At 52.5% G+C, this 57,671-nt stretch carries 50 protein-coding genes and 1 pseudogene (1 of these 51 cut by a window edge); 20 read left to right on the top strand and 31 right to left on the bottom strand.

From position 1 onward, the window contains the following. Positions 1–77: 77 nt before the first annotated feature. The 5 genes from V9K95_RS13800 to V9K95_RS13780 form a co-directional block, all read right to left on the bottom strand. On the bottom strand, positions 78–809 hold the full coding sequence (locus V9K95_RS13800) for a glutathione S-transferase (RefSeq protein ID WP_336442160.1): 732 nt from the start codon (positions 807–809) through the stop codon (positions 78–80). A 59-nt stretch (positions 810–868) separates the two neighbouring features. Then, complete coding sequence (locus V9K95_RS13795; protein ID WP_336442161.1) at positions 869–1,837, bottom strand: ABC transporter permease; 969 nt, start codon at positions 1,835–1,837, stop codon at positions 869–871. Positions 1,838–1,839: 2 nt separating this feature from the next. Further along, the gene (locus V9K95_RS13790; protein ID WP_336442200.1) at positions 1,840–3,360 is read right to left on the bottom strand and encodes a sugar ABC transporter ATP-binding protein; all 1,521 of its coding nucleotides are present in this window, start codon (positions 3,358–3,360) and stop codon (positions 1,840–1,842) included. A 93-nt stretch (positions 3,361–3,453) separates the two neighbouring features. Next, on the bottom strand, positions 3,454–4,410 hold the full coding sequence (locus V9K95_RS13785; protein WP_336442201.1) for an ABC transporter substrate-binding protein: 957 nt from the start codon (positions 4,408–4,410) through the stop codon (positions 3,454–3,456). Positions 4,411–4,525: 115 nt separating this feature from the next. Next, a complete protein-coding gene (locus tag V9K95_RS13780) occupies positions 4,526–5,512 on the bottom strand; it encodes an aldo/keto reductase (protein ID WP_115053387.1) in 987 nt (328 codons plus the stop codon). A gap of 122 nt (positions 5,513–5,634) precedes the next feature. Here V9K95_RS13780 and V9K95_RS13775 point away from each other — a divergent pair, with 122 nt between their 5' ends. Continuing rightward, a complete protein-coding gene (locus tag V9K95_RS13775) occupies positions 5,635–6,540 on the top strand; it encodes a GntR family transcriptional regulator (RefSeq protein ID WP_336442162.1) in 906 nt (301 codons plus the stop codon). Here V9K95_RS13775 and V9K95_RS13770 read toward each other — a convergent pair whose 3' ends face one another. The 7 genes from V9K95_RS13770 to V9K95_RS13740 all read right to left on the bottom strand — a co-directional run bounded on the left by V9K95_RS13770 (position 6,541) and on the right by V9K95_RS13740 (position 15,090). Continuing rightward, positions 6,541–8,847, bottom strand: a complete 2,307-nt coding sequence (locus V9K95_RS13770) for a Tex family protein (protein WP_336442163.1) — start codon at positions 8,845–8,847, stop codon at positions 6,541–6,543. A 78-nt stretch (positions 8,848–8,925) separates the two neighbouring features. After that, entirely contained in the window at positions 8,926–10,065 is a 1,140-nt protein-coding gene (locus V9K95_RS13765; protein ID WP_336442164.1) for a Gfo/Idh/MocA family protein, read from the bottom strand. 31 nt (positions 10,066–10,096) lie between these two features. Continuing rightward, entirely contained in the window at positions 10,097–10,843 is a 747-nt protein-coding gene (locus tag V9K95_RS13760; protein ID WP_336442165.1) for a sugar phosphate isomerase/epimerase family protein, read from the bottom strand. A gap of 45 nt (positions 10,844–10,888) precedes the next feature. Then, positions 10,889–11,986, bottom strand: coding sequence for an ABC transporter ATP-binding protein (locus V9K95_RS13755; protein WP_336442166.1), 1,098 nt, complete (start codon positions 11,984–11,986; stop codon positions 10,889–10,891). Further along, positions 11,983–12,885 carry a carbohydrate ABC transporter permease gene (locus V9K95_RS13750; protein ID WP_115053392.1) on the bottom strand — a complete coding sequence of 301 codons (903 nt, stop codon included), beginning with the start codon at positions 12,883–12,885 and terminating at the stop codon, positions 11,983–11,985. The genes V9K95_RS13755 and V9K95_RS13750 overlap by 4 nt, the downstream gene beginning before the upstream one ends. After that, entirely contained in the window at positions 12,882–13,775 is an 894-nt protein-coding gene (locus tag V9K95_RS13745; protein ID WP_307275504.1) for a carbohydrate ABC transporter permease, read from the bottom strand. Before V9K95_RS13745 ends, V9K95_RS13750 begins: the two co-directional genes overlap by 4 nt. 70 nt (positions 13,776–13,845) lie before the next feature. After that, positions 13,846–15,090 (bottom strand): extracellular solute-binding protein, encoded by a 1,245-nt coding sequence (locus V9K95_RS13740; RefSeq protein WP_115053394.1) that lies wholly within the window; start codon positions 15,088–15,090, stop codon positions 13,846–13,848. 293 nt (positions 15,091–15,383) lie between these two features. Here V9K95_RS13740 and V9K95_RS13735 point away from each other — a divergent pair, with 293 nt between their 5' ends. Next, positions 15,384–16,427: a LacI family transcriptional regulator gene (locus tag V9K95_RS13735; RefSeq protein WP_336442167.1), complete on the top strand. Its 1,044-nt coding sequence runs from the start codon at positions 15,384–15,386 to the stop codon at positions 16,425–16,427. A 64-nt stretch (positions 16,428–16,491) separates the two neighbouring features. Here the strand turns inward: V9K95_RS13735 and V9K95_RS13730 are convergent, their stop codons facing one another. Both V9K95_RS13730 and ftsZ read right to left on the bottom strand, forming a co-directional pair. Continuing rightward, positions 16,492–18,804, bottom strand: a complete 2,313-nt coding sequence (locus V9K95_RS13730) for a DNA translocase FtsK (RefSeq protein ID WP_336442202.1) — start codon at positions 18,802–18,804, stop codon at positions 16,492–16,494. Between the two features lie 406 nt (positions 18,805–19,210). Beyond that, positions 19,211–20,176, bottom strand: a pseudogene (ftsZ, locus tag V9K95_RS13725) (cell division protein FtsZ); the annotation flags it as partial. 326 nt (positions 20,177–20,502) lie between these two features. Between ftsZ and V9K95_RS13720 the strand changes: the two are divergent. Next, positions 20,503–22,491: a bifunctional 2',3'-cyclic-nucleotide 2'-phosphodiesterase/3'-nucleotidase gene (locus tag V9K95_RS13720; protein ID WP_336442168.1), complete on the top strand. Its 1,989-nt coding sequence runs from the start codon at positions 20,503–20,505 to the stop codon at positions 22,489–22,491. A gap of 83 nt (positions 22,492–22,574) precedes the next feature. Further along, positions 22,575–23,864, top strand: coding sequence for an MFS transporter (locus tag V9K95_RS13715; RefSeq protein ID WP_115053397.1), 1,290 nt, complete (start codon positions 22,575–22,577; stop codon positions 23,862–23,864). Here the strand turns inward: V9K95_RS13715 and V9K95_RS13710 are convergent. Further along, positions 23,861–24,346 (bottom strand): MarR family winged helix-turn-helix transcriptional regulator, encoded by a 486-nt coding sequence (locus tag V9K95_RS13710; RefSeq protein WP_336442169.1) that lies wholly within the window; start codon positions 24,344–24,346, stop codon positions 23,861–23,863. The two genes, V9K95_RS13715 and V9K95_RS13710, sit on opposite strands and share 4 nt — an antisense overlap. Before the next feature lie 76 nt (positions 24,347–24,422). On the opposite strand from V9K95_RS13710, the gene hmgA reads away from it, so the two are divergent. Genes hmgA through maiA form a run of 3 tightly spaced genes read left to right on the top strand, consistent with a single transcriptional unit; the run spans position 24,423 to position 27,377 of the window. After that, positions 24,423–25,739: a homogentisate 1,2-dioxygenase gene (hmgA, locus tag V9K95_RS13705; RefSeq protein WP_336442170.1), complete on the top strand. Its 1,317-nt coding sequence runs from the start codon at positions 24,423–24,425 to the stop codon at positions 25,737–25,739. Continuing rightward, a complete protein-coding gene (locus V9K95_RS13700; RefSeq protein ID WP_336442171.1) occupies positions 25,736–26,749 on the top strand; it encodes a fumarylacetoacetate hydrolase family protein in 1,014 nt (337 codons plus the stop codon). The genes hmgA and V9K95_RS13700 overlap by 4 nt, the downstream gene beginning before the upstream one ends. Beyond that, on the top strand, positions 26,739–27,377 hold the full coding sequence (maiA, locus tag V9K95_RS13695; protein WP_336442172.1) for a maleylacetoacetate isomerase: 639 nt from the start codon (positions 26,739–26,741) through the stop codon (positions 27,375–27,377). The genes V9K95_RS13700 and maiA overlap by 11 nt, the downstream gene beginning before the upstream one ends. A gap of 6 nt (positions 27,378–27,383) precedes the next feature. Here maiA and hppD read toward each other — a convergent pair whose 3' ends face one another. Next, on the bottom strand, positions 27,384–28,496 hold the full coding sequence (gene hppD, locus V9K95_RS13690) for a 4-hydroxyphenylpyruvate dioxygenase (RefSeq protein WP_307275484.1): 1,113 nt from the start codon (positions 28,494–28,496) through the stop codon (positions 27,384–27,386). A 120-nt stretch (positions 28,497–28,616) separates the two neighbouring features. Here hppD and V9K95_RS13685 point away from each other — a divergent pair, with 120 nt between their 5' ends. Both V9K95_RS13685 and V9K95_RS13680 read left to right on the top strand, forming a co-directional pair. Beyond that, positions 28,617–29,078 carry an Lrp/AsnC family transcriptional regulator gene (locus V9K95_RS13685; protein WP_115053403.1) on the top strand — a complete coding sequence of 154 codons (462 nt, stop codon included), beginning with the start codon at positions 28,617–28,619 and terminating at the stop codon, positions 29,076–29,078. 138 nt (positions 29,079–29,216) lie between these two features. Then, the gene (locus V9K95_RS13680; RefSeq protein ID WP_115053404.1) at positions 29,217–29,675 is read left to right on the top strand and encodes a cytochrome b/b6 domain-containing protein; all 459 of its coding nucleotides are present in this window, start codon (positions 29,217–29,219) and stop codon (positions 29,673–29,675) included. Here the strand turns inward: V9K95_RS13680 and V9K95_RS13675 are convergent. The 4 genes from V9K95_RS13675 to V9K95_RS13660 are packed head-to-tail and all read right to left on the bottom strand — an operon-like array spanning position 29,660 to position 32,895. Then, positions 29,660–30,454, bottom strand: coding sequence for a class I SAM-dependent methyltransferase (locus tag V9K95_RS13675; protein ID WP_336442173.1), 795 nt, complete (start codon positions 30,452–30,454; stop codon positions 29,660–29,662). The genes V9K95_RS13680 and V9K95_RS13675 overlap by 16 nt on opposite strands. After that, entirely contained in the window at positions 30,441–31,496 is a 1,056-nt protein-coding gene (locus V9K95_RS13670) for a glycosyltransferase family 4 protein (protein ID WP_336442174.1), read from the bottom strand. Before V9K95_RS13670 ends, V9K95_RS13675 begins: the two co-directional genes overlap by 14 nt. Beyond that, complete coding sequence (locus tag V9K95_RS13665) at positions 31,493–31,891, bottom strand: 6-pyruvoyl trahydropterin synthase family protein (protein ID WP_115053407.1); 399 nt, start codon at positions 31,889–31,891, stop codon at positions 31,493–31,495. The genes V9K95_RS13670 and V9K95_RS13665 overlap by 4 nt, the downstream gene beginning before the upstream one ends. A 20-nt stretch (positions 31,892–31,911) precedes the next feature. Next, complete coding sequence (locus V9K95_RS13660; RefSeq protein ID WP_336442175.1) at positions 31,912–32,895, bottom strand: zinc-dependent alcohol dehydrogenase; 984 nt, start codon at positions 32,893–32,895, stop codon at positions 31,912–31,914. A 158-nt stretch (positions 32,896–33,053) separates the two neighbouring features. Between V9K95_RS13660 and V9K95_RS13655 the strand changes: the two genes are divergently transcribed. Beyond that, entirely contained in the window at positions 33,054–33,899 is an 846-nt protein-coding gene (locus V9K95_RS13655) for a CDP-alcohol phosphatidyltransferase family protein (protein WP_336442176.1), read from the top strand. On the opposite strand, the gene V9K95_RS13650 is transcribed toward V9K95_RS13655, so the two are convergent. Beyond that, positions 33,871–34,797: a lysylphosphatidylglycerol synthase transmembrane domain-containing protein gene (locus V9K95_RS13650; protein WP_307275466.1), complete on the bottom strand. Its 927-nt coding sequence runs from the start codon at positions 34,795–34,797 to the stop codon at positions 33,871–33,873. The two genes, V9K95_RS13655 and V9K95_RS13650, sit on opposite strands and share 29 nt — an antisense overlap. A gap of 72 nt (positions 34,798–34,869) precedes the next feature. On the opposite strand from V9K95_RS13650, the gene V9K95_RS13645 reads away from it, so the two are divergent. The 8 genes from V9K95_RS13645 to V9K95_RS13610 all read left to right on the top strand — a co-directional run bounded on the left by V9K95_RS13645 (position 34,870) and on the right by V9K95_RS13610 (position 43,771). Next, a complete protein-coding gene (locus V9K95_RS13645) occupies positions 34,870–36,483 on the top strand; it encodes a sulfatase-like hydrolase/transferase (RefSeq protein ID WP_336442177.1) in 1,614 nt (537 codons plus the stop codon). A 480-nt stretch (positions 36,484–36,963) separates the two neighbouring features. Then, the gene (locus tag V9K95_RS13640) at positions 36,964–37,878 is read left to right on the top strand and encodes a PfkB family carbohydrate kinase (RefSeq protein ID WP_336442178.1); all 915 of its coding nucleotides are present in this window, start codon (positions 36,964–36,966) and stop codon (positions 37,876–37,878) included. A gap of 96 nt (positions 37,879–37,974) precedes the next feature. Continuing rightward, positions 37,975–38,865 (top strand): dihydrodipicolinate synthase family protein, encoded by an 891-nt coding sequence (locus V9K95_RS13635; protein ID WP_336442179.1) that lies wholly within the window; start codon positions 37,975–37,977, stop codon positions 38,863–38,865. Between the two features lie 16 nt (positions 38,866–38,881). After that, a complete protein-coding gene (locus V9K95_RS13630; protein WP_115053414.1) occupies positions 38,882–39,541 on the top strand; it encodes a GntR family transcriptional regulator in 660 nt (219 codons plus the stop codon). Between the two features lie 55 nt (positions 39,542–39,596). After that, positions 39,597–40,925, top strand: a complete 1,329-nt coding sequence (locus tag V9K95_RS13625; protein WP_336442180.1) for an ABC transporter substrate-binding protein — start codon at positions 39,597–39,599, stop codon at positions 40,923–40,925. 5 nt (positions 40,926–40,930) lie between these two features. After that, positions 40,931–41,845, top strand: coding sequence for a carbohydrate ABC transporter permease (locus tag V9K95_RS13620; protein ID WP_307275449.1), 915 nt, complete (start codon positions 40,931–40,933; stop codon positions 41,843–41,845). 9 nt (positions 41,846–41,854) lie between these two features. After that, on the top strand, positions 41,855–42,679 hold the full coding sequence (locus V9K95_RS13615; protein WP_115053416.1) for a carbohydrate ABC transporter permease: 825 nt from the start codon (positions 41,855–41,857) through the stop codon (positions 42,677–42,679). 21 nt (positions 42,680–42,700) lie between these two features. Further along, positions 42,701–43,771 carry an ABC transporter ATP-binding protein gene (locus V9K95_RS13610; protein WP_307275444.1) on the top strand — a complete coding sequence of 357 codons (1,071 nt, stop codon included), beginning with the start codon at positions 42,701–42,703 and terminating at the stop codon, positions 43,769–43,771. Between the two features lie 52 nt (positions 43,772–43,823). On the opposite strand, the gene V9K95_RS13605 is transcribed toward V9K95_RS13610, so the two are convergent. The 3 genes from V9K95_RS13605 to V9K95_RS13595 all read right to left on the bottom strand — a co-directional run bounded on the left by V9K95_RS13605 (position 43,824) and on the right by V9K95_RS13595 (position 48,259). After that, the gene (locus V9K95_RS13605; RefSeq protein ID WP_336442181.1) at positions 43,824–45,176 is read right to left on the bottom strand and encodes an SLC13 family permease; all 1,353 of its coding nucleotides are present in this window, start codon (positions 45,174–45,176) and stop codon (positions 43,824–43,826) included. A gap of 146 nt (positions 45,177–45,322) precedes the next feature. Beyond that, a complete protein-coding gene (locus V9K95_RS13600; protein ID WP_336442182.1) occupies positions 45,323–46,849 on the bottom strand; it encodes a malonate--CoA ligase in 1,527 nt (508 codons plus the stop codon). Positions 46,850–46,873: 24 nt separating this feature from the next. Next, positions 46,874–48,259, bottom strand: coding sequence for a malonyl-CoA decarboxylase (locus V9K95_RS13595; protein ID WP_336442183.1), 1,386 nt, complete (start codon positions 48,257–48,259; stop codon positions 46,874–46,876). A 189-nt stretch (positions 48,260–48,448) separates the two neighbouring features. Between V9K95_RS13595 and V9K95_RS13590 the strand changes: the two genes are divergently transcribed. Then, complete coding sequence (locus V9K95_RS13590; protein WP_115053421.1) at positions 48,449–49,114, top strand: FCD domain-containing protein; 666 nt, start codon at positions 48,449–48,451, stop codon at positions 49,112–49,114. Positions 49,115–49,123: 9 nt separating this feature from the next. Here V9K95_RS13590 and V9K95_RS13585 read toward each other — a convergent pair whose 3' ends face one another. The 7 genes from V9K95_RS13585 to rfbA form a co-directional block, all read right to left on the bottom strand. Then, the gene (locus V9K95_RS13585; RefSeq protein WP_336442184.1) at positions 49,124–49,453 is read right to left on the bottom strand and encodes a hypothetical protein; all 330 of its coding nucleotides are present in this window, start codon (positions 49,451–49,453) and stop codon (positions 49,124–49,126) included. Between the two features lie 52 nt (positions 49,454–49,505). Further along, complete coding sequence (locus tag V9K95_RS13580) at positions 49,506–49,685, bottom strand: DUF4167 domain-containing protein (protein WP_337345106.1); 180 nt, start codon at positions 49,683–49,685, stop codon at positions 49,506–49,508. A 525-nt stretch (positions 49,686–50,210) separates the two neighbouring features. Continuing rightward, entirely contained in the window at positions 50,211–53,816 is a 3,606-nt protein-coding gene (locus V9K95_RS13575; protein ID WP_442958602.1) for a hydantoinase B/oxoprolinase family protein, read from the bottom strand. Positions 53,817–54,053: 237 nt separating this feature from the next. Further along, positions 54,054–54,950: a dTDP-4-dehydrorhamnose reductase gene (gene rfbD, locus V9K95_RS13570; RefSeq protein ID WP_336442186.1), complete on the bottom strand. Its 897-nt coding sequence runs from the start codon at positions 54,948–54,950 to the stop codon at positions 54,054–54,056. After that, a complete protein-coding gene (gene rfbB / locus V9K95_RS13565) occupies positions 54,947–56,020 on the bottom strand; it encodes a dTDP-glucose 4,6-dehydratase (protein ID WP_336442187.1) in 1,074 nt (357 codons plus the stop codon). Before rfbB ends, rfbD begins: the two co-directional genes overlap by 4 nt. 15 nt (positions 56,021–56,035) lie before the next feature. Further along, positions 56,036–56,590, bottom strand: a complete 555-nt coding sequence (gene rfbC, locus V9K95_RS13560; protein ID WP_162802525.1) for a dTDP-4-dehydrorhamnose 3,5-epimerase — start codon at positions 56,588–56,590, stop codon at positions 56,036–56,038. Continuing rightward, complete coding sequence (rfbA, locus tag V9K95_RS13555) at positions 56,590–57,468, bottom strand: glucose-1-phosphate thymidylyltransferase RfbA (protein WP_115053427.1); 879 nt, start codon at positions 57,466–57,468, stop codon at positions 56,590–56,592. Before rfbA ends, rfbC begins: the two co-directional genes overlap by 1 nt. A gap of 169 nt (positions 57,469–57,637) precedes the next feature. Between rfbA and V9K95_RS13550 the strand changes: the two genes are divergently transcribed. Next, a protein-coding gene (locus tag V9K95_RS13550) for a glycosyltransferase family 2 protein (protein ID WP_336442188.1) crosses the window boundary here: on the top strand, positions 57,638–57,671 show its start. Its footprint extends 875 nt past the window's final position; the window shows 34 of its 909 coding nt (coding positions 1–34); the start codon lies at positions 57,638–57,640; the stop codon falls past the right edge of the window.

Raw genomic sequence — 57,671 nt, 5'->3', positions numbered from 1 at the left:
TTTGAGTGAAGTCAGTGGAGCCTCTTCAGCGGATCAAGTCCAGCGTAAATTGGAAGGCAATTATAAATATAGCGCCCTTATGCGCTCTGATCGAGCTCCGGGTAATGTCTGAAAATGCCGGATGTATTGAAGTCGAGGCGACGTTCCGAACGGAGATAAGCCTTGATATTGGGCCGATTGTCGACCGTGTCATGCAAAGCCTGTAAAGCCGGATAATCTTTGGCCAGATTTGCCGTGGCTCTGGGGAAAGCATAACGAAGTCCCTCGAAAATCTGGAACAGGGAAATATCGACATAGCTCAGTGATTTGCCGATCGTGTGAGCCTTGCCATCAGGATTCCGGTGCAGAACCCGCTCGAAGTAATCCAGGAATTTAGGCATGCGATGTTCGATAAAGTCTTTGGAGCGCAGTTTGGCTGCCTCTTTTTGATCTTCATAATATTGCGTTGTGGCGATGGGATGGTGCGTATCATGCACCTCCGCGACAAAGTCCGTTATGGTCAGCTGCAATCCATTTGCGAATATACGCTGGTTTTCATCGCTAGGGGCGAGGTTGAGTTTAGGCCCGAGATAAAACAGGATATTCGCGACATGCGATATGATCAGGTCGCCATCTTTCAGAAAAGGTGGCGCAAAGGGCAGGTGGCGTTCACTCTTGCTTTTGAGCACCTTCATCATCGCGTCAATGCCCCGCTCGGGACCATCCTCGCGCGCGATGTCGATATAATCGGCTCCCGCGTCTTCCAGCGCGAGCCGGATAAATTCACCTCGTCCTTGTAACCCGTCCCAATAATATAGCTCGTAGGGCATAAGCGTCTCCTGCTGCTTCCGTTTTTCCATTTGAGCATGGGAATGTGGCAGAGAGCGACTTATTTCCTCCGGCGGCGCAACTGGTCAAAATAGACGATCACTATGATCAGCACGCCTGTGATAACCCGTTGCCAGAACGAATTGACGTTGAGGAGATTGGCGCCGTTGTTAATGGTGGCAAGGATGAAGGCTCCAAGCAATGGACCTTGAACAGATCCTACAGCTCCAAAAAGACTCGTGCCGCCGATGACGGATGAGGCAATGGCTTGCAGCTCCCAGCCTTCCGCCTGCGTAGGGTTGCCAACTCCGATGCGCGTAGCAAGCAGAATGCCGACGAAGGAAGCGCAAACGGCTGACAGAGCATAGGCAAGGTAGATGGTGCGATTGACGTTTACGCCGGAGAGACGGGAAGCTTCGGCGTTTGACCCAACTGAAAAGAGATATCTGCCCCAACGCGTGTGCTGAAGCAGAATATAGGCAGGGATACCCACGAGGATAACCATCCAAAACAGGTTTGGAACTCCCAGAAAATCATTTCGCGAGAAGTTTGTGAACTCGTCATTATTGATGGAAATGGTTGCGCCATTGGTAATCAAAAGACCGATTCCGCGAAGCGATGTGAGTGTTGCCAGAGTGATGATGAAGGGTGGCAATCCCATCTTTACAATACCGAAACCATGGAAGAGCCCGATGCCAAGACCAATGCCAAGGGTAATGAGCACGGCTGCCCAGATTGGAAATCCATTGGCCAGAAGCAATGCAACAATTGTGCTGGCAAAGCCCGCGATTGCGCCAACAGATAGATCTATCCCGCCGGTGATTATGACAAAGGTCTGGCCCACTGCGAGGATCGCAATCATGGCGCCTTGGCGCAGCAAATTGGCGATGTTGTTTGTCGTCCAGAAGGTCGTGGTTGACAGGCCGAGGATCAGCCATAGAACAAGCAGGAGAGCGAGCAATGTCAGCCCGAAGAGGATGTTGTACCGCTTCTTGGGTGAAATAACTGGTTCCTTGGTATCAACACTCATGATCAGGACTCTCCGGATAAAATTGGGTTGGCCGGGGCCGAACCAAGCGCTTTTGTTAGAATATCTTCATGGCTGGCGGATTTGAATGGATGGGATGCAACCATCTCGCCGCGCCGGAAAACATGAAGTGTATCAGCCAGTTCATAGACTTCCGGCAAATATGAAGAAATCAGGATGATCCCGGCTCCTTGCGATAGCAGCGCCGAAAAAAGGCGATAAATCTCAGCTTTGGTGCCGACATCGACACCGACCGTGGGTTCGTCAAAGATGAAGAGCTTTGCACCGTGATTAAGCCATTTGCCAATGACGATCTTTTGCTGATTGCCGCCTGAAAGGCTGGCAGCGCTTGCACTGCGTGTCGATGTCTTGATGCGCAGGTCGGCGATTTGGCGATCCGCCTGGGCTGACTCCTTGCTCTTTGATATAATTCCGCCACGGCTAAGTTTCGGATAAACCGGCAGGTTGAGATTCAGGCTTACAGGCAGTGACAGGCAAAGTCCCTGATCCCTGCGGCTTTCCGGGGCGAGCGCGATGCCGAGCTTGATCGCATCCTTCTCGCGGCGAATATAGACCTCCTCGCCTTTCCACAAAATTGAGCCGGAGGACTTTGGATACCGACCAAAGACAGTGGTGACAAACTCGCTGCGCCCCGCGCCGATCAATCCATAGAGACCGACAATTTCGCCTTCCCGAACAGTCAGCGATATATTTTCGAAGCCTTTGCCGGAGAGATTTCGGGTTTCCAGGATGGGTTTGCCGAACTCGAAACTATCCTTGTGATAAATCTGCTCGATGGAGCGATTGATCATCATGGCAATCAGTTCGTTTTCATTGGTGTCGGCGATGTCTCGCGTACCTACCAAGGTTCCGTCCCGTAATACCGACACCCGGTCGGCAAGTTCAAAGACTTCTTCCATCCGGTGGCTGATATAAACAATGGTTACGCCATTTGCCTGCATGCGCCGGATGAGGGCAAAAAGCTGCATACCCTCTTTTCGTGTCAGATAGGCAGTAGGCTCATCAAATATGAGAAAACGCGCGCCTCTTGTCGCCGCACGTGCCGTTGCAATCAATTGCTGCTGACCGATTGTCAAATCACTGAGCGTGGCATGGGCGGGAAGATCAAAGCCGAGATCGTCAAGAATCTTCTGTGCGTCCCGCACCATGTTTCGATGTCTAAGCAACCCGAAACGTAGATGTTCTTCACCCAGAAAAATATTGGCGGCAACGCTGAGATGCGGACAAAGAACAACTTCCTGGTGCACGGCATTAATGCCATGCTTGATAGCTTCGATAGGGGTGCCCAATGCCACGGGTTCGCCGCGCCAGTAAACATCGCCGCCCGTGCGCGGAATGACGCCGGTTAAAAGCTTTATGAGGGTTGATTTGCCTGCGCCATTTTCGCCAACAATGGCATGTATTTCACCGGCCTTAAAAGCTAGGTCGGTCGGTTTCAGGGCATGCGTACCAAAATACTGCTTTTCCAGCCCTTTAAGTTCAAGGATAGGTGAATCGGCCGCCATGATCGCAGCGGTTGCATGTGTTCCGTTGCCGGACTGTGATGCAAAGTTCTGAGTTTCCATGGCAGCCTCTTCGATTGGAGAGCAGAATTCCGATTAATCAAGCTTCGGATTCAGCAGCTCCTGCGCGCGTGGCTCGCTCATGTTCGCCTTGGTGATCAGATTGGCACCCGTGTCGACATTGGCTTCGACTTTCTCGCCCTTTGAAGCAGCGAGCGCAGTTTTTACGCCGTCATAACCCATGCGAAATGGATCCTGGACTACCAGAGCGTAAAGCACGCCATCGCTGAGGAATTTCACCAGCTTTTCATCACTGTCAAAGGCGATGACCTTGATCTTGTCCTGGGCCTTGTTTTCGGCAATCGCCTGGCCTGCGCCCTGACCCATGATCAGGTTGGATGCAAAAATTCCACGCAGTTCAGGATTGGCGGTGATCAAGTCGGTTGTGATATTCAGGCCTGTTGTTGCCTGACCATCTGCAACCTTATCTGCTACCAGCTTGAGCCCTGGATATTTTGCCGCCAATTGCTCTTTAAAGCCCTTGGCCCGTTGATCCAGCGAACCAACGCCGGGAAGCGCGGTGATGATTGCAACATCGCCTTCTGCCTTGCCGTATTTTTCAGTGATTGCAGCAGCCAGACCATCGGCAGCGACACGGCCACCTTCAACATTGTCAGTCGTCAGGAACGATGTGAAAGCCTTGGAGTCCGCAGCAGAGTCGATCCCGATGATCTTTACCGATTTTGCTGCCTCGTCAATCGGCTTGCCAAGTGCTTTAAACTCTGTTGGCGAAATCACAATTGCTGCCGGTGAGCCGGAAACTGCATTCTCCAAAATGGATATCTGGCCATTAATATCCGACTCAGCCTGCGCTCCGAGTTCTGGAACTTTAACGCCGAGATCTTTGCCAGCTTTGCGTGCTCCGGCCAGAACGATCTGCCAATAAAAGGACGTCGTGTCTTTAACGATGATAGGAATGGTGACGTCCTGCGCCCGCACAGGTGCTACACCCATCATGCCCGCCATGATCGCAACGCTGGTTACGCCAAGCATGGTTCTACGATTTATGCTTTTTCCAAAAAGTATCATTTCAGGTTCCTCTCCAAGCGCCTTTCTTGTTTGATTGTCGTTAGGGCTGTGGCGCACTCAACCCCGCTTTGTAGCCATTCTACTTGATTGTGAACTGTTCCACTTCAGCAAAAAATGCCTCGGGTATCGTCACATTCAAAAGATCCATGTTTCTGGTCAGACTAGCAGCTTTGGCGGTTCCGATAAGAACATTCGCAACGACAGTCTCACGCAGAGGAAATTGCATCGCGGCAGCAGCGAGCGGGATGGAATGAGATTTGGCAACGGCCTCCATGGACCGGACACGACTCAAAATATCTTCCGACGCTGGCCCATAATCAAAATTGGCTCCCGGCACCGGCCCTGTTGCCAATATGCCGGAATTGAACACGCCCCCAATGACCAGGGAAATCTTCTTCTTGCGGCATTCTTCCAGCAATCCACGTTCCGCCGAACGATCCAGAAGCGAGTAGCGTCCGGCCAAAAGGATGCAGTCTATATCGCTTTGTGCGATCACATCCATGCACACCTCAACCTCATTTACCCCAAGGCCGTAAGCGGAAATTGCGCCTGACGATTTCAGCTCTTGCAATGCCCTCATGCCGCCATCCAGAAGTTGCTTCTGATAGACCGCATTCTTTTCAGGACCGTGGGTATATGCGCCGATGTCATGCACATAGAGAATATCTATGCGGTTCAGCCCAAGACGGGCAAAGCTGAACTCGAAAGACCGCATGATACCGTCATAGCTATAATCATAGTCGACGGCGAAGGGCAGGGGATTGACGTAGGAATGGTCCGGGATTTGGTTGTCGGGCACTGGCCTGAGCAAACGTCCAACTTTCGTTGAAAGCACATAGCTGTCGCGTGGTTTCGAGCGCAGGAAATCACCCGTGCGGCGCTCCGAAAGACCAAAGCCGTAAAAAGGTGCGGTATCGAAGTAGCGCATACCCGCATCCCATGCCGTTTGCAGTGCTGCAATGGCATCGTCGCGGGGGCATTCTCTATACAAGCCACCTATCGCCGCGCCCCCAAATCCAAATTGGGTTAAGGCCAGCGGCGTTGCACCTATTGTACGAATTTCCAAGCGTTCCTCCCAGACACGCAAAGTCTATATTGTCTTTTATCGACAAAAAACCTTTGCAGTCAATCGTTCTTGTGCCTAAATAATTTAGGGAACGCTTGTTTTGGCAAGCGGGGAGGGGCGGGATGTCAAAACAGAATACGGTTTTCAAGGAAGGCTACAATAGATGTCTTCATCTGTTGCGCGATGTGGAAACTGTGCCATCCGAATCCGAGCTTGGCGCGAGACTGGGCATAAGTCGAACAACCGTGCGGGCTATCCTTAAAAAGCTGGCGGAGTCCGGCCTGGTTGAAATGGAAAAGCCGGGCAAGGCCGTGCTGCGTAAACCCAGGCCCAAAGATTACTTTCCCGAGGATCAAACGGATTCCCTTTCCGAAATTATCGAACGTAGTTTCATGAAAAGGATTCTTGCCGGTGGCGCGCAGCCGGGCATGCAAATTAATGAACTCGAGCTTGCACGTGACATCGGGGTAGGCACATCGAGCGTTCGCGAGTTTCTTATACGCTTCAGTCGATTTGGGCTGATCGAAAAACGCAAGAACAGCCATTGGATATTGAAAGGCTTTACGCGGGCCTTTGCGCTGGAGCTGTTTGAAGTTCGTGAAGTGTTCGAGCTCAGGTCGGCAGTTGCATTTACCAAGCTGCCAGATGATCACCCGGCGCGAGGAAAACTTGATGATCTGGAACTTGAGCACCGAACGCTTCTAAGCGAAATTGATAGCCGGTATACCGAATTTTCCGAACTCGATGAGCGTTTTCACAGGTTGATCCATTCGGCTTCTCACAACCGCTTTGTGGATGATTTCTACGATATTATCGCGATTGTTTTCCACTACCATTATCAGTGGAACAAATTGCACGCGCAGCAGCGCAACACCCGCGCTCTTGAAGAACATTTAGATTATATTGATGCTCTTCGCTCCCGAGACCAATCCAGGGTCAACAAAGCGTGCCGCGCGCATTTGAAGTCCGCGCGCGACACATTGCTTCAATCCATAATGCCGAAGGAAAGGGAGCAGGAGCCGGGATGATTATTTTTTGCGCATAGCATCTGCCAATGCCGCACCGAAAGCGCCCTGCGATGCAGGGATTTGCGGCTTGGGCGATGGTTTGCGGAGCTGAGAAGCATTGTCCGATGAATGTGGCTTTTTGGGACCTTCATTGCCGCCGCCATCTTTGCGCATCGTCAGGCTGATGCGATTGCGTTTGGGATCGACATCGACAACGCGGACTTTGACAACATCCCCCGCTTTGACGATCTCGTGGGCATCCTTGACAAATCTGTCGGCCAATTGGGAAAGGTGCACGAGGCCGTCCTGATGGACGCCAATATCGACAAAAGCGCCGAATGCGGCGACGTTGGTCACTGTCCCTTCGAGCAACATGCCGGGCTTCAAGTCTTTGATGTTGTCAATGCCATCAGCAAAAGCAGCTGTCTTGAACTCCGGTCGGGGATCGCGACCGGGTTTTTCCAGCTCAGCAATAATATCGCGAATGGTGGGCAGACCAAAGCGCTCATCAACGAAGACTCGCGGATCAAGCGCTTTCAAAGCGGTACTGTCATTCATCAATGAGCGCACATCCCTCCCGCAGGCGCTGACGATTTTCTTTGCAACTCCATAAGCTTCCGGATGAACGGCAGATGCATCAAGCGGCTCGCTGCCGTCGCTGATACGCAAAAATCCGGCGCATTGCTCAAAAGCCCGGGGTCCGAGCCGCGCAACTTTTAGAAGTTCGCGGCGGGTTTTAAACGGACCGGTTTGATCGCGGTGAGCGATAATAGCTTCCGCGAGCGACGCGCCCAAACCGGAAATACGCGCCAGCAATGATGCTGATGCGGTATTGAGATCGACACCGACAGCATTGACGGCATCTTCGACGACGCCTTCGAGCGACCGCGCGAGGCGATATTGGTCAACATCGTGTTGATACTGTCCAACACCAATGGATTTCGGCTCGATCTTGACCAGTTCGGCAAGTGGATCTTGCAGGCGCCGGGCGATGGATACGGCGCCGCGTAACGAAACGTCCAGCGTGGGAAACTCGGCAGCGGCGGTGGCGGAGGCTGAATAAACGGAAGCGCCAGCCTCGCTGACAATGACCTTCAACGGCTTTGGTGCAGGCATGTCACCGAGCATATCGGCGACGAGTTTTTCGGTTTCGCGACTGCCTGTTCCATTGCCAATGGCGATGAGTTCGACCTTGTGCTTCGTGACCAGTCTCGCCAGTTCGGCTTGCGTGCCTCTCACATCATTGCGCGGCGGAAACGGGTAGACGGTCGCCGTATCGAGAAGCTTCCCCGTGCCATCAATGACTGCAACCTTTACGCCCGTGCGAATGCCAGGGTCGAGACCCATTGTTGCCCGCGACCCTGCCGGCGCTGCCAGCAGCAGATCCTTGAGGTTTCGGGCAAATACGCGAATTGCTTCTTCTTCGGAACGCTCGCGCAAGGCCGTCATCAGATCGACGGAGAGGTTGAGAGAAAGCCTGATGCGCCATGTCCAGCGCACGACATCCATCAGCCATGTGTCTGCTGCACCATTTCCTGAAATCGAATAGGCTTCGGCAATCATCCGCTCCACGGGCTTGATTGCTGACGTATCATCGGCATCAATCTCGATATCGAGGGAAAGCACCTCTTCATTGCGACCGCGCAACATGGCAAGTGCGCGATGGCTGGGCGTGGTTGCCCAACGTTCGAAATGGTTGAAGTAGTCAGAAAACTTTGCGCCAGCCTCTTGCTTGCCGTCCACAACCTTCGCACGCAGTACTGCTCTATCTTTCATGTAATTGCGCAAGCGACCGATAAGGTCGGCATTTTCGGAAAACTTCTCGACAAGAATATCGCGTGCGCCATCAAGAGCGGCTTTAACATCAGCAACGTCCGAGGTGACGAAGTTCTTCGCGATTTCCAGCGGAATTGTCCGTCGATCAGATATGATGGCTTCCGCCAAAGGCCCAAGACCTCTCTCGCGGGCAATCTCTGCCTTTGTTCGCCGCTTGGGCTTATATGGCAGATAGATATCTTCCAGTTCGGCTTTGGTGATCGCTGCGGCGATCTTGCCTTCCAGCTCCGGTGTAAGCTTTCCCTGACTTTGGATTTCGTTGATGATCGTGTCACGACGCGCTTCCAGTTCGCGCAGGTAGATCAACCGCTCGTCGAGGGTACGCAACTGTGTATCGTCAAGTCCGCCGGTCACTTCCTTACGATAGCGTGCAATGAAAGGAACCGTAGCTCCGCCGTCCAGCAGCTCTATCGCGGCATTTACCTGATCAGGACGCGCATTGATTTCGGCCGCGATAAGGCGGGGGATGCTGGCAGTATTGGTAACAGTCACGTTGTATCCATAAAATCATGATCGGGCGACCAACATAGTGGCGCCCGACCATGACCGCAATCGCTTGGGAGCGATGGTTTATTGCTTTTTCAACAGCGATTTGGCTTCCTTGATGCCCAATGCTTCAGGACGCGAACAGCTTGTTTTGATATCGATAAATTTCTTTTCCTCACCCGATCTGAGGATCGAAACCATGACGTCGACACCATGCAGAGCGCGCTCCAGCGAACAGCGGATGTCCCGGTCTTCGAGGATTGCCACGGCCATATCGGCAAGACCTGCGGTGCGATAATTCGCCATCATTCCTTGGGAGTGTTTCTGATTGGGCGTACCCAGAGGATGAGCCCAAGCCTTGACCGCCTTGGCTTTCTTGCCCGGCTTTGCAAGTTTTACCTCGCCGCCGAAGAAGTTCGGATCTGGGAGAAACAGCGACCCATCCGTGCCATAAAGTTCCATATTGGGGTGGTTATGCGCCCAAACATCCCAGCTTGCCGACAAGGTAATGGATGCGCCGCTTTCGAATTCAAGCAATGCCTGAATTGTCGTCGGTGTTGTTACGTCGATTTTTTCGCCAGCGCGCGGTGCGCTTGAGATCGTGCGCGTCGGACTGGCCATTGACGTGAGTGCAGCAACACGACGTACCGGTCCTATAAGATTGATGAGGTTGGCGATGTAGTATGGACCCAGATCGAGAATCGGCCCGCCACCCGGGCGGAAGAAAAAGTCGGGGTTTGGATGCCAATGCTCCATTCCATGACTCATGACATGGGCCGTCCCGGAAGTTATCGTGCCCACTTGTCCGTCATCCACCAGTTTACGCGCAAGCTGATGCGCGCCGCCGAGAAACGTATCGGGAGCGCACCCGGCTTTGAGGTTTTTCCTGGCGGCAAGTTTTTGAAGCTCCAATCCGTCGTTCAATGAAAGCGTCAAAGGTTTCTCTGAATAGAGATGCTTGCCTGCCGACAATATTTGCTTGGATACGTCAAAATGCGCGTCGGGTATGGTCAGGTTAACGACGAGATCAATATCTTCGCTTTCAAGCAATGCATCGATGCTCCGTGCCTCGACGCCAAATTCGGAAGCCCGGGCCGTTGCTGCTGCTTCGTTGATGTCGGCAACAGCGCGAATTTCGATGCCTTTGAACAGGGGGGCCAATTTGAGATATGCCGCAGAAATATTCCCCGAGCCGATAATGCCGACGCCTAATGTTTTGGCCATTTTCTTGGACTTTCTTCCTGGTGCCTAAACTTCAAAGTGCTTTAACGGTGGCGATAGACTGACGGGCAAACCGCTCATCATCCGCCGGCTTGTCATGTTCCATCACGAAATATTTGACGGGCGTGGTTTTCAACGCGGCTATCAAAGCTTTCCAGTCAACAGTCCCGTGGCCGACATCGGACCAGCCATCCTCGCTTGTATTTTCTCCGGCTGGTGCGATGTCCTTGACATGCACGGCACCGATGCGAGAGCCATAATTCTTGATCCATTCAAAGGGATCACCGCCGCCACGTATGATCCAGGCGATATCTGCCTCCCAGCCTATGCTCGGCGCAGCATCAAAGATCAGCTTCTGGGGAATGGAGCCATCAGCAAGGGCCACGAATTCGAAATCGTGATTGTGCCAACCGAAGGTAAAGCCAGCCTTGCTATAAACACTATGGGCGGCTTCAAGCCGCTGCCCGAACGCCGACCAGCCGGCAGCATCCACAGGTCGCTGTTCTACAGCCAGATACGGACAATAGATCGCTTTGATGCCAAGCGTCTCAGCGATGTCGATCACCTGTTGTGGATCGCTTTCAAGCAAATCAATGCTGAAATGTCCGGTTGGCATTGAGAGGCCATTTGCATCCAGCGCCGCCTTGGTAGCCTCCACGTCGGTATAGACGCCACCATAGCCTTCAACCTGCGCATACCCAAGGCGCTTCAACATTTCCAACGTCTTTTCAAGTGGCGGAAACTCGCGGGAACTGTAGAGCTGGTAAGAAAAATCGGTCATTATATTCTCCTTAATTTATGTCGTCTTGGGATTAGGGTCAGGGCCCTAGACACGGTTTTCGGTCGTGGCATCGAACAGCGAAGCCATAGCGGGATTGAAGTTGAGGTGGACCTTTTCGCCCGGCAAATAGCGCCGGCTGGAATCAACGCGCACGGATATCGGCTTGCCGGCAACTGTCAGCCAGACCAAGCTGTCGGCCCCCATTGGTTCGTCGAGATCAACCGTCGCTTCACAGGACAATCCAGCCGGGCCGGGTTTGTCATTGATCGTGATATGCTCTGGCCGGAAACCAAAAATAACGTCCCGCTCATTTGTCAGCGGTTCCTGCGCATCGTATGTGGCCAGCGAGACTGTGAGATCGGCTGCCGTGAAGGCTTTATCTTGGTTCGCCCCGGTAATTTTACCTCTTAGAAAGTTCATCGCAGGCGAACCGATGAAACTTGCAACAAAGAGATTGCGCGGCTTGTTGTAGATGGTCAGGGGTTCATCGAGCTGCTGGATCAATCCGCCTTTCATGACCGCAATGCGATCGGCAAGGGTCAATGCCTCGATCTGATCATGGGTTACATAGATCATCGTATTGGCAAGCTTGTGGTGCAGGCGTTTGATCTCCACACGCAGCTCGGAGCGCAGCTTGGCGTCAAGATTGGAGAGCGGCTCATCGAACAGGAACACATCGACATCGCGTACAAGCGCACGTCCTATGGCTACGCGTTGGCGCTGCCCGCCGGAAAGGGCGGCAGGCTTTCGTTGCAATAGTGGTTCCAATTGCAAGATATCGGCTGCATTGGCGATGCGCTGCTGGATTTGGGCCTTTGGCAGCCCGGCGACACGCAAACCGAAGGAAAGATTTTTCTCGACAGTCATTTGGGGATAAAGCGCATAGGACTGAAACACCATGCCGATGCCACGGTCCTTCGGCTCCTCCCACGTTACGTTCTTGCCTTTAATGAATATTTGCCCTTCCGAGATATCGAGCAAACCCGCAATGCAATTGAGCAGGGTTGATTTTCCGCATCCGGACGGGCCGAGCAATACGAGGAATTCGCCATCGGCCACCTCAATATTGAGGTCCTTCAGAACATTGACCGAGCCGAAGCTGACAGACAGATCCTTGATTGAAACACTGTGCACGGTAGTCACCCTTTAACAGCGCCAGCGGCTATGCCCCTGACGAAGTATTTGCCTGAGAAAAAGTAGACCAGGAGCGGAACGGCGCCGGTCAAAATGGTGGCCGCCATGTTGACGTTGTATTCCTTCACGCCCTGCGTCGAGTTGACGATGTTGTTCAGTTGCACGGTCATGGGAATGTTCTTGGAGCCTGCAAAAATGACTCCGAGGAGGAAGTCATTCCAGATACCGGTGACCTGTATGATGACCGCAACAATGAAAATCGGAGCTGAGAGCGGCACCATGATCTGGAAGAAAATACGCCAGAAACCGGCGCCGTCGACACGTGCGGCCTTGAACAGTTCGGTGGGGAGAGAAGCGAAGTAATTGCGGAATAGGAGCGTTAGAATCGGCATGCCGAAAATGGTGTGGATCACGATGATGCCGGTGAGTGTCCCGAAGATTCGCAGCTCACGCGTAATAATAACGAGCGGATAGAGCATTACCTGATAGGGTATGAAGGCCCCGAAGAGCAGGACGCTGAAGAATATTTCAGACCCCTTGAAACGCCAATTCGCCAGCGCATAACCGTTTACGGACGCAATCAGAATTGAAATGATCACGCTCGGGATAAGGATCTGGACCGAATTCCAGAACCCGACTTTCAGACCTTCGCAGTAGAGGCCGGTGCAGGCGCTCGTCCATGCTGTGCTCCAGGGCTGGAACGTGATTTCAACGGGCGGCGAGAAAATATTGCCAAGCCGAATTTCGGGCATGCCTTTCAGCGAAGTGACGATCATTACGTAGAGCGGCAGCACGTAATACAGCGCGGCGACCGCCAGGACTCCGTAGATCATGATCTTCGCTGGAGTGAATGTTCGTGTCGGCCGCCTGCCGTGTGGTTCGGTGGATATGGTATTGATCGCGGTCATTTGCGTTTTCCTCCGCGATATTCCATCAGAGCCCAGGGAATGATGATGATGAGAACGGTGGTCAGCATGATCGTAGAGGCAGCCAGACCCTGTCCGAGATTGGCGCGCCGGAACATGAACTCGTAGACATATTTGGCCGGCACCTCACTGGCGTTGCCAGGCCCCCCGCCTGTCAGAGCGACGACGAGATCATAGACGCGTACAATTCCGGTTGAGACCAGCACTATGGTGGTGATGAAAACAGGACGCATCATGGGAATGACAATGAAAAGATATGTCTTCCAGATGGGGATGCCGTCCACGCGTGAGGCTTTCCAGATATCCTCGTCAATCCCTCGCAGACCCGCCAGCATAAGCGCCATAACGAGGCCCGTACCATGCCAGAGACCGGCAATAACGACGGCGTAGATGGCAAAGCGCTGATCATTGAGAATTGAGAAAGTGAAGGTTTCAAATCCCAGATCGCGAACCACGCGCTGTATGCCGAATGTGGGTGTGAGAATCCACTGCCAGACAAGGCCCGTGACAATGAATGACAGGGCGTAGGGATAAAGGAAAACAGTTCGAAAGGCCCCCTCAAAGCGGATTTTCTGATCCATGAGGGCAGCAAGAATGAAGCCGATCACAGTCGAGAACACGAGGGTAAACACGCCAAATATGCCGAGGTTTATAGCCGAAACATTCCAGCGAGGCGTGTTGAAGAGCCGCGTATACTGATCAAATCCAACGAATGTGAGCTCGGGAAGAGATCGCGAGGACGTGAACGACAGCACGACCGTCCACAAAGTGCAACCAATGAAGACAATAAGAACCGTCGCAATCATTGGCACGGCTGCGACCTTGGCATTCAAGTTCTTGAAAAGAGTGTTGGGGCGCGCTGCGTGACTCATTATTTTCTCCGTCAGGCCGGGCCGCTCACTGCCATTTGTTTTGAGCAAATGGCAGTTTGGGCGGGGATGACTATTGGGCCTGTTCGATGATGCTGACGAAGCGAGCCTGCGCGTCCTCGACTGTCATGCTGGCATCGGCAAAGAACTCTTTAGACAGGTCTTCAACCTCCAGCTTTGTGTCTGGCGAAAGCAGCTGATTGACAGATGGCACTACATTGTCGAGTTTGTTGAGAACCTCGACGCCTTTCTTCATACAGGCATTTGCTGCGGCCAGATCGACATCGCCGCGGATCGGAAGCGATCCCTTGGCAAGATTGAATGCCACCTGCGTTTGCTTTGAAACCATCATGCTGGCGAGCTTAAGCTGCGCTTTGGTCACTTCCGGGTTTTCGTTCTTCGGGAAGTAGAAGGCGTCACCGCCAGTATTGAGGACAGGATTATTACCGAGGCCAAGCAGGCAATCATAATCTGTACCGGCTACCTTTCCAGCGACGCCAAATTCGCCTTGCGCCCAATCGCCCATGATCTGAGCGCTTGCTTTCCCGCTTATGACGAGACTTGTAGCCTCATTCCAGGAACGTCCGACATAGCCGGGGTCGGCTAACTCACGGGCTTGGGCATAGGCCTCAAAAACCGCCTTCATTTCGGGGCTGGCCGCTGCCACGGCATCCTTGTCACGATATACTTTGAGAAAAAGCTCCTTGCCGCCGATGGAAGAAACCATATCGTTGAAAATCAGGTTGACCTGCCATGCATCGCCGGTCGCCAAGGGAATGATGTCTTTTTCTTTGAGTTTTGGCCCAGCCGCAACAAACTCCTGCCAGTTGGCCGGGACGGATACGCCGCCCGCTTTGAACGCAGCCGGATTTACCCACATCCATTGTTCCGTATGAATATTGACGGGGACGCAGTAAATCTTGCCCTCATATTTGCAGGCATCGAAGAGTTTTGATGGCCGGATAAAATCTGCCCAACCTTCCTTGGTAGCAATCTCGGTAAGGTCGGTCATAAGCCCGGCTTTTACGAGGTCTTCGGCGTCCCGGCCCGTATTGAGCTGCGTCGCACCCATTGGATTGCCGCCAAGAATGCGGCTGACAATGATGGGGGTGGCTGTGCTGCCGCTTCCGGCAATAGCTCCATCGACCCATTTATCACCGCCCAGCTTATTGAAGGATTCCGCAAGCACCTTTGCAGCAGCGGCTTCACCGCCTGCGGTCCACCAATGGGTGACCTCAAGGTCTGCGGCTTTGGTATTGTTGATCGTAAGCAGGAATGTTGAAGTGGCTAATACGGCAAGAGCTGTACTGTAACGCATCTTTTCCTCCCAAATCTGAAACGTTACAGGTAGGCTAGACTAAACTTTGCGTTGGCGCAATTCCCCGCGTTTATTTTTCTTGTGCAGGCGTCTCTGTGTTGAAAACCAAGCAATTTTAGAGGGTTTTCTCATTTTTCATGCAAGTTTTTGTCGTTGCAACGCACGCTTACACCAGTTTAAGTTGTGCAATAGAATGTCAGGGAGCTATACTGCAGCAACAAGGAAACGTAATGTTTCTGAAACGATACAGAAGCGCTGCATGGTGAAGGATGGCCTTGACGGGCCAGCAAGATATGAACGCAAAAGATTTGAGACGTGGTTCGAGCAGCGAAGCAGTGGAGCTTCCCGAAGGAGAGCGTCCAACTTTAAAGACGATAGCCTTCATGGCTGGGCTGGGTGTGACAACTGTTTCTCGCGCATTGAAAGACGCGCCAGAAATTGGCCGCGCAACCAAAAACCGCGTGCAACTCATCGCAAAACAGATTGGCTACCGGCCCAACCGTGCTGGCGTAAGGCTGCGAACTGGCAAGACGAATGTTATTAGTCTTGTGCTTAATGCGCAGTCGGAAATTATGGGCCTGACGTCAAACATGGTCTATGGCATTTCCGAGATATTATCGCAGACGCCGTATCATCTGACCGTTACGCCCTATTCGGCTGAAAATGATCCCATGCAGCCCATTCGCTACATCGTGGAAACAGGTTCTGCCGATGGCATTATCATGTCACGTACGGAGCCTGACGATGCGCGCGTCCGTTATCTTACCGAGCACGGCATCCCATTTGCTACCCATGGGCGGACAGAAATGGGGATCGAGCATCCATTCCATGATTTCGACAATGAAGCATTTGCCTATAAATCCGCGAGAAGCTTGCTGATCAAAGGACGCAAGAAAATTGCGATGATGGCCGGCCCCACCTCTGCGGTAACCTACCATAGGCATCTGGAGCGGGGGTTCTCCCGGGCAATCGAGGAGGGCGGTGCGCAGGCTATTCTGGTTCCTGATATTGACGTGGACACATCGCTTGGGCGCATTCGTGATCGAACGGAAGAAATAATGTCCGGCCAAAATCGCCCGGATGGAATTGTCTGTTGTAGCGGGAGCGCAGCCATTGCTTTGGTTGCAGGAATTGAAGCGGCTGGCCTCAAAATTGGCACGGATGTTGATCTCGTATCGAAACAATCGAGCGACGTGCTGAAATGGTTCCGACCGGAAATAATCGTGTTTAACGAAGATGTTCGCCACGCCGGGCGGGAACTGGCACGCGCCGTGTTACGCCGCATCGAAGGAGTGGATGCGCGGGAGTTGCAGAGCCTGAGTTATCCGGATGAATAGTGGTGGGGTGCCTATCGGCAAATGGGGTAGTGCGTGTCAAAGCACGCACCACATTCATGCCTGATCAGTTATTCTCGTTCAGGATTTCACGCTTGCCGACATGATTTGCTGGCCCAACGAGTCCTTCTTTTTCCATGCGCTCCACAAGGGAAGCGGCACGATTGTACCCAATTTGAAGGCGGCGCTGGATGTAGGATGTTGAGCATTTTTTATCGCGCAACATGATTTTTACCGCTTGATCATAAAGCTCGTTTCCGTCTTCGGAAGCCATATTGCCTTTGTCGAAAACTGCGCTGTCCTCGTTTTCGACTTCTTCTTCCTCGGTCTCGTCGGCAGTGACCGTATCGAGATAATCCGGCTGACCTTGCGCCTTCAGGTGGGTAACGATCTGTTCCACTTCTTCATCAGAGACGAAGGGGCCGTGAACGCGGGCGATCCGGCCGCCGCCGATCATATGCAGCATGTCGCCTTGGCCCAAGAGCTGTTCGGCACCCTGCTCGCCCAAAATGGTGCGGCTGTCGATCTTCGATGTTACTTGAAACGAAATACGCGTCGGGAAGTTGGCCTTGATGGTGCCGGTAATGACGTCGACGGAAGGACGCTGCGTTGCCATGATCAGGTGAATGCCAGCCGCACGTGCCATTTGCGCCAAACGCTGTATCGCGCCTTCGATATCCTTGCCGGCCACCATCATCAGGTCGGCCATCTCGTCGACGATGATGACAATGTACGGCATTGCCGTCAGATCCATTTCTTCCTGTTCATATTCAGGTGTGCCCGTGCCTTTATCGAAGCCCGTTTGAACTGTGCACATCACGGTTTCGCCTTTTTCACGGGCGCTGGCAACGCGAGCATTGAAACCATCAATATTGCGGACGCCGAGTTTCGACATTTTGCGATATCGATCTTCCATTTCGCGAACCGCCCATTTCAATGCCATGACGGCTTTCTTGGGATCGGTAACAACAGGGGTAAGCAGATGCGGAATGCCATCATAGATCGACAGTTCCAGCATCTTCGGATCGACCATGATCAAGCGGCACTCGTCGGGCGTGAGCCGGTAGAGCAGGGACAGGATCATCGTATTTATCGCAACGGATTTACCAGAACCCGTGGTACCAGCCACCAGAAGATGGGGCATCTTGGCGAGCTCAGCGATCACCGGCTCGCCGCCGATGGTCTTTCCAAGGCAGAGCGCCAGTTTGAACTTTGTCTTGTCGAAGCTGTCAGATTCGATCATTTCCCGCAGGAACACCGTCTCGCGTGTCGTGTTGGGCAGTTCAATACCAATAACATTGCGCCCTGGAACCACTGCAACGCGTGCTGACAATGCAGACATGGAACGCGCAATATCGTCAGCAAGGCCAATGACGCGCGAAGATTTTACGCCCGGGGCAGGTTCGAACTCATATAATGTGACCACCGGTCCTGGACGAACATGAATGATCTCGCCGCGAATGCCGAAATCTTCCAGGACACTCTCAAGCAAACCAGCATTCTGCTCCAGCGTTTCCTGCGAAATGGTGATCGTATCCTGCGCAGTATGTTCCTGTAACAAGTCGACCGGCGGCTTCTCGTATCCGACGTGGGTTGGCGGCGCCATGCGCGTCTCGATGCCACCGACAATGGCAAGCCGTCTTTGCGGTGCAAGCGTTTGCGCAGGCGCAGGTGCTGGCTGTGGAGCAATCTCACGCCGCTGCACGACAACTTGCTGTTGGACGATAGGAGCCGGAGACTCCTCCACCGAGGCCTCGACGACCGTCTCTATCGTGTCATTCCAGGTGAATGCGGCGTTCAGCTGATCTTCTGACTTTTCGGGCGCAGAAGGAACCAAAAGCTGCGGGTCGATAGCTTCCGCAGCAAGAGCCTTCTTATACTCCACGATACGAAAACGGGCGGTGATCTCATCAGGGCTATATTGTATTTTTTTTGGGCGCACATAAGCGCTGGTGACCGGAGCTACATCAGCGATCACGCCCATGCTGTCCCAGAATGCGAAGTCTGACACATAGGCATAAGCCGAGCTGGCTGCCTCTTTGGCCGGGGACGATGCCGCGACCGTATTTTCGTGTTTCTCTTCGATGGAGACGGTCGGAATCTTGCTCGCTAAAACCGGTGAACGTTCTGGTTGCGCAGGGGCGGCCTGCACGACGGGCGGGCGCGGCGGAGCCACAGGTGCCTTGAACCCGACAGGGGCGGCTCTCTGCGCCGTGGAAACCTGTAAAGGCGTTGGAGCTGGCTGCTCTTTGCCCTTTTGCAATTCACTGTCTGGCGTCCGTGTGAAACGGACATTCTCAGACAAGGAGAACATGCGCTTTGAAATTGGTGCCGTCGCAGCATCCGGCAACACATAGCCCGCGCTTTGCAGCCGCTCCATGGGATGCGCAGGGGCTTGCGCGACAGGCGGCGCCGAACGGCGAACGTTTACAGGTGCATAGGCCGCAGCCGGGGCTGGATTGGGGGCGGGGGCACTTGCAGGAGGTGTCTGATTTGCCTCTGTTGTCGCGTAGTCATCTGATTTTATTGGGAAATTTGTTCTGGAAATATGCATGATGCCTGCGAACGAAACGGGATGAGGTGACCGGATTTGTGCTGCTCTAGGAATAGAAAATGAAGGTTAACAACTCTCTACCGAGCACCACTTTCTCACCGTTCCATACGCAAAAAAATATCCCGGGATTTGGCCCCGGGATGATAATAATTATAAATATATGTTGCGGGCGATGGGCCGATTGTCAGGCTTGGCGTTGCAGCAATGCCCCAGATGCGTGGGCTGCGTTGTTGACGCCATCAATACCAGTCGCAACGACGGAAACGCGGAAAACACCTTCCAGAGCATCGTCAAATGTAGCGCCGAGAATGATATTCGCCTGATCGTCAACTTCCTCCCGAATGCGGGTGGCGGCTTCGTCAACTTCAAACAGTGTCATGTCGCGGCCACCGGAGATGGAAACGAGAACGCCTTTGGCACCCTTCATCGATTCCACATCAAGCAGCGGATTGGCGATTGCTGCTTCCGCAGCGGCCTGAGCGCGCCCTTGGCCCGTGCCTTCGCCGGTACCCATCATGGCCCGGCCCATATCCCTCATCACGGATCGCACATCGGCAAAATCCAGATTGATGAGGCCTTCGCGCACCATCAAATCGGTGATGCATGCGACGCCTGAATAAAGAACCCGGTCAGCGATGGCGAAGGCATCGGCGAATGTTGTGTTGGCGCTGGCGACGCGGAAAAGGTTCTGGTTGGGAATGACGATCAAAGTATCGGCGCTCTCGCGCAGTGCTTCAAGGCCTTCTTCAGCCATCCGCATGCGGCGGGTTCCCTCGAAGGAAAACGGTTTTGTGACGACGCCAACGGTAAGGATGCCTGCGGAACGCGCTGCGCGTGCAATCACCGGGGCTGCACCTGTTCCGGTGCCGCCGCCCATGCCAGCTGTAACGAAACACATATGTGTTCCTGTCAGATGGTCCATGATTTCGTCGATGCTTTCCTCAGCAGCAGCGCGGCCGATTTCCGGATGCGATCCGGCACCCAGGCCCTGCGTGACATTCGCGCCCAGCTGTATAAGCCTGGTCGCCTTGGACATCGACAGTGCCTGCGCATCTGTGTTTGCAACGATGAATTGCGTTCCTTGCAGGTTTTCGCGGATCATATTGTTGACCGCATTACCGCCGCCACCTCCAACACCGAACACGGTAATATTCGGCTTCATCTCGGAAATTTCCGGTTTTTGAAGGTTGATCGACATGGTGCAATCCTTGTTCCGCGCCGCTCACTATCATCGGCGTACAGGTCTAAATCTCAAAATATCGCGTCCGTGAGAATCAAAACTGAAAATATCCCGGAGCGGCGGCAAAGAATCAGAAGGAGGTTTGCGGCGCAAGCCCTGAAATGGTCACTTATCGTATCGCTTACGTTTTTCTTTGCATTCCAACAGAGTGCGGCTCCCTAGCATTGGGTCCGAAAAGCGCAGTCAACAGACGTTCATGTTGATCCTTTACGGATGCATTTCTCACTGAACCATTCTAGTCTTTTTTGGATTCGGCCACATAGAGCTTATGAAGGAATTTTTCCATGTCTGATATTTCTGCCATGCATCCGATTTCGCGTCGTTCTCTTTTGAGTGGCATGGCCGCAACATCGGCGCTCTTATTGCTACATCCTTTTTCCGCGCGCGCGGCATCCAACCAGGCTCATTTGCGGCTGATGGAAACGACCGACATCCATGTGAATGTTTTTCCCTATGATTATTACGCCGATAAGCCAAACGACACGATGGGGCTGGCCCGCACAGCGACGATCATGGATACAATTCGCGCTGAAGCCACCAACTCGCTCCTCATCGACAATGGCGACTTTCTCCAGGGCAATCCCATGGGAGATTACATGGCTTATCAGCGTGGAATGAAAGAAGGCGATGTCCACCCTGTTATCAAAGCCATGAATGTCTTGGGCTATGATGTGGGGACGCTCGGCAATCACGAGTTCAATTACGGTCTTGACTATATGTTCAATGTGGTCGGCGGGTCGAATTTTCCTTATGTCTGTGCAAATCTGACCAAAGGAAATTTGGCCAGCGATCCCAAGCAGGATGAGCTCTTCTTCAAGCCCTATGTCATCATTGAAAAGATTATCAAGGACGGTTCTGGCGCAGAAACTCCGATAAAGATCGGATTTATCGGTTTTGTGCCTCCTCAAATCATGTTGTGGGATGTCAAAAACCTCGAAGGAAAGGCTCAAACGCGCGATATCGTTGAAGCCGCAAAAGCTTGGGTGCCCGCGATGAAGGAAGAGGGTGTCGATATTATCGTTGCGTTATCTCACTCCGGCATCGATGGGGCACCTCTCGCCGATCGCATGGAAAATGCCTCACTCCACCTCGCGGGCGTGGAAGGCATCGACGCAATTTTTACCGGGCACCAGCATCTGGTTTTTCCGGGCCCGAAAAGCTGGGACGGTATTGCCGGTGTTGATCCAATTAAGGGAACATTGTCTGGAAAACCGGCTGTAATGGCGGGTTTCTGGGGTTCGCATCTTGGGCTGATCGACCTGCTGCTTGAAAAGGACGGCCAACGCTGGCGGATTGTTGATTTTACTGCGGAGGCTCGTCCAATTTACCATCGCGATGAGGCGAAGAAGGTTGTGGCGGATGTTGCCGATAAGGCCGAAGTTATTGATGCAGCCAAAGCAGAACATGAAGCAACGCTGAATTACGTTCGCACCCCGGTGGGTAAAACCTCCGCTCCGCTCTATTCCTATTTTGCCTTGGTTGCCGATGATCCTTCGGTTCAAGTCGTATCTCAGGCGCAGACCTGGTACATAAAGCAGATGCTCAAGGAAACGGAGTATAAGGACCTGCCCGTTTTATCAGCTGCCGCCCCATTCAAGGCAGGCGGGCGTGGTGGTGCAGACTACTATACCGATGTTCCTGCCGGAGATATCGCGATCAAGAATGTCGCTGATCTCTATCTTTATCCCAACACGGTGCAGGCGGTGGCAATCACTGGCGAGCAAGTCAAAAACTGGTTGGAAATGTCGGCGGGCATGTTCAATCACATACCGGCAGGATCGAAGGATGCGGCCCTGCTCAATGCGAACTTTCCGTCTTACAACTTCGATATTATCGACGGCGTTACTTATGAAATCGATTTGTCGCAGGAACGCAAGTTTGACAATGATGGCTTGCCGGTCAATCCGCAAGCCAACCGTATCCAGAACCTTCAATTTGACGGCAAGCCAATTGATCCGGCGCAGAAATTTGTTGTCGTCACGAATAATTATCGCGCAGGCGGAGGCGGAAAGTTCCCCGAGATTGCTGCAGATAAGGTGATCTTTGTAGCCCCGGACACAAACCGCGATGTCATTGTGCGTTATATCGTTGAAGAGGGGACGATCAATCCGTCAGCGGATGCCAATTGGACATTCAAAGCGCTTCCCGGCACCACGGTCACCTTCGAAAGCGGCCCCAAGGCGAAACAATTCCTTGGCGATCTGAAAAGCGTCAAGATCGAGGATGCCGGAGATGGTGCCGAGGGATTTGCCAAGTTTCGGCTTGTTTTGTGAGTGTATTCACAGATGCAGCTGCGTTGATGGTTACAAAATGAGCCGTTAGAACCCTCCCGCTTTAACGCTATCGGGAGGGTAGAATGCACCAAAATAATTTCGGAAAACGGGCGCGGCTTCTGTTTGCCAGTTCTGTAGGCACCATTATTGAATGGTACGATTTCTTTATCTTTGCCACCTGCGCGGTGCTGGTTTTTGACAAGGCATTCTTTCCGACAGCTGACCCAATGATAGGGGTTTTGCTCGGCCTCAGCACTTTTGCCATAGGTTTTATCGCCCGCCCGCTGGGTGGCATAATCTTCGGAGTTCTTGGGGATCGCATAGGACGCAAAAACGCGCTGGTTGTAAGTCTTGCCATGATGGGCGGAGCAACTTTCGCCATGGGTCTTCTGCCGACCTATGCGTCAGTTGGCGTTCTGGCGCCGGTCTTGCTGGTTGCGCTGCGTATCGTGCAAGGTGTCGCAGTGGGTGGCGAGGCAACGGGTGCCTTGTTGATCGTTGCTGAATCGATGCCCGGCAAACAGCGCGGGTTCTGGACAAGCTTTCCCATGGTTGGTGGTCCTGCTGCCAATGTGCTGGCGGCAGCCACGATAAGCTTCCTCACGATACGTTTTGGCGAGCAGGCTTTTATCGATTGGGCTTGGCGGCTGCCCTTCCTCTTCTCGATCGTGCTGGTCATTCTGGGTTTCTGGATGCGCCGCCGGGTCGAAGAATCTCCTGCTTTCATCGAACTCGTCGAAAAGCGAAAGACGATACCGGCTGCGCCTTTTTCCGAAGCATTCAAGCACTTTAGCAAACCAATGGGACAGGTCTTTCTGGTCAAGACGGCCGAGAACACATTGTTTTACCTGTTCACGACATTCTTCCTGGTGCTGACGGTTCAGTTTCTTGGTTTAGCGCGATCAGTTGGCGTTGGAGCCCTGTTCTGGGGATCTGTTGCTGAAGTCATCGTGATTATGGTCGCGGCATATGCGTCGGATTTGTTTGGACGCAAGCCCTTGATGTTTATCGGCCTACTGGGCGGCCTGGCCGCAGGCGCTTATCTTTTCAGTCTGCCGCATGGTGCCGATCCGCAAACAGTATTGATGGCAACGCTGCTAACGCTCACATTCCACGGGATTATAGTTGGAAGCATGGCTCCGTTTTTTACCGAGTTGTTTCCGACGCATGTTCGCTACTCAGCCATGTCGATCAGTTATCAGGTCGCCTCGGTGGTTGGTGGCTCTGTTGCGCCCTTGATTGCAACCCTCTTGCTTAACGCAACAGGATCGCCGCATGCAGTCATTATCTATGCAGCAGTGATGGTAATTCCCGGCATTATTTGCGTGCTTTTGTCACGTGAGACGCGAGGGGTGGACCTGACGACGCTTTAGTCATCATCGGTCGAAGTGACTGCCGCATATTGCCCGTAATATGTTTCGAGCGCGGTGAGCCCGGCTTTCAAGTCGCGCGTTCCGTGCTCGCCCAGTCTGGCAAACAAGTCGGCCTCAAAATCGTAAGCGAGCTTGGCCAAATGCTCATAGGCTTTGAGGCCGGCAGCGGTGAGTTCCAGATGTTCGGTTCGCCGATCAACCTCATCCCGGCGGCGCTTCAGCCAACGGCGTTGCTCAAGAGAGAAAACCGCGCGACTGACTTTTGTTTTATGCATTGAAGAATGCAGCCCGATAGCAGTGGCAGTTTGAGCCCCAAATTGGCCAAGTGTCGCCAATGTGCGCCATTCGGGGCGCGTTAGGCCATATTGTTCACGGTACTGGCTGGAGAAACGTCTGCTGATCGTCTCTGCAGCTTTATTCAGCCTGTACGGTGTAAACTCCTCCAGAATGAGGGGAATGCGGTCCACTACTTTATTCGTCATGAGCAAAAAGCCTCTTTGTGATTGATAGTTACAAAAAATATCGTCACAAATGCAACTAAATTGATGGAGGTTCAACATGACCCTTAGTTACATGCCCGGCTTCGGAAATGATTTTGAAACAGAATCGCTTGCCGGGGCACTGCCTCAAGGACAAAACTCACCACAACGTTGCGCTTATGGTCTTTATGCAGAGCAATTGTCCGGTTCTCCATTCACTGCGCCGAGGGGCATCAATGAGCGCTCCTGGCTTTATCGCATTCGCCCCTCTGTCAAGCATAGTGGCCGGTTCACGCCGGCAAAGCGCGAGCATTGGAAGACAGCTCCCAACCTTGATGATCATGAACTGCCGATCGGCCAGTTGCGTTGGAACCCGACACCGATGCCGGAAAGCGCCGTAAACTTTATCGATAGCATTCGCACCATGACAACGGCGGGCGATGTTCATGGGCAGGCGGGTATGGCCGCACATGTCTACGCCTTCAATCAAGACATGGTGGATGATTATTTTTTCAATGCCGATGGAGAATTATTGCTCGTACCCGAGCAGGGAATGCTGAGCATCTTTACGGAAATGGGCATTATAGAAATAGAACCGAGCGAAATCTGTATCATTCCCCGCGGTATGATGTTCAAGGTTGCCGCACTCGACGGTGAAGCGCGCGGCTATATTTGCGAAAATTATGGCGCAAAGTTTTCACTGCCGGATCGCGGACCTATCGGCGCCAATTGTCTCGCCAATCCACGGGATTTTAAAACACCGATTGCCGCTTTCGAAGAGAAAGAAACACCGTGCCGCCTGCATGTAAAATGGTGCGGCAAATTCTACGAAACATTGCTTGGTCATTCTCCGCTGGATGTCGTAGCGTGGCACGGAAACTACGCGCCATATAAATATGATCTGCGCACCTTTTCGCCCGTTGGTGCAATTCTATTTGATCACCCGGACCCATCCATCTTTACCGTGCTGACAGCGCCTTCCGGTGAAGAGGGAACGGCGAATGTTGATTTTGTAATATTCCCCCCACGTTGGCTTGTCGCGGAACATAGTTTCCGTCCCCCTTGGTACCATCGGAATATAATGTCGGAATTCATGGGGCTTATTTATGGGCAATATGATGCGAAGGAAGAGGGGTTTGTAGCGGGTGGCATGAGCTTGCATAATATGATGTTGGCGCATGGGCCGGACGCCATGGGCTTTAACAAGGCATCCACCGTCGAGTTGAAACCGCAGCGGTTGGAGAACACCATGGCATTCATGTTCGAAACCCGGTTCCCGCAGCATCTCACGCGTTTTGCCGCAGAATTGGAAACGCTGCAGGATAATTATGCCGATTGCTGGTCGGGGCTTAAAAAGCGCTTCAACGGGACACCTGAAGGGGATTGGTCGGAATGAAATTGGCATCAATCAATAATGGCACGCGGGATGGCAAACTCGTTCTCGTGTCAAAGGATTTGGCGTATTATACTGACGCTTCCTTTCTCGCTCCGACATTGCAAGCGGCACTGGATGATTGGGCGCGAATTGCCCCGCATCTGCAAGCGCTCGCTACAAGTTTGGATCATGGCGCAGTGCCAACGATAAGATTCCATGAGCATGAGGCATTATCCCCGCTGCCTCGTGCCTATCAATGGGCGGATGGCTCAGCCTACGTCAATCATGTTGAACTGGTCCGGAAGGCTCGCTCTGCAGAAATGCCGGAAAGTTTTTGGACCGATCCGCTCATGTATCAAGGCGGATCGGACAGCTTTCTCAGCCCTCGGGATCCAATTCGCATGGCGGATGAGGCCTATGGTATCGACATGGAGGGTGAGGTTGCAGTCATCGTTGATGACGTGCCCATGGGTGCAACCATTGATGAAGCGCGTGATGCAATTCGCCTTTTGATGTTAGTCAATGACGTCAGTTTGCGGGGGCTGATACCGGCTGAACTGGGCAAAGGATTTGGCTTCTTTCAGTCAAAGCCCTCCTCTGCCTTTTCTCCCGTAGCGGTGACGCCGGATGAATTGGGCGATGCCTGGGATGGGGGCAAAGTGCATCTGCCGCTGAGCGTTGATCTGAACGGCAAGCCCTTTGGCCGCGCAAATGCCGGGATCGACATGACATTCGATTTTCCAAAATTGATTGCTCATGCCGCAAAGACGAGAGCATTATCTGCCGGCGCAATCATTGGTTCGGGTACCGTATCAAACAAGCTCGACGGCGGTCCGGGGAAATCGGTCGATGAAGGTGGTGCCGGATATTCATGCATCGCAGAGGTCCGCATGATTGAAACCATCAATAGCGGAACGCCACAAACGCCGTTCATGCGATTTGGCGATATTGTCCGCATCGAAATGCGCGATAGTCATGGGCATTCCATTTTTGGGGCAATCGAGCAAAAGGTCGAAAAGTATGAGCGCTGAGGCAACGCTTTACGATTATTGGCGCTCATCGGCCAGTTACCGTGTTCGCATTGCCCTCAACAGCCTCGGAATTCCTTACACAAGAATTTCGGTTGATTTGCTTCAGGCTGAACATAAGAGCGCTGAAAACCTGAGCCGGAACCCTCAAGGACTGGTGCCCACATTGGTTCTGGACGGTCACACGTTTACCCAATCGCTGGCTATCATCGAATATTTGAACGAGATTTTCCCGGAAGCCGGGTTTCTCCCCGCCAATGCGTTGGGGCGGCAGCGCGTTCGCGCCTTGTCTTACGCAATTGCCATGGAAATCCATCCGGTTTGTAACATGAACGTCGCTGCGCACATTGTATCTTTAACCGGCGGCGGCGATGACGCGCGTATGAGCTGGATGCGAAAGTTCATTTCCGAGGGGCTGACCTCGTTTGAACGGATGCTCGACCATTCGGAAACTGGCATGTTCTGCCATGGTGACAAACCCGGAATGGCCGATTTCTGCCTTGTGCCCCAGGTTTATAATGCAAAACGCTGGGGAGCAGATATAGGCAATCTCGTACGCATTAACGAGATTGCCGGACGCTGCGGTGCATTACCGGCTTTTGCTGGCGCGCATCCTGATCAGGTGAAATAGGCGCGGCTATTCGGCGGCGTCCATCTTGATGACGCCGCGCCGGATCTGGTCCTCCTCGATCGATTCGAAAAGCGCCCGGAAATTGCCTTCGCCAAAACCTTCATCACCCTTGCGCTGGATGAACTCGAAGAAGATCGGACCGATCACTGTTTTAGAGAATATTTGCAGCAATATCTTTGTCATGCCGCCATCGACAACGCCTTCGCCGTCGATGAGGATGCCGTGCTTTCTCATCCGGTCCAATGGTTCATCATGGCCGTTCACGCGTTCATGCGATTTTTCGTAGTAAGTATCCGGTGGGCCCGGCATGAACTTCAAGCCATTCTGGTCGAGCCGGTCCGTAGCGTCATAAATTGCTTCCGTGCCAACAGCGATATGCTGGATGCCTTCGCCCTTATATTTGCGTAAGTATTCCTCAATCTGGCTTTTGTCGTCGGTTGATTCATTCAATGGAATACGGATTTTACCGCAAGGTGACGTGATCGCCCGCGAGACAAGGCCGGTAAACTTACCGGCTATGTCGAAAAAATGAATTTGTTTGAAGCCGAAAAGCTCGCGATAGAACGCCCACCACTTATCCATATTGCCGCGATAGACATTATGGGTCAGGTGATCGAGATAATAAAAACCAACGCCTTCCGGTTTTGGATCGCGCTCATCCAGCCAGTTAAACTCCGCATCGTAGACCGAGCCGCTTTCCCCATAAGTGTCGACAAAATAGAGCATCGAACCGCCAATGCCGACAATGGCTGGCACGTCAATTGTCTTGTCGTCTCCTTCATAAGGAGTAGCGCCCTTCGCGACCGCATGATCAAAGGCGTGCTGTGCATTGACCACGCGCCAAGCCATGGAGGGCGCGCAGGGGCCATGTTCTTCGACAAATTTCATGGCGTGTGATCCGGGCTCTGCATTCAGCAGATAGTTGATATCGCCCTGACGCCAGACGGTGATGTTCTTGGTTTTATGCCGGGCAACAGGCATATAGCCCATGCGTGTGAACAGCTCTTCGAGCTTTTCAGGTTCCGGATGTGCAAACTCCACAAACTCAAACCCGTCTGTTCCAGCCGGGTTTTCATTGCTGATTGTTGCCTTTGGCGCATCGTGCGGAAACGGACCCATTTTATCCTCCATTTGTTGCGGGGATTATCGCGCAAATCACCCGCAATGTGTTTGCATTTTTACGCTTGAATAGGCTATGATATGCAAGATATGTGCATACTAACTAAAAATGGTGCATGATTGGAACATATTGATACTGCAGACCGCAAAATACTCTCCTGCCTTCAGGAGGACGGGAGACTCACGAATAATGAATTGTCGGAGAGAATTAATCTGTCTCCCTCGCAATGTTCACGCCGACGAACGCGGCTGGAGGAGGAAGGATTTATTCGTGGGTATCGCGCTGAAATTGATCGTGAAAAACTTGGGCTTGGGATCGTCAACATAATTTCAGTTACGCTTGCCACGCATAATCGTGACAATGCCCGGCGCTTCTCTGATCTTATTTCCAGGCTGCCGCAAGTGATGGAAGCCCACGCGCTGACCGGTGAGATGGATTATTTCATTAAGGTCGTCACGCCGGACTTGCGGGCATTGTCAGCATTCGTCAATGAAGTGTTGCTGCCTCATGAATCGGTGCAGAATGTAAAGACGGCGATCGTTCTGGAAACGCTTAAGGAAGACGGGCGTCTACCCATATAGGCTTATCGGCTGATTGCAGTCGTCATCAGTTTGCTGCATCATCCTTATGACCGATCATAACGTTAAGGACGGGAACATCACCTGACAGAATCGCAAGGTTTTAGCGCATCATTTCGTATTCTTCATTGGCTTATTGCGATGCTGGTCTTCGCAGTATGGCCTCTCGGTTTGCTACTCAAATATTTCAAGGATGATGTAAAACTCGACTTCTACCTTCTGCATGAATCCTTCGGGTTTCTGGTGCTTTGGCTCATGCTGCTGCGGTTGGGAATACGGTTGATCCAGGGCCGACCCGCGCACGAGACAGATTGGACGGGCACAGTATCAGCAATTGTTCATTGGTTATTATACTTTGCGCTGATCCTCATGCCCATCAGTGGTTTTCTTGCCACCAATGCGCACGGCTTTCCGCTCCGTTGGTTTGGGTTTCTTCCGGTGTGGAGTCCAATCGGCCGCGAGCCGCAGATCGCCCCTGTTTTTAGTGTGATCCATGCGGCGACCGCGTGGTTAATTCTGATACTTGTCGCCCTTCATATTGCGGGCGCGCTTTTCCATCGAATGATCCGCAAAGACGATGTTTTTCAGCGCATGCTTTGAGGCAGCGCAAGCACATCGGAATGCCCGACACAACATTTTGCTGTCGTCGTTTGTGCGACACGGAATTCACGCCATTGGTTGATTTTGGTCAGGCCTACCATGCCGGTCTCGGCGACTGCAGAGGCCATTCCATCGACGAATAGTCGGTGTAGTTCGATGGCAGTTTTGTCGATAAGCCAATCGCTTTGTGCAATCTCTACACTGTAGCCCGACCTGCTGAGCGCCGCTGCAAGAGCGTGTGTCGAGCGAGGACCGAGGGCAGGGCCAAATCCCTTGTCTGAATTTTGGTGATGATTGAATGACCGGACCATCAGTTCGTCATCGGTATGAGAAACGCTGAAAACAATCTCTCCCGTGTAATTCAAGGCGGCGTATAGCCCACTTCTGAATTTGACGAGGCGGTCAGCCAGATCGTCTACGAATTCTTGTGAACATAGATCAAAGAGCGCTGAGGCACTGACAAGATCGGCTTCGTCAAGCGACAGCGATGCCAGATCGTTCAGGTTGCAATGCTGATACGCAACGTTGTTGTCTTGTGCGTGACGCCGGGCGGCTTCCTGCAATAATTTTTCGTCAAGATCGATCAGGCGCCATTGGGCGCCAGGTGCGTATGGCGCCATGGCACGAAAGGTCGATCCTGTCCCGCTGCCAAGGTCCAGTATTGTTCGCCGCTCTGCACTTTGAACAAATCTCGCGGCTTTTTTCAGCAAGGTTTGATCACGAGCCTGTTGGTCCAAAGGCTCGCGCAGATCGAGCCAGTTGAGATCAAATCCGCTCATCCGCCGCCTTTATCAGTGCTGCCGAGATCAATTTTGCGGTGTCGGCCCATTCGGGCAGTGTTTTGCCATGGCCGTATGCAGCCTCTGCCATTTGATCTGACAGTTCCTTATCTTTGAGCACCAGCCTCAAAGCATCAGCAAATGCGTCAGGATCGTCTGCAGGCACGAGTATACCAGCATCGCTGGGCACAACGTCCGGTACAGAACCGGCATGGCAGGCAATGATGGGAAGGCCATGCGACAAAGCCTCGGCAAAGACCATGCCGTAGCCTTCATAGCGGCTTGCCAGCGCGAAAATATCAGCACGTGCCAGTTCGCTACGCGTGTCATCGATCTGTCCGGCCAAGATAATTCGATCTGTAAGCTGGTTGTCAATTATCTGCTGTTGGAGCGCCGCGTCATAGACAACATCCATGGTCCGGCTGCCAATAATTTTGCATTCCCAAACAAGGTCCGCAATTTTCGCCAATGCGCCTATAAGCACGTCATGACCCTTGCGCGGTATCAGGGAACCGACACTCAAAATTTGCGGAATTTCGGAGTTTCGTTTCGCATGAATGCCCCGTTCTGTGCCGGGTATTGCGACCACGATGCGATCAACGGGAACGTCGTAATCGCTGACAAGTTGCTGTCGCGTCGCCGAGGACGTTACCACTACGCTTTTCGCATAAGCTAAAGCGTCTCGCTCAGATTTCATGAGTGAGATCTGTTTTTGCGGCGGCATATTGCCTTCGGACGCAAGCGGGTGATGGACGAGCGCCACTAGATTGAGTTTCGTTGCCAGTCGCGAGGCAATCCGGTCGAAAGTGCCATAGGCCAAACCATCGATCATCACGAGCGCGTCTTTTGCCAATGCGCCGAGGGTCTCTTCAGCCTGCCGAAGCGTTTCATTACTCGGAAAAGGAAAGCTGTCCCCAAGTGGAACGGGGTTGACCTGCCATCCAAGCTTTTGCAATTGCGAAATTATCTGGCGATCATAGCCGTAGCCGCCGGTCTTTGCCTCAAGATCGCCTGGATAGGCAAAATGGACCGAACGGGTCAAAGCTCTGCCTCATACCATCCGCGAGCGACATGCGACTCATTGAGAAGCACTCGAATCTTGCAGATACGCGCACTTCCTTTGCCGAATTCTCCCGATTGAACTGCCACTGAAAGCTGGTCGAATATATGTTTTGCTAGAACCTCGGTCGTTGTAATCTTGCCGGAAAAGACCTCCATTTCGTCAAGGTTCTGATAGTTGAGAGGCTTCAAAATCTTTGACAATACCGACGTGGCCAATCCGATATCGACTGCCAGACCATCCTCATCCAGTTCCTTGGTAAAAAATGCAGCATCAACAACGAATGTTGCACCATGCATTGCTTGAGCCGGGCCGAAAACCGGTCGCGGCAGACTATGAGCAATCATAATGTGATCGCGAACTTCAATGGCAAACATGGATATTCCTTCTGGAAAGTTCAGTAGACGATGCGATGACAAAGGGTGGAAGGCGAGGCGATAATTTCGGCATAATTTCGATCAAGCGCATCGAACGCAGTTTCTCCTGAGAACAACGCGTCGAATCTGTGATCTGTTAGCAGCGACATTGCAGCATTGAGACGCCTTGCAAAGGTCCAGCGCGATCGCCGTGTATTGCTGATGCCACCAACTTGAGAGCTGGTAATGGAAAGACGCTTGGAGTGGAATTGCCTTCCGAGATTGATCTCGACTTTTTTGTCGCCATACCAGCTGGCTTCCACAATTTGCCCTTCATATCCAGCGCATTCAAGTGCTTGGTTAAGAGCGGAAGAAGAGGCAGAAGCGTTGATCACGGCATCGCAATCGCGGGGCGCGGCATCGGGGGAAGCGAAAGTTATTCCAAGGTTCGTAGCGACCGTCTTTCGCTTGGGATTTATGTCGAGGAGCGTGGTTTCAGTTCCAATAATTCCAGTGGCAAGATAAGCAGCAAGCATGCCAACGACACCGCCGCCAAATATGGCGACGCGATCTCCCGGCAAAATTCCGGCATCCCAGATTATGTTGAGAGCAGTTTCCATATTGGCTGCGAGCACAGCCCGTTCGGCAGGTACAGTGTGCGGAATAACATGTATGTCCGCTGACTTTGCCAAAAAATGCGTTTGGTGTGGGTGGAGACAAAACACCGTACGACCGAGCAATTCCTTTGGCCCATCTTGAACATCGCCAACGATGGAATATCCATATTTTATGGGAAAGGCGAACGACCCTTCCTGGTGCGGGCAGGTCATATTCTGATATTCACTTGTCGGCACCTGACCATTGAACACAAGCGACTCCGTACCACGGCTTATCGCGCCAAAACGCGCTTGTACGAGCACTTCGTCGCTCTTCATCGGTGGCAATATTTCGGTTCGAAATGCGCAAATGCCCTGTCGTTCAATCCATAAAGCACGGGACGTTCCGTGTGGGCAGTCTTGCTTCATGGTGCTTGTCCATCCCTCTGTGTCCGCTCAAATTAGTCATTCGCAGTGCCGGATAAAAGGCTGTAACCGCCAGATCGTCACTTTTTATTGAAGGTTTTAAATTTGCCCTGATGTTGCAGATTAATCGTAGTCAGCTAATGCTGAGTGCGGAGCGTATAATGACAATCTTATCGGAAGACAGTTTTCAGAAGACCTATCACGGAAACGACAAGCTTCCCAAGACATTAGGCGTGGCACACAGCGTCAACCCTGCGCAATTTCCGCAACTTCTGAGAAGCACGATTATCACCCTGATGCTCGTTGGAAGCTTCGTGGCTGGAACCTCCATCTGGTTAGTGTTCAACAGTGATCTCGACTGGACTTTTTGTCTGTTTGCCATTGCTGCTTATGTCTTTTCCGGCACGCTTGTACTGACCAAATTGAAAACTCACCCTTACGCGCATTTTGGTGCGGCCAATGCCATAACCACCATAAGAGCAGGGATAAGCTGTTTGATAGGCGGGGCTTTGTTTGAAGCGGAGTGGCTGATGGAATCAAGGATGATCCTAGCATTGCTTGGCATTGCCGCTGTCGCATTATGTCTCGATGGAATTGACGGCTACATTGCTCGCCGCTCCCGCATGAACTCCGAATTCGGCGCGCGCTACGATATGGAAGTCGATGCGGCGCTGATCCTTTGCCTGTCAATCCTGGCATTCTTGTTCGGCAAGGCAGGCTGGTGGGTCATGATAATTGGCGGCATGCGCTATGTGTTTGTTGCGGCACAATATTTGGATGGCCGGCTTCGGGGAGCGCTGATGCCTTCGCTGAGAAGGCAGGCAATTTGCGTGTTACAGATAGTTTCTCTTGGCATAATTCTTTTGCCGGCCATTCAACCGCCCATTTCAACGGCAATTGCAGCGCTTAGCCTTGCAGCGTTGAGCTACTCTTTCGGTTGCGATGTTTTGCATCTATTCCTGCAGGCGCAAGCGCCCTCTACCTTCGTCGAGAGGTCGACCAGATGAACAATGCCAGACCGGGCAAAGTTCCCAATGTTACAATTGCACCATATAAAACACTTGCAGCAATGCCTTGATCGCCAGTCAATCCGAGTAGTGGCCATAGGACAGCTGCGGCTGCCTCCCGTGTTCCCCAGCCACCGACCGTTATAGGAAAAACCATGGTTAAAAGGCACAGCGGGATTGCTGTAATCAAACCGATAAGCGGTAGTGGAGCGCCGATAGCGACAGATGCCATGGCAAAGACTGCAATATAGCTGATGACGATCGTCAGGCTGAGAACACCCTGAACCAGCCACGCATAGGGAAGACCATAGCAGACGGTGATACTTCGGCCGATTTTGCGAATGAAATTGCGCCACCACAATGATCCGGAAAGCCATATCAGCAACGAAACGGCGGCTATGACAATCAAAACGCCAATAGCCGCAAGCACCAATGCCAACGCCTCGGACGGTCTCAACTCTGCATCAAGGAAAGGCCATAGGATGAAACCTAATCCGCCTACGAAAAACAACGCGATTTGTCCCGCAAATCGTTCCAGCAGAACCGCCAGAACCGGGATGCTCCATTTCCTGTCTGCCGAACGGCTGCGTGCGGCGCGCATCATGTCGCCCACAACGCCGCCGGGCAGCACCATATTCAGGAATGATCCAAGGTAATAGTCAGCGATGGCGCTGGCTGGTGGAAGCGGATGATCCAATTGAGCCGCCGTATAGCACCAACGAAGCGCAGACAATATTATCTGGATTTGTATGAGGCAGAGTCCGAGAAAAACGAGTTCCAGCCTTGCATTGCCCAGGCTGGCAAGGATTGCATCCGTGTTAGATACGGAAAACACCGTCACCAACAATATTATGCCAAATATCGGTGTGAAAAAATTTCTATATTTGCCGGACGTCATGAGCCAGTATCGCCCTCAATCAAGATGGTCGTGGCTGGACACCTGCATAAGAGGAAGGCTCGTATTGAATTTATGAAGTATCGCACGATTATCGGGTTCATGTACAAAGCTGCGGAGCGGCTCCGGATGGTGTTCGCAATTGCCGGCCTCCTGCTCATATTAAACTTGCCCGACAATCCCGCAAATTTGGGCGTGGAGCACTTCATCAAACTGCCAATCGAATTGTTGGGCGTTGTCCTTTTATTGACCGCCACGCGAGGCAAATATTTCCAGTCTGCCCGGTTGGCGGTTACAATGATTTTGGCATCGGTGCTGGTGCTTAAACTCGCAGACATGGCAACTTATACGGCTTTTTCACGCCAATTTAACCCGTTGTTTGATGCAAAACTATTTTTTGACGGCTGGATTGTGCTTAACGCAACATTGGGAGCGATTCAGGCTTTTTTCCTGGTGTCTGCTACTTTGTTCTGCCTGATATTGACCATCGCTCTTGTTTATTGGTCATTAGGTGCGTTCCAATCAGCAGGTGGCCGCCGCCCGATGGCGCTCGTATCAGGCCTATGTCTGCTGGTGATTCCCGCTATTGCCTCATATCATCCGAACAATAAGTTCATCGAAACACGAACGATAAAGCTGATCGTAGATCGTGTCGCGCTTGTCGAAAAATCTTGGAGGGACAGGCACGAATTTGCAGCTTTGCTCGGCAGCGATCCCATAGCGGATATTCCGCAAAATGGGCGCTTTGAGGCATTGAAGGGCAAGGACGTAGTTGTAATCTTCATTGAGTCCTATGGTGAAAGCGTAATACGCGATCCGAATTACTCGAAGCTGACAGAAAAGCGATTGGCACAGGTTGAGCAGCAGATTTCGGCTGCGGGATTGACGTCGAGGAGCAGTTGGCTGGTGTCACCAACATCGGGTGGGTTGAGCTGGCTCGCCCACGGAACGTTGCTGTCCGGTGTTTGGGTCGACAGCCAGCAACGTTATGACCAACTGATCGCCAGTGAGCGGCCAAGTTTGAATTTGCTCTTTAAGCAGGCAGGTTGGCGCAGTGTCGCCGTGATGCCAGCCATTACGATGGATTGGCCGGAAAGCGATTATTTCCGCTATGACAAGGTCTATGCTGCAAATAATCTCGGCTATCATGGCAAGCCATTCAATTGGGTGACCATGCCGGATCAATACACACTTTCAGCCTTTCAGAAATTTGAGCGTGCCGGTCCACACAGCCCTGTCATGGCTGAGATCGCGCTTATTTCCAGTCATGCACCTTGGACCCCGATCCCAAAATTGATTGATTGGTCTGCAATCGGCGATGGGTTGATCTTCAATGAACAGGCGGTTGCGGGCGATGCGCCGGAAGTTGTCTGGCAGGATCAGGAGCGGGTTCGGACGCAATATGCGAGTTCGATCGACTATGCGCTCGAAATATTGGGGTCTTACATGGCAAAGTATGGAAGCAATACAGTTTTCATATTGCTTGGTGATCATCAACCGGCGCCGATTATCACGGGAAATGGTGCTTCTCACGCGGTGCCTGTTCACATCGTTTCCGATGATCCAGCTTTACTGGAAAGGCTCGATCCGAAAAAATGGAATCCGGGCATGACCCCGGGAAATCAGCATGCGGAGCCTATGGATGGATTTCGTCAGGAGTTGCTCCGCGAATTCAGCAATCCAGCTTAGCGTGTATCAGAATGTACTGCAGAGATTAGCCAGCAATACTGCAAGGGCGACACCCACACCCAAGACTGTCAGATATCTGATTGGACATGAGTTACATGACCAAGCGGATTCATCATCCTCGTTCAGGTCTTCATATTCCGAGATATTGCTCGTTTTTTCCATTCTGCGTTCCCCGTGCAGTTCTGGCTTGGCTCTACCTTAGCTACACAACAGGTTTATGACGAGAGCTGTTGTTTCATTTTTTTGTGGGAAGTAGATTTGGATTCTGATCCGTTGCTGCAAAGCAACGTTGAACCAATTCTGCCTAAGGAGCCGCCTTGATCGCCCACTTATCAATAATAACAGCTGCAAAGCCGGGTTAGACAGGTTTTCTTATCCAAAAATAGCATTGAGCGCGAAACAATCCCATTGCTGGCTTGACGAAGGCGTCTTTTCCTTTGCACGTCACTCAGCGTAAGCAATTAATGTGGTGATGAAGAAATGCCTCGAATACTCTGCGTCGGCGCTCTGACTTTGGATACGATTTTCCAGTTGGAGCAACTGCCCCCTGGTCCCGGCAAATATATCCCGACCCAAGCAGTTGAAGTGGCTGCCGGCATGGCATCAAGCGCTGCTGCGAGCATTGCCCGGCTTGGCGGAAACGTCTCGCTCTGGGCATCAGCGGGGCAAGACGCTGTTGGTGATCGTATTGTCGCTGAGCTTGAATCAGAAGGGGTGGATTGCACCCACGTGCGCCGGATTGCGGGCGCTCGCTCAGCCTTTTCATCAATTTTTGTGGATCAGGATGGGGAGAGAATGATCGTACCGTTTTACGATCCGGCTTTGCTGGCAACGCCAGATGTTTTGCCGCCTCTTTCCCGTGAGACCTTCGATGTCGTCATGACAGATGTTCGTTGGCCCTTGGGTGCTGCACTGGCGTTAAAAACTGCGCAATCTGCTGGTGTTCACGCCGTGCTGGATGCCGATACTGCACCCCTTGAAACGCTGGAAATGCTCCTTCCGCTCGCCACCCATATCGTTGCTTCGGAACCGGCAGCAGAGCTGGTTACGGGTGAAAGCGATCTGGAAAGCGCAGTCATAGCGCTGGCTGCGCGCTATGGTCGAGCGGGTGCTTTCATCGCAGTTACCGGCGGAAACAAAGGTTCTTTCTGGTTTGATAGTGTAAGCGGGACCGTTCGTAGCCAGCAGGCGTTCAAAGTGCCGGTTGTTGATACATTGGCCGCTGGCGACGTTTTCCATGGCGCTTTCGCCTGGGGGCTCGCGCAAGGCTGGCAAATCGAAGCGGTTATGCAATTTGCAAGCGCGGCAGCCGCAATCAAATGCACCCGATTCGGCGGGCGGCAAGGTGCTCCAACCCGTGCGGAAGTTCAGACCTTTCTATCTCAGACCACATGAATCAGCTTGCATGACCTCTCATATTGATAGTGATTACTGGTTGACTATCAACTAACATGTTAGTATGTGTCTACTCCTGTTCTGGGGAGAAGGTACTTGGCTAAACTCGAGAGATTTGGACTTTCAGCTGCATTGGCAACGCCTTTTGATGCCGACATGCGCATTGATATTGATGCGGCGATCAACCATGCCAGGAACTGTCTGGTAAATGGATGCAGCAGCGTTACACTATTCGGCACGACGGGCGAGGGATCGTCGATCAGCAATGAAGAAAGATCGGCAATGCTCGGCGCTTTTCTCAAGTCCGATATAGCGCCGGGACAAATTGTTGTCGGCGTTATGGCAAATTCTTACATAGACGCAGCGCTGCAATCACTTGAAGCGCTGGACGCAGGTTGCCGCAATGTTTTGCTGGCGCCCCCGTCTTACTTCAAAAATATAAGCGATGATGGATTGTTCAATTGGTTCTCCGCAGTTTTTGCCGAAATCGGCAGTTCTGCACGGGGCGTCATCCTTTACAATATTCCGTCCGTAACGGCAGTTGAGATCTCGGTTGATCTGGTTTCGCGTTTGCGCGAGGCTTTCCCGGGCGTGATTGCTGGCGTCAAAGATTCATCGGGAAATTGGCCATTTACCGAATCCCTGCTGGCAAAGCACAATGATCTGGCCATCTTGATTGGTGATGAGCGGGGATTGGCTGCGGGCGTTCGGATGGGCGGGCAGGGGGCGATATCCGGTCTTGCCAATATTTATGCCCACCGGCTCTTGCCCATGGTGTTTGAGGGGCGGGATGATGCCGATGTGGTTGAGGCTGTAAACCAGATTGTGGCATTTCCGGTCATTCCGGCCGTAAAGGCCCTTATTGCTCACCAGAGTGGCGATGAAAATTGGCGCAGGGCGCGGGCTCCGCTTCGTAGTTTGTCCGACTCAGACTATGGACGTTTGATCTCAACCTTGGATCGATTGTTTAAATCTGCGGCAGCATAATAAAGGGGTAGTCCAGATGGATGATGGCGACGAGCCGGTAAGATTGCGGGAGAAAGCTTATGTCAGCTTTACGGAGCATCTGCTGGCGCGCGACATCAGCCCGGGGCAATTCGTTTCACAACGGCAGCTCGTTGCAATGACCGGCATGCCCTTGGGCGCTATCAGGGAGCTCGTTCCTCGCCTTGAGGCGGAAGGCTTGGTCAAGACCATCCCGCAGCGCGGCATTCAGATCGCACATATTGATCTTAATTTGATCCGGGAAGCATTCCAGTTTCGTCTTTTTATGGAAAAGGAAGCGGTTGCCATTTTCGCGGTCACCGCATCGGATGAGCTTTTGGCGCGGCTGAGGAAAGAGCACGAGGATACGCTTGAGGAAGCGCTGCAAGGGCAGGAAACACCCGAGCTGGAATTGCGTGCGCAAGCCATCGACTGGAATTTGCATGAGACGATCATCGACTCGCTCGGCAATGGCATTATCGGGCGGGCCTACCGGATCAACGCTATCAAGATGCGGCTGATCAATCAGGAGCGTTTCCGCATCACAGGGCGTGTCATACCGGTCATGCGGGAGCATCTCGCAGTTCTGGCGGCCATTGAGACACGCGATCCGCAAACGGCAATGGATGCAATTGCGGTTCATATCAATAATGCGAGAAATCTGGCTCTTAAAATCTAAAAACCGGCTTCGCAATGGGAGTTGCACCGCCGGAAACACAAAAGGGAGGAAAACCATGAGCATGAATTTTGTCAAACCGACGCGTCGGCAGTTTCTGGCGGGTACAGCGGCGCTGGGCGCTGCGAGTTTCGCCGGGCTCAAGCCCGCTTTTGCCAATGTGGACTGGAAAAAATTCGCTGGAACAACGCTTGAAGTTAATCTGATCAAGAGCCCACGTGGCGATATCCTGCAAAAATATCAGAAAGAATTTGAAGAACTGACCGGCATCAAGGTCAATTCGGAACAGACGCCAGAACAGCAGCAGCGCCAGAAAGCCGTTATCGAACTGACGTCAGGCAAGCCAAGCTTTGATGTCATCCATATCAGCTACCATGTTCAAAAACGACAATTCGAAAAGGGTGGCTGGCTTGCCGATCTTACGCCATTCCTGAAAGATCCAAGCCTCACCGAGCCTTCCCTTACCGAAAGCGATTTTGCAGAAGCTGGCCTCGCCTTCGCCAAGGACAAGAATGGCCGCTTTGGCGGACTTCCATTCTCGGTGGATTACTGGATGATCTACTGGAACAAGGAGCTTTTCGCCGCCAAGGGTGTCGAATATCCAACAACATTCGAAGAGTTGGTTGCAGCAGCTGAAAAGCTCACCGACCGCGATAATGGCGTATATGGTTTTGTCGCGCGCGGAATGAAAAACGCCAATACGCCTGTCTGGGCCAGCCTCATGCTTGGCTATGGCAAAAGCACCGTTGAAGACGGTAAGCTGGAAACAGCGACGCAGGAATCAATCGATGCGGCAACGCTTTATCAGCGCTTGATGACCAAATCGGCACCTCCCGGTGTCACCGGGTTTAACTGGGCAGAGTGCCAGTCGAGCTTCCTTCAGGGCAAGGTTGCCATGTGGCTGGACGGCATTGGTTTTGCTCCGCCACTGGAAGATCCGAAAAAGTCGCGCGTTGTTGGCAAAGTCGGTTACGGCCTGATGCCGAAGGGTCCAGCTGCCCAGGCTGCACCAACCTTTGGTGACGGTATCGGCGTAACAGAGGGTTCGGCGAACAAGGAAGCCGCCTATCTTTATTGCCAGTGGGCTATATCGAAAGAAATGGGTGCTCGATTGTTACAGTCCGGATCGGGCGTTCCTTTCCGTAATTCCATTGTCAATGATCCTGAAGTTCTAAAGGGCGTTACCATGCCTCAGGAATGGGCAAAGGTCCTGTCTGAGTCGGCCAAAGTCAGCCAATTATGTCTTCCGGTTATCGTTCCCGTGACGGAGTTCCGTGACGTGATGGGGGTCGGATTGACCAATATTATTGGCGGCGCTGATCCGGCGACCGAAATGAAGCGGGCGACGGAAGAATTCGCGCCTATCCTCGCACGTAGCGAAGGCTAAGTATTATGACTGCGACCGTCCCGATAACCGACATAGCAAAGCCGAAGGCCGGCAAAAGCCGGCTCACGCCCAGTTATTGGCCATTCGTCATTCCGGCATTGGTCATTGTTGGGGCGGTCATCATATTCCCCTGGGCGTTCACATTGTGGATGAGCGTCAATGAATGGCATCTTGGCGGCGAGCAAAGCTTTGTCGGTATGGCAAATTTTGTCCGTCTCGCCGGTGATACCAGATTCTGGCAATCCATGAGCAACACTGTGCTCTACACGGTTTTGTCGGTTGTCGCGCCGCTCATCCTGGGTACGATTGCCGCCCTGGTTTTCGATAGCAAGCTTCCCATGCGCGGCCTGCTGCGCGGTATTTTCGTCATGCCGATGATGGCGACGCCAGTGGCAGTCGCGCTGGTTTGGACGATGATGTACCACCCGCAACTCGGCGTTCTCAATTATTTGTTGTCTCTTGTCGGAATAGGCCCGCAGGAATGGATCTTCAACCAGAACACGGTGATACCGTCACTCGTGCTGGTCGAAACCTGGCAGTGGACGCCCCTGGTTATGCTCATTGTTCTGGGCGGTCTTGCGGCGATGCCACGCGATCCGTTTGAGAGTGCGGAGATTGATGGCGCAAATGGCTGGCAGAAGTTTCGCTATATTACGCTGCCGATGATCCTGCCATTCATGATGGTCGCCGTGATCATCCGCTCCATTGATGCTTTGAAAAGCTTCGACATCATTTTCGCCATGACGCAGGGCGGTCCGGGGACAGCCTCGGAGACCATCAACATCTATCTCTATAATGTTGCCTTTGCCTATTACGACATTGGTTATGGCTCTGCGATAGCCGTCGTTTTCTTCATTGTAATCATCACCATGTCTCTCGCGCTGCTCTATCTGCGCCAGCGAACAAAGTGGAATAGTTGAGGAACGAAAATGGCACGTCGCAATCCTTTGAAAATTCTTGGCACGGCTTTTATCGTCTTCGTGATCGTATCGCCGGCAATCTTCTTCTTCCTGTGGATGCTGTCCCTGTCGCTGAAATATGAAATCGACAATGGAGCCTATCCGCCGATCTTCATTCCGGAGCAATTTGCCTGGTCGAATTATAGCGATATTTTCGCCACCAATGATTTCCTCCATTACTTCTGGAATAGCCTATTGGTAACGGGAACAGCGACCTTGCTTGCGCTGCTTGTCGGTGTGCCTGCTGGCTATGGGATTGCACGGTTGCGTGCCGACAAATCGGCAATTGTCATCATGATTGCACGCATGACACCGGGGCTATCATACCTCATTCCGCTGTTTCTTCTGTTCCAGACACTAGGTTTGCTTGGCACCTTATGGCCGCAGATCATCATCCATCTTGTGGTGACGGTTCCGATTGTCATCTGGATTATGATTGGCTATTTCGAGACAACGCCGATGGAGCTTGAAGAGGCTGCCATGATTGATGGGGCAACCTCATGGCAGGTGTTCCGCATGGTCGCTTTGCCGATTGCCAAGCCCGGAGTGGTCGTCGCATTGATTTTGGCAGTCATCTTCTCATGGAACAATTTCGTCTTCGGCATTGTGCTGGCGAGCCGTGAAACGAGAACCTTGCCGGTGGCGGTCTATAACATGTTGTCTTTCGAGCAGGTCAGTTGGGGTCCGCTGGCGGCCGCTGCTTTTGTTGTGACGCTGCCTGTTTTGTTGCTGACAGTTTTTGCGCAACGTCAAATTATTGCCGGTTTGACTGCCGGTGCCGTCAAGGGCGGCTAACACATGCGAACGGAGTATTAAATGGCCACGGTTTCGATCAGGGACGTTAAAAAAACCTATGGCAGCGTCGACGTTATGCACGGCGTTTCGGTTGATATTGATGATGGCGAATTCGTCATTCTGGTCGGCCCGTCAGGATGCGGTAAATCGACATTGCTGCGGATGATTGCAGGACTGGAAGAAATAACCAGCGGTGAGATTTCCATAGGTTCACGTGTGGTCAATGATCTGCCTGCAAAAGAGCGTGATATTGCAATGGTCTTTCAGAATTATGCGCTTTATCCGCATATGACCGTTGCCGATAATATGGGCTTCGCTCTGATGCTCAAAAAGGCACCTAAAGAGGAGAAAGCCAGCCGCGTTGGTCGTGCGGCCGAAATCCTGGGTCTTGAAAAGCTGCTGGACCGCTTTCCGCGCCAGCTTTCCGGTGGTCAGCGCCAGCGTGTTGCCATGGGCCGCGCCATCGTACGCGATCCGCAGGTTTTCCTGTTCGATGAGCCGCTTTCCAATCTCGATGCAAAGCTGCGTGTCCAGATGCGCAGTGAAATCAAGGGTCTGCATCAACGTCTGGGAACGACCATCGTCTATGTGACACATGATCAGATCGAAGCCATGACAATGGCCGACAAGATTGTCGTGATGAAGGATGGGCTGGTCGAGCAGGTAGGAACACCGCTGGATCTTTACGACTATCCGGCCAATCTGTTCGTTGCGGGCTTTATCGGTTCGCCTGCCATGAATTTCATCAAAGGCAACGTGAAAGCCGGTATTTTCGTCACTCCGGATGGTATCGAATTGCCTTTGCCGGGCGGCATTTCACCCACCACCGAAAATTCGGCAATCTATGGTATCCGGCCAGAACATATGAAGATTGCTGAGAAGGGCATAAAGATCGACGTCGAGGTGGTAGAGCCAACGGGTTCGGAGATTATGGTCGTTGGCAAACTTGGCGATCAGGAAATTTCCTGTCTCTTCCGGGATCGTTTGTCGATAAAGCCGGGTGACACTATTCAAGTGGCAATTGATCCGAAAACCAGCCATTTGTTTGACGCGGCGAACGGCAAGAGAATGGACAATAGTCGGAAAAACTAAAGGTCATAACTCTATCAGGCCGTTGCGGCCTGATAGAGCATTATATTACGCGTTACACAGCGCCAGGAACGACGAGAACGAGCCAGGCGATGACAGGGCCGATAATGGCAATGAGCGCGCTGTAGATCAGAAGTTTACGCAGAACATTTTCACGCTCGGCCTCTGGAGCATTGGCTACGACCAGAGCGCCATTTGTTGAAAATGGGCTCGTATCCACAATCGTCGTCGAGATCGCGATTGCCGCAACCACGCCAATGGCGCTGATGTGACCTTGCATCAAAAATGGCACAGCCAGCGGAATGATGGCGCCAAGCAGGGCTGTTGAGGATGCAAAGGCGGAGACGATTGCGCCCGTAAAGCACAATAATAGTGCTGCAAGAAGCGGCATGCCTAAGCTCGAAATGCCTGACGCAACGTAATCCACCGTCCCCGCCTTTTGAAGCACCCCGACATAGGTGATGATACCTGCGATCAACAGCACCGTTGACCAGCTCACTTTATCAATCGCAGCTTTTTGCGTCTTCGGTGATAACAGAGCCAAGGCAACCGCCACAGTCATCGCGACCAGTCCAACATTGAATTTGAAGACAAGAGCGCCGATGGCGAGAGCTGTCAGACCCACCAGTGTCATAAGGCGCTCGCTTGTGAGGCCTTCGCTTGACGGAATATGTGCACCGGAAGGCGAAACATCACTGCGGTGATAGGCAGGAGAAGCAGGCGTGCCGCCATGGCCAACAATGGCGCGTGATACGCCGGCTGTATGTGTATCAGGATCTGGCCCTGTAGCCGTTGCATGTTCACGCAGGCTTTTCCAACCACCAAAGACAAAGAAGACGACAACGGCAATCGCCAAGTTGAAAAACAGGCTGGACAGGAACAACGAGGTTGGACCATAGGGCAAGCCAGCCTTTTCAACGATCTGATTGGTTATGCCGCCATAGACGCTGATGGGGGAGAACCCACCACCCTGCGCGCCATGAATGACCATCAATCCCATCATGACCGGACTGATGCGGTATTGCGTGGCAAAGCGCAAAGCGACTGGCGCAAGAATGGCTACCGCCGCCGGTCCGAGTGCTCCAAACCCGGTGATGATCGCAGCGACCAGGAACATCACCCACGGTATCAGCGCCATATGTCCACGCACCATGCGGACGGCCTGCTCGACCAGCCAATCTATGGTTCCGTTGTTCTGGGCAATGGCAAACAGATAGGTGATGCCCACAAGCGTGAGAAACAAATCGCTCGGAAAGCCGGCAAAGATGTCATTGGGAGACATCCCCATGATCAGCGAGCCGACGATAAATGCGGCGGCAAAGGCCAGCGCGCCCATATTGATCGGTAATATCGTTGCAATAACGAACATCCCGATCAGGACAAGAATAGATAGAATCTCAATGTTCACAGCAATATCCTCCCTCTATGACGCACCGCTGGTGAGCCATATTTTCATCGTTGTTTTGGCGTGAGCTCCCCCCGACGCCTTTGAGTCAATTCCCGGAAAAGTTTCAGCGGTTTTCCAGGCGGAATTGCATAAAATAACTAGATCAATCAGGCATTGGTCCGAGCTGCATAGAGATCGCTATATTGCTCGCGCAGAAGATTCTTTTGCACTTTGCCCATGGTATTGCGCGGTAGATCCTCGACAAAGATGATCTGCTTTGGCTGCTTGTAACGGGCAAGGCGATCCTTCAGGGCATCAAAGATTGTTTGCTCGTCAATCGTGGCGTTCGCGCGTTTGACGACAATGGCCGTCACACCTTCGCCGAAGTCTGGATGAGCTATGCCGATAACCGCGCTTTCAACGACGCCGGGAAGCATATCAATCTCGCTCTCTACCTCCTTTGGATAAATATTATATCCGCCCGAAATCACGAGATCTTTGCCGCGGCCAACAATATGAACATATCCCTCAGGATCGATCTTGCCCAAATCGCCCGTGATGAAGAAACCATCATCGCGGAATTCTGACTTGGTCTTTTCCGGCATGCGCCAATAGCCTTTAAAAACATTGGGGCCTTTGACTTCGATCATGCCCGTCTCATCCTGGCCAAGCGACACTCCAGTTTCCGGATCGGTAACCCTTATGCTCACGCCCGGGAGCGGGAAGCCAACGGTTCCGGCTATCCTCTTCCCATCATAGGGGTTTGACGTGTTCATATTTGTCTCAGTCATTCCATAACGCTCAAGGATGGCTTGACCCGTTCGTTCCTGAAAGGCGCGATGCGTGTCAGCCAAAAGCGGGGCAGAACCGGAAATGAAAAGTCGCATGCCCGCCACCGCGTCGCGGGTCAATCCTTCATTTTGCAGCAGCCGAACATAAAAGGTTGGAACGCCCATCATGGTTGTGGCGCGGGGCATCAGGGACAGGACTTGTGCCGGGTCGAATTTTGGCAGCAGGAACATTGATGCGCCGGAAGTGAGGGTAACGTTGGTGGCAACAAAGAGCCCGTGTGTGTGAAAAATGGGCAATGCGTGGATTAGCCGATCCTGTGGCGTAAAGCGCCAGAACGAACGCAAGGACAGAGCATTCGACAGCAAATTATCATGGGTCAGCATCGCCCCCTTGGAGCGTCCTGTGGTGCCTGATGTGTAGAGAATAGCGGCGAGATCGTCGGGGCCCCTTGTTGCATCGATGAAGTCTTCCGGTTCATCTTTTGCAAGGTCAATCAGCGAGCCCTTGCCGTTTTCATCAAGAGTTTCGACCAGTGCATCATATTTTGAAGTAATCGCGGCTATCCCGTCGGCGGCTTTGGGTGAAACGACGACGAGGCGAGGTTCCGCATCACCGATGAAATAGTCCAATTCCGCCAATGTATAAGCGGTGTTGAGCGGCAAATAGACCGCGCCGCAGCGAATGCAGGCCAGATAGAGCATCAAGGCTTCGGCGCTCTTCTCCACCTGAACAGCAACCCGGTCACCGGGACGCACACCAAGCGTATCAATGGCCCCGGCAATCTTTCCAGACCACAACAGCATATCGCCATACGTCCAGCACCGGCCATTTTCCGTTTCAATGAAAATAGCGTCTTCGCTTGTGATCGTTCCGCGTATGGCATCGAATAGATGATTGCTCATGCACTCAGTTCCTTGCTGGCTTGTTCATTTTGGATTTGTGCCACTTTTGGCTGGAGCGGAGTTCTTTGCCGGTTTGTCGTGGCGCAGCAGTTTGCGTATGGGCGGTGCTGATACGATCTCATTGCGCTGGGCAAATGCCTCGTGATTGGCTTCAATATCATCAAGCTTGTAGAGATAATTGACCATGAGTCCGTATGCTTGTCGCATTGCCCGATCAGAGCGGTCAGCCAGGAAGTTTATTCGTTCCAGCCGTGCGCCATTGCCAAGATGAAAACGCGACACAGGGTCGAGAGGCCGCCCATCTGGCGTCTTGGCGTTTAAGAAATACCGTGCCGCAAGTGGCAGCAAAATCTCTTTGGCAGCTGTTTCAAGCGCTGGGTCATTCGCCCAGCCTGGCTCGTCCAGTATCTCAAGGGCTTTTTTATCTTCGGTCGTCAGTAATTCGGAGTGCTCGGATTGTTTTTCCTTTGACAGCCAGTTTGCAAATCCCGGCACTGGCGAGAGGGTGACAAAGGTGTCAAGGTTCGGGAAGTCGCGGCGTAAATCTTCAACCACCTGCTTGATCAGGAAATTCCCGAAGGAAATTCCCCGCAATCCAACCTGACAATTGGATATGGAATAGAAAACAGCGGTTTTCGCATCCTGCGCCGGGATAGGTGCGCGCGTTTCATCAAGAACGTCAGATATCGCCTCAGGGATGGTCTTTGTCAGAGCTACTTCGACGAAGATCAAAGGATCATCGGAAAGTTGCGGGTGAAAGAACGCAAAACATCTGCGATCGGCAGGAGCCAGGCGTCGACGCAGTTCATCCCAGTCGCCGATCTCGTGCACCGCTTCATAACGGATGATTTTCTCAAGGATGTGGGCAGGCGTTGACCAATCAATGGGCCGCAAAATCAGGAAGCCACGATTAAACCATGACGCGAATAGATGGGAAAAATCGGCGTCGACTGCCTCTAGTTCGGGAGTTTTGACCTTGAGGGCCAGCAGGCATTCGCGCATGTTGACGAGTGTGGAAATACCATTAGGCGCGAGATTGAGACGGCGTATCAGCTCTTGTCTGCGAGGCTCGGCGGCCTGATGCAATTCCAGCACAGCGCGTGGCGTGCGGTCTGTCTGGTAGGTTTGAATTGCCGCGTCGAGCTTCGTTTCATCCGGGCCGAACTTTTCGAAAAGCAGCAGCATGAAATCGCGCTGCCCCTTTTCATCCAGTCGTGACCAATGTTGGAGAATTTGCGCGGCCAGTGCCATGCCCGAGGCTTCACCCCGGCTTGTGAGAAGCAATTCGCAGAGACGATCAATATTGGACGATCCGGAAATTAATGGCGTGCGGGGTCCAAAGGACAATAATTTGCGACCCCGATCGGTTATGGTTTGCAGCATGTCGCTAAAAAAGGATGTGCCACTCATTGGAATTTCCATTGATCGGATTTGTCCTGTTGCAACTCAGATGATCGCATTTGCGTTGCCATCCTTGGCGATGAAGATCGTTTATTTTCATCTCATTGGCGCGGTGTTATATATAAACCTATCGATCTTGTATGAGATGTCAATGTTTTTGTATACAAGATAGCAATTGTTGCATTTTAAGGGGCGGGCATGGCCGAAAACATTGTGCAGGGGCTAAGAGATGAGATCGAAAATGGAATTGTAACCAACCAGTACTCGCCGGGTGAGAGGCTGGATGAAATGCAACTGGCCAAGCGTTTTGGCGTATCCAGAACTCCCGTGCGGGAGGCGTTGATGCAATTGAGCGCCATTGGTTTGATTGAGATCAGGGCACGCCGCGGCGCTGTTGTCATTGATCCTGCTCCCCACCGCATTTACGAAATGTTCGAGGTTATGGCGGAACTGGAAGGTATGGCAGGGTCTCTCGCCGCACGTCGTCACACGGATGCGGATCGCGAGGAATTGCTGGCCGCTCATGCCAAATGCGAACGATCAGCCAATGCAGAAGACAGCGATACCTATTACTACGACAATGAGCTTTTTCATCACGCCGTTTACGCGGCCAGTCATAGCGGTTTTCTGATTGAGCAATGCACGGCGCTTCATCGCCGTCTGCGTCCTTATCGCCGTCTGCAGTTGCGGGTCCGTAACCGCATGAAGACTTCCTTTAGTGAGCACTCAGCTATCGTGGAGGCGATCTTGTCGGGCGAGCCGGAAGTCGCGCGCAACCTTCTACGTCAGCATATTGCCGTGCAGGGCGATCGTTTCAGCGATCTTGTTGCAACACTTGCTCAACGTGGCGCGGAACGGCAATAGTTTGAGGCGTTAAGCTTCAGAACCCGATTTTGCCGAAAGTTCAGCTGCAACCTTCAGCACCAGTTCTTCAGGAATCGCAACTGTAATATCCTCAACGTCATCGACAGTCTCCGTATCGGCGATCCGAATTGGGTTATGCGTTCGAGACAGAGTTGTGATCAGTCGGCGAGGGATTGCGGGAATCAAGTACCGCTTGACGCATTCGACCAGTACGGCGCGCTTGTCTGGCGCGAACTTGCCCAGCTTTTCCTGCAAGAGATGGCCGAACATATTGCCATCGGCAAATCCCCGCCTGCTGGCGAGGTCGAAAGCGTGAAGTCTGTATTCAATGTGAGTCATTGGATTTTCCTTCAAAACTTTTCTTTAGCTACCATGGCATAAAGCCATGACCTTAATGAGACGGATGCGCGTGATTTTTGAGAATCCGAAAATAATGTTCCGCGTGCTGATAAAAATTCTCTGCGTCCACGAGATTTCCCGAGCGCGCCGCGGCCTGAGCCTGGCTGAGATAGCTTTCATAACTCAGCTTTGGGCTTTGATGATGGGAGCTTTGGTTGCGGGGGAGAGGCACCTGCGAACGGCGCTTGCCCGGTGATTTGGTTGAGTTCTTGTCGATTTTATTGCTGAGCCGTTTGCGGCCCACTCCTGATTGGTATTATCTGGTTTTTTCGCCAACCGAGCGATCAATCGATCTGCTCGGCGACAATCCGGCGGAGCTCTTCCCGGGTAAATCCCGATGATTGATGCTCGTATTGATGGTCCGGCGATTTTGATTTTATAGAGTCTCGATAAATGTCCGGCCGGTTATATACGGATGACTTGTCATGTTTTTCGATAATGATGTGCATTTTAATCCATTGGCCACGCAGAAAAACTCCGCAGCTTTGTGTGTTGAAATATGCCGATGTGAATATTCCGGGTCGCCATTAAGGATGACAATGGCCATCAGCGATCCTGGAAGTTACCCGCGCTCCGTTGAGCTGCGGTATTGCCCGGTTAATCGGGTCGACGAAACATATATGGGGGCTGCTGAAAATTTATCAATAGCACGCTCCAGCGGACGCGCCGCTGGAGCACTGGTCAGGCGTGTCCGGCCTTACTTCTTTCCAAACCCGCCGCCGGTCGGCGTCGTGACAATGAAAGCCTCTCCCGCCTCAAGAACCGTATGAGCGCAGCCGCCAAGCATTTCGATCTGCCCATTATTCCGGCGCACGGCATTGGCACCAAGCTGGCCGGGTTCACCGCCATTCAGGCCAAAGGGCGCAATGCGCCGGTGTCCGGAAAGTATCGCAAAATCCAGTTTTCTTTGCGCTCGAATGGTCCGTTTTGTGCCATTGCCCGCAGACCATTTTCCTTTGCCACCCGAATCCGGGCGAATGTGAAAATCCTCAAGCACAACGGGAAAACGCGTTTCCAGAATTTCCGGATCTGTCAGGCGCGAATTTGTCATGTGGGTGTGAATTGCATCCGCACCATTGTAACCGGGCCCAGCCGGCGCGCCGGAACATATGGTTTCGTAATACTGGTATTCGTCATTGCCAAAAGTAAGGTTGTTCATTGTGCCTTGCGCTGCTGCTTGCGCGCCCACAGCACCAAACAGGCAATTCGTTACGGCTTGGCTGACCTCTACATTGCCTGCAACAACCGCAGCGGGGTATTCAGGCGAGAGCATTGTGCCGTCTGGAACAATGATACGGATCGGGCGCAGGCATCCGGCATTCATGGGAATGTTGCTTTGTACAAGCGTGCGGAAAACATAGAGGACCGCAGCGCGCGTAACAGGGCGAGGGGCATTGAAATTGTCTGCCCTTTGATCTGAGGTTCCGGTAAAATCAACGGTTACTTCCCGAGCCGATTTATCGACGGAAATCTTGACGACAATGCTACACCCTTGATCCATCTCATAGGTAAAGCTGCCATCCTGAAGCTGGTCCAGGACGCGGCGAACACTTTCCGCAGCATTGTCTTGCACATGGCCCATATAGGCCTCAACGACGTCTTCGCCGAAATGGGTGATCATTTTGTGAAGTTCGGCCACGCCCTTTTCATTGGCTGCCACTTGGGCCTTCAGGTCATTGACGTTTTGCAGCAGTGTGCGCACGGGATATCTGGCGCCCGTCAAGAGTTCCGCCAGTTCATCTTCGCAGAATCGTCCTTGATCCAGAAGTTTGAAGTTGTCGATATAAACGCCTTCCTCTTCGATCGTCGTCGCCAAGGGGGACATGGAGCCCGGCGCGATACCACCAATGTCGGCATGATGTCCGCGGCTTGCTACCCAGAAACGGATCGTCTTGCCTGTATCGTCAAAAACCGGTGTGCACACCGTCAGATCGGGAAGATGCGTGCCGCCATTATAGGGCGCGTTAATAAGGAAAACATCGCCTGGACGGATTACGGGATTTTCACGGATTGCTGCTGCTACAGAAGCATCCATTGAGCCCAGATGCACGGGCATATGCGGGGCATTGGCAACTAGATTGCCTTCCGCATCGAAAACAGCGCAGGAGAAATCCAGCCGCTCTTTGATATTAACCGAATAGGCGGTGTTTTGCAGCGTCACCCCCATCTGTTCTGCAATCGACATGAACAGATTGTTGAATATTTCCAGCATCACCGGATCTGCCTTTGTCCCGATAGCAACCTGACTGGGCAATGCTTTGATGCGATTAAGAACAATATGGTTCTTTGCTGTCAGTTGGGCCTGCCAGCCATCTTCGATGATGATCGTCTGGTTTGGTTCGATGATGATGGCAGGGCCTGTCAACTGCTGGCCCGGCTTCATCGCATCACGCAAGATCACGGGCGCATCATAGGCTTTGCCTTGCGAGAATATGCGATTATGTCTGATCGCTTGGGATTCGCCTGTCGCTTGAGGTTCGACACTCTTTTCAGTTTGTTCGCTACCGCCGCCGACAGTTTCAACCTCAACAGCCTCAATAAAAAGGGCCTTGTTTTCAGCAACGAAACCGAAGCGGCGTTTGTGCAGAATCTCGAATTCCCGGCGCAGCCGTGTTGTGTTGTCAGAAGCGGGATAAGTCGCCTCTACACTGAGCACTGTATCCGTACCGGCATAGCGAATATGGGCGCGAACAAAACTGGTGATCGCATCACGCGCAATCCCTTGTGCCTGAAGCTCCGCAATGCATTCGTTTTCCAATTCCCGGCCCATCTCCGCAAGTTGGGCAGGGGCATTTTCATCCAATGATATGCCCAACGCCTTTTGCCGCGTCGCTCTTATATCGGCAAGGCCCATCCCATAGGCCGAGAGCAAGCCCGACAGGGGGTGTACGAGAATACTCTTCATGCCGAGCGCATCGGCAACAAGGCAGGCATGCTGGCCGCCTGCACCGCCAAAACAGCTCAAGGCATAGCGTGTCACATCATATCCACGCTGCACTGAAATCTTCTTGATCGCCTCTACCATATTGGCGACAGCAATCCGTATGAAGCCGTCTGCCACGTCTTCCACGCTTCGCCCATCGCCAATCTTTTCAGCAAGTTGCGCAAAGCCACGGCGTACGACTTCGATATCGAGAGATTCATTTTGTCCCGGACCAAAGATCGGCGGGAAAAATTCAGGGATGAGTTTGCCGACCATGACATTTGCATCTGTGACTGCCAGCGGGCCGCCATTGCGATAGCAGGCGGGGCCGGGATTGGCACCTGCCGAATCCGGCCCGACGCTGAAGCGGCCATTATCGAAGTGCAGAATGGAACCACCGCCTGCGGCCACGGTGTGGATGAGCATCATCGGAGCGCGCACTCTCACGCCCGCGACTTCCGTTTCAAAGGCTCTTTCATATATGCCATCATAATGCGCCACATCGGTGGATGTGCCGCCCATGTCAAAGCCGATGACATTGCCAAAGCCTGCCTCCATGCCAGTTCTGGCAAGGCCCACAACGCCGCCTGCGGGTCCAGATAGAATGGCATCCTTGCCCTGAAACATATCGGCAGCAGTCAATCCGCCGGACGACATCATGAACATGACACGCGCACCGGTACGGGCCACATCAAGCTCTCTGGAAACCTGTTCCACGTAGCGCCGCAAAACGGGGGAAAGATAGGCATCGATAACCGTTGTATCGCCGCGTCCAACCAGTTTGATCAAGGGCGAGACTTCGTGACTGACCGACACCTGCGAGAAGCCGATATCCCGCGCAATTGCTGCAACCGCTGCTTCATGTTCTGGGAATTTGTAGGCATGCATGAAGGCAATGGCGAGCGCGTCATATCCCTCATCCTTCAATAAGTTCAAAGCTTTATGGACTTGATCCATATTGAGTGGAACTTCGATCGTTCCATCGGCAAGCACGCGCTCATCGATCTCCAAAACCTGGTCATACAGCGCTTCGGCCTTGATGATTTCGGTTGCAAAGATATTCTTGCGTTCCTGATAGCCGATGCGTAACGCGTCTCTGAAACCTTTGGTCGTTACCAGTGCCAGACGCTCGCCTTTGCGCTCCAGTAGGGCATTCGTTGCGACGGTGGTGCCCATGCGAACTTCGCCAATAAGCCCCGCCGGAATGGCGTCATTTGGTTCCAGTCCCAGATGCTGCCGAATGCCATGCACCGCTGCATCGCTATAAGCTGCCGGATTTTCGGAAAGAACCTTTTTGGCATGCAGCGTTCCTGCCGGGTCACGACCGATCACGTCAGTAAAGGTGCCGCCACGATCTATCCAGAAATCCCAGCCACTCATGTGTATTTCCTCTGTTCGAATGCATGGCTGCCAGTACCGACAACTACATTGATAATATATAGATAAAATAACGATATAAAATTGTTAAGTTGATGGCAAGCACAATGACACTCGCCCATGGCCGGAATCATGGGCGTGCAAAAAACGGGAATGTCTTGCAGAATTGGTGGTCTGGCTCGTCAGCCCAGTCAGAACCGGCTCTAACGATCAATATTTGCTGCCGCGAATAATGCGAATTCAGCCTTGGCTGTTGTCTGCCAGAATTCTATCGACAACATGTTCCAGCGATTGCGGCCATTCAGGCGCCCGCCACCCAAAAGTTTCAAAGAAGCGATCAGTCGCCAATTGCGAGTTCAAAGGCCGTTTTGCTTTTGTCGGATAATCGGCAGTCGATATACCGGCCACACCCGCATAAGGTCCGCTACGCGCCCGGCTATACTCGAAGATTTTTTGAGCAAAACCGCTCCAGTTGATGCTTCCTGTACCAGCCAGATGATAGACACCAAAATTGTTAAATAAAGGGTCGGTTTGAAGCCGCTCTGCCATATGCAAAATTGCATCGGCTATATCGAATGCTGAGGTGGGATTTCCCCATTGATCGGAAACGACCGACAATTGGTCACGTGTTTCAGCCAGGCGCAGCATCGTCTTGACGAAGTTTCTGCCAAAAGGGCTATAGACCCATGCGGTCCGTAAAATAAAATGGCGTTTGTTTGCTTGGATAACACCCAACTCGCCATCGAGTTTGGTCTGTCCGTAAACGCCTTTTGGTCCAGTTGGGTCTTCTTCTTTGTAAGGTTCTCTGCCTTCGCCTGAAAACACATAATCTGTAGAAAGGTGAATAATCGGCGCGTTGATATGTGCTGCCGCCTCCGCAACAGCGGTAGCGCCGGCTGTATTGATCACTGAAGCGAGTTCAGCTTCGTCTTCCGCCTGATCGACAGCCGTGTAAGCGGCGGCAGAAACAACGAGATCCGGCGCAGCGTCCACAATTGCCTGAAATATCGTTTGTGGTTGCGCCAGATCGAGTTTTGGCCGTCCCAGAGCAACAAGCTCAATGGAGGGATGCAAGGCTGCTCTCTCCATCAGGCTGAGAGCCACTTGTCCCCCATGCCCTGTGACGACAATTTTCATACTGCACTCTTTGCTGTTGTAGAACCGAGCCGCTCGCCCGCATAACGTTCGCCGCGAATAGGCTGCCACCACCAATCATTGTCCAGATACCATTGAATGGTGCGTTCCAACCCTGACTGGAACGTTTCTGACGGGGTCCAGCCGAGCTCCCGCTCGATCTTTGATGCATCGATTGCATAACGACGGTCATGGCCCGGCCGGTCGCTGACAAAACTGATCAGGTCCCTGTATCGCCCGCCATTGGCACGCGGCCGCTTCTTGTCGAGTATATCGCAGATCGTTTCAACAACGCTCAAATTCGTTTGTTCGGCTCGGCCTCCGATGTTGTAGCTCTCGCCCGGTTTGCCCTTTGTGACGACGAGTTCCAGCGCGCGCGCATGGTCTTCGACATAAAGCCAATCGCGGACATTTGCTCCTGTGCCATAAATCGGAAGCGACTTACCGTCCAAGGCGTTGAGGATCACCAGCGGGATCAGCTTTTCCGGAAAATGGAACGGACCGTAATTGTTTGAACAATTGGATAGAACGACCGGCAGGCCATAGGTCTCATGCCAAGCGCGGACCAAATGGTCTGATGCAGCCTTTGATGCCGAGTAGGGCGAAGAAGGTGCGTAGGGCGTTTCTTCCGTAAAGATCCCGCTGTCAAAAGGCAGGTCGCCAAAGACCTCATCGGTGGAAATATGGTGGAACCGAAACGCAGATTTGGCTGGCTCCGACAATTCGCGCCAATAGGTCAGCGCTGCATTGAGCATGCGGAACGTGCCGACAATATTTGTCTCAATAAAGGCGGCTGGTCCATCAATAGATCGATCGACATGGCTTTCAGCGGCGAGATGCATGATCGCATCTATTTTCTCGTCGCGTAAAATACCCAGAATTGTTGCATCATCGCATATATCCGCCTGGATAAAGCTGTAATTTGGGTAATTCTCGATCTGTCGTAGCGATGCAAGATTTCCAGCATAGGTTAGCTTGTCAACATTCACGACCCGGTTTTGCGGGTTGGCCGCCAGTTGTCTGCAAACTGCAGAACCAATAAAGCCGGCGCCGCCGGTAACTAGAATATTCATGAACCAAATTGCTCCTTAAGGGAAAATATCGGCGCCATCGAGCACAGGGGCGTTTCGATCTTTATCGGACAGTTGTAGGACGGATTTTTCGAAAGGCCATGCCACGCCAATTGACGGATCGTCAAATCGTAGTGACCTATCATGTTCGGGAGAATAGTAATCCGTAACCTTGTAGACCACCTCGGTATTTTCTTCGAGTGTCACAAAGCCATGTGCAAATCCCTTGGGCACCAATATCTGGTTCCACTTCTTTGCTGAGACTTCCAAGGACAGCCACTTCATGAAGGTTGGCGAGCTTTTCCGGATATCTACTACCACATCCAGAATGGACCCTTTGACGACGCGCACAAGCTTGTCTTGAGCGCGTGGCGGTAGCTGATAATGCAATCCGCGCAAGACGCCCTTAGCTGCAGACAAGGAGTGGTTGTCCTGGACGAATTGCAAGGGAATGCCCGCTTCGGCAAAACTTTGCGCATTATACGTTTCTGAAAAAAATCCGCGATCATCACCGAATTTTTTGGGCAGAATTTCCAGAACACCTTCAAGTGCGAGAGGCTTTACTTCGATCATTATTTACCGACCTCTTCAGCTCTGCGGCGCAGATAGGTTGCATATTCCGTTTTGCCCATTTTTGCTGCTCTCTCGAGGACTCGGTCGGCGTCGACCCATCCCCATTCCAACCCTATTTCCTCGGGGCAAGCAATCTTGATGCCCTGCCGATGTTCAATCGTTCTCACAAATGACGATGCCTCGTGCAAGCTGTCATGCGTACCGGTATCGAGCCAGGCATATCCCCTGCCCAATTGCTGTACGCGCAAATCGCCACGTTCCAGATAGATATTGTTGATACTCGTGATCTCAAGCTCGCCTCGTTCGGATGGCTTGATAGATCTGGCGATGTCGACCACTTCATTATCGTAAAAGTAGAGTCCAGTAACAGCCCAGTTCGATTTTGGCTTTACCGGCTTTTCTTCAATGGAAAGTGCTTTCCCTGTGGCTTTTTCAAACTGCACCACCCCATATCGTTGAGGGTCCTCAACGTGGTAAGCAAAGACAGTGCCCCCCTTGTCACCGCTGGCGGCTTCCTGACAAAGCCGCGACAGACCATCGCCAAAATAGATATTATCGCCAAGGATCATGGCAACGCTGTCATTGCCGATAAACTCACGTCCGATAATAAATGCTTCTGCCAAACCGTTTGGTTGCGGCTGTTCAGCATAAGAGAAGCTGACGCCAAAATCTGACCCATCGCCCAATAATTTTTGAAAGAGCGGCAGATCATGCGGCGTCGAGATGATGAGAATTTCCCGTATACCCGCAAGCATCAACACGCTTAGCGGGTAATAAATCATGGGCTTGTCATAGATTGGCAACATTTGCTTGGAGACGGCAATCGTCAATGGATAAAGGCGTGTACCACTTCCGCCTGCCAGAATAATGCCCTTCATTCAACGTTTCCTTATTACCATCGTGACAACCGGAACTCGATTGCATTTGTCGCAGACATTTGGCGGCAAGAGAAACACATGTCAATCTTCATAAGTGTTTTGGTTTTCCTTGCAACGCGCTATCTGCTAGCTAACCCGTCAGTTGAACTTTAAATGGAAGCTTTTAAAAATGCGGGTTGATAACCGGTCTGTCACAGGAATTA

It is taken from the genome of Phyllobacterium sp. CCNWLW183 (assembly GCF_037203775.1).
In the GTDB taxonomy this organism is placed as follows: Bacteria; Pseudomonadota; Alphaproteobacteria; order Rhizobiales; family Rhizobiaceae; genus Phyllobacterium; species Phyllobacterium ifriqiyense.
Note: the sequence above shows the minus strand (reverse complement) of the source record. Positions and strands in the feature narration are given on the sequence as shown.

Excerpts from the sequence above, each read along its gene's own strand:
- V9K95_RS13775 (WP_336442162.1), top strand. The coding sequence starts at position 5,635 with ATGTCAAAACAGAATACGGTTTTCAAGGAAGGCTACAATAGATGTCTT.
- hmgA (WP_336442170.1), top strand. The coding sequence starts at position 24,423 with ATGACCCTTAGTTACATGCCCGGCTTCGGAAATGATTTTGAAACAGAA.
- rfbD (WP_336442186.1), bottom strand. The coding sequence starts at position 54,950 with ATGAAAATTGTCGTCACAGGGCATGGGGGACAAGTGGCTCTCAGCCTG.
- V9K95_RS13715 (WP_115053397.1), top strand. The coding sequence starts at position 22,575 with ATGCACCAAAATAATTTCGGAAAACGGGCGCGGCTTCTGTTTGCCAGT.
- V9K95_RS13650 (WP_307275466.1), bottom strand. The coding sequence starts at position 34,797 with ATGACGTCCGGCAAATATAGAAATTTTTTCACACCGATATTTGGCATA.
- maiA (WP_336442172.1), top strand. The coding sequence starts at position 26,739 with ATGAGCGCTGAGGCAACGCTTTACGATTATTGGCGCTCATCGGCCAGT.
- hppD (WP_307275484.1), bottom strand. The coding sequence starts at position 28,496 with ATGGGTCCGTTTCCGCACGATGCGCCAAAGGCAACAATCAGCAATGAA.
- V9K95_RS13640 (WP_336442178.1), top strand. The coding sequence starts at position 36,964 with ATGCCTCGAATACTCTGCGTCGGCGCTCTGACTTTGGATACGATTTTC.
- V9K95_RS13610 (WP_307275444.1), top strand. The coding sequence starts at position 42,701 with ATGGCCACGGTTTCGATCAGGGACGTTAAAAAAACCTATGGCAGCGTC.
- V9K95_RS13600 (WP_336442182.1), bottom strand. The coding sequence starts at position 46,849 with ATGAGCAATCATCTATTCGATGCCATACGCGGAACGATCACAAGCGAA.
- V9K95_RS13740 (WP_115053394.1), bottom strand. The coding sequence starts at position 15,090 with ATGCGTTACAGTACAGCTCTTGCCGTATTAGCCACTTCAACATTCCTG.
- V9K95_RS13585 (WP_336442184.1), bottom strand. The coding sequence starts at position 49,453 with ATGACTCACATTGAATACAGACTTCACGCTTTCGACCTCGCCAGCAGG.
- rfbA (WP_115053427.1), bottom strand. The coding sequence starts at position 57,468 with ATGAAGGGCATTATTCTGGCAGGCGGAAGTGGTACACGCCTTTATCCA.
- V9K95_RS13795 (WP_336442161.1), bottom strand. The coding sequence starts at position 1,837 with ATGAGTGTTGATACCAAGGAACCAGTTATTTCACCCAAGAAGCGGTAC.
- rfbC (WP_162802525.1), bottom strand. The coding sequence starts at position 56,590 with ATGATCGAAGTAAAGCCTCTCGCACTTGAAGGTGTTCTGGAAATTCTG.
- V9K95_RS13680 (WP_115053404.1), top strand. The coding sequence starts at position 29,217 with ATGCTGGTCTTCGCAGTATGGCCTCTCGGTTTGCTACTCAAATATTTC.
- V9K95_RS13735 (WP_336442167.1), top strand. The coding sequence starts at position 15,384 with ATGAACGCAAAAGATTTGAGACGTGGTTCGAGCAGCGAAGCAGTGGAG.
- V9K95_RS13800 (WP_336442160.1), bottom strand. The coding sequence starts at position 809 with ATGCCCTACGAGCTATATTATTGGGACGGGTTACAAGGACGAGGTGAA.
- V9K95_RS13575 (WP_442958602.1), bottom strand. The coding sequence starts at position 53,816 with ATGAGTGGCTGGGATTTCTGGATAGATCGTGGCGGCACCTTTACTGAC.
- V9K95_RS13590 (WP_115053421.1), top strand. The coding sequence starts at position 48,449 with ATGGCCGAAAACATTGTGCAGGGGCTAAGAGATGAGATCGAAAATGGA.
- V9K95_RS13665 (WP_115053407.1), bottom strand. The coding sequence starts at position 31,891 with ATGTTTGCCATTGAAGTTCGCGATCACATTATGATTGCTCATAGTCTG.
- V9K95_RS13620 (WP_307275449.1), top strand. The coding sequence starts at position 40,931 with ATGACTGCGACCGTCCCGATAACCGACATAGCAAAGCCGAAGGCCGGC.
- V9K95_RS13660 (WP_336442175.1), bottom strand. The coding sequence starts at position 32,895 with ATGAAGCAAGACTGCCCACACGGAACGTCCCGTGCTTTATGGATTGAA.
- V9K95_RS13730 (WP_336442202.1), bottom strand. The coding sequence starts at position 18,804 with ATGGAGCGGCTGCAAAGCGCGGGCTATGTGTTGCCGGATGCTGCGACG.
- V9K95_RS13625 (WP_336442180.1), top strand. The coding sequence starts at position 39,597 with ATGAGCATGAATTTTGTCAAACCGACGCGTCGGCAGTTTCTGGCGGGT.
- V9K95_RS13675 (WP_336442173.1), bottom strand. The coding sequence starts at position 30,454 with ATGAGCGGATTTGATCTCAACTGGCTCGATCTGCGCGAGCCTTTGGAC.
- V9K95_RS13710 (WP_336442169.1), bottom strand. The coding sequence starts at position 24,346 with ATGACGAATAAAGTAGTGGACCGCATTCCCCTCATTCTGGAGGAGTTT.
- V9K95_RS13720 (WP_336442168.1), top strand. The coding sequence starts at position 20,503 with ATGTCTGATATTTCTGCCATGCATCCGATTTCGCGTCGTTCTCTTTTG.
- V9K95_RS13655 (WP_336442176.1), top strand. The coding sequence starts at position 33,054 with ATGACAATCTTATCGGAAGACAGTTTTCAGAAGACCTATCACGGAAAC.
- V9K95_RS13765 (WP_336442164.1), bottom strand. The coding sequence starts at position 10,065 with ATGGCCAAAACATTAGGCGTCGGCATTATCGGCTCGGGGAATATTTCT.
- V9K95_RS13595 (WP_336442183.1), bottom strand. The coding sequence starts at position 48,259 with ATGAGTGGCACATCCTTTTTTAGCGACATGCTGCAAACCATAACCGAT.
- V9K95_RS13700 (WP_336442171.1), top strand. The coding sequence starts at position 25,736 with ATGAAATTGGCATCAATCAATAATGGCACGCGGGATGGCAAACTCGTT.
- V9K95_RS13760 (WP_336442165.1), bottom strand. The coding sequence starts at position 10,843 with ATGACCGATTTTTCTTACCAGCTCTACAGTTCCCGCGAGTTTCCGCCA.
- rfbB (WP_336442187.1), bottom strand. The coding sequence starts at position 56,020 with ATGAATATTCTAGTTACCGGCGGCGCCGGCTTTATTGGTTCTGCAGTT.
- V9K95_RS13785 (WP_336442201.1), bottom strand. The coding sequence starts at position 4,410 with ATGCTTGGCGTAACCAGCGTTGCGATCATGGCGGGCATGATGGGTGTA.
- V9K95_RS13790 (WP_336442200.1), bottom strand. The coding sequence starts at position 3,360 with ATGGCGGCCGATTCACCTATCCTTGAACTTAAAGGGCTGGAAAAGCAG.
- V9K95_RS13630 (WP_115053414.1), top strand. The coding sequence starts at position 38,882 with ATGGATGATGGCGACGAGCCGGTAAGATTGCGGGAGAAAGCTTATGTC.
- V9K95_RS13645 (WP_336442177.1), top strand. The coding sequence starts at position 34,870 with ATGAAGTATCGCACGATTATCGGGTTCATGTACAAAGCTGCGGAGCGG.
- V9K95_RS13745 (WP_307275504.1), bottom strand. The coding sequence starts at position 13,775 with ATGAGTCACGCAGCGCGCCCCAACACTCTTTTCAAGAACTTGAATGCC.
- V9K95_RS13750 (WP_115053392.1), bottom strand. The coding sequence starts at position 12,885 with ATGACCGCGATCAATACCATATCCACCGAACCACACGGCAGGCGGCCG.
- V9K95_RS13615 (WP_115053416.1), top strand. The coding sequence starts at position 41,855 with ATGGCACGTCGCAATCCTTTGAAAATTCTTGGCACGGCTTTTATCGTC.